A 57,671-nucleotide genomic window follows, 5' to 3' on the forward strand; every position below is an offset into this window, starting at 1 on the left:
ACGCCTGGACGGTGGCCGAGCCGGACGCCTGGACGGTGGCCGAGCCGGACGCCTGGACGGTGGCCGAGCCGGACGCCTGGACGGTGGCCGAGCCGGACGCCTGGACGGTGGCCGAGCCGTACGCCTGGACGGTGGCCGAGCCGTACGCCTGGACGGTGGCCGAGCCGTACGCCTGGACGGTGGCCGAGCCGGACGCCTGGACGGTGGCCGAGCCGGACGCCTGGACGGTGGCCGAGCCGGACGCCTGGACGGTGGCCGAGCCGTACGCCTGGACGGTGGCCGAGCCGGACGCCTCGACGGTGGCCGAGCCGGACGCCTCGACGCGCTTACCGCCGGTGTCGGCCAGCCGCAGCCACACGCCCCGGTCCGACTTGATGTGCACACAGGTGGTGTCGTCGGCCAGGGCGGCGTCCAGCTCGGCCTGGTTAGTCACGTCCTTGCAGATCACAGCGATTCCTTCGCGGCAGTAGGGAGATTGCGGAACTGGTCGATCAGGTGGCGAGCCCGCTCGTCGGCGTGCTGGTGCAGGCCGATCAGCACGGCGCGGGCCAACTGCGGGCCGGTCAGCGACACGGCCAGGTCCGCGTACATCGCCTCGCCGAGGCGATGTAGCACGTCCGGGGCCATGCCGGTCCGCTTGGCGATCAGGTAGGAGGCGTACTGGTCGACGGCCCGGGCGACTGCGTCGGCGATGCGTACGGCGTCGTCGTCGAGCAGCGGGTCGTCGGGGGTGAGGAGCGCGGCCGCGGTGGCGGTGTGCTCGTCGAAGGTGGCGGCCGCCGGCGGGTCAGGCTGAGGTGCGGCCGGCCGGGCGGGCACGGCCCAGTACCAGACGAGGGCGCCGACGCCGCCGGCCACGAGGAAGATGCCGGCGAGGACGATCCAGTCGCGGACGGTCAACGCGGCCAGGACGTCGACGGCCGTCACCGGACACGCTCCCGCCCGGGCGCGGCGGGCACCCCCGCGCCCGCCGCGCCCTGCTCGAACCCCGGCCGGCCGGAACGGGGAGTGCGCTCTCGACGGGTGTCGGAAGCGTGACCGGCCGGGGAGCCCTCGTCGGCGAGCAGCTGCCGCGCCGCCAGCTCGGCCTGCAACACCGCCGCGTGCATCGACGCCTTCGCCGCGTGGAACTGGTACGCCCCGTACAGGTCGTTCAGCGCCAGGTTCGCGCCCTTCACCCGGGCGATCTCCAGATCCGTGCGGCCTTCGGCACGGAACTTGGCCATCAGCTCGGCGTTCAGCTGGTTCCACTCGTTGGACGCGTCGACGGCCTTGGCGGTGTGGCGGTGCATGAGTGCTTTCTGGAGGTCGACCCAGGCGCGGGCGGCGTCGTCGAGAGGCTGCACGGCGATCACTCCCCGGCCTGCGCGTCGGCGGCCGGCTCCGGCCACATCGCCTTCGGCAGCTCGATCAGGTCGAAGTCGTACACGCCGGCGCGCTCCACCGTCGGGTACTGGTCGCACCACCGGTTGCCGAACACCCGCAGCATCTCGGCCCGCGCCGACTCGTACGTGCCGGCGATGACGACGTACCGGCCGTCGTACTTCTGCCCGGAGCCGAACGTGAACCACCAGTCATGGCAGGCCGTGTCGTGGATGACCTCCGGGTCGTCCTTCAGCGGGTCCTGGAAGATGTGGCAGCCGCACTCGGCGGTGCGGCCGGTGTCCTTCGGCTCCAGGGCCTCGGCGGCGGCGATCGCGGCGTCGACCGTCAGCGGTTCGGTGGCGGCGAGCGCCCGCGCGTCGGCCAGCTGGTCGGCCAGGATCGCCTCGGCGTGGGCCTGGTCGACGTCGTGCACCCGCCCGTAGTCCGGGTAGTCCCGCGCGGCCGTCGGCGGCTCCGCCGGCATGCCCCAGAACCGCACCGCCAGGCGCGGCGCCACGTCCTCGTCACCCGGGGCCGTCCACGTCACGACCCGGTTCTCCGTGGTACCGAACTGCGCGGTGACCACACCGAAGTGGTCGGCAAGCCGGTCCACCTCGCCGTCAGCGACCTTGAAGCTGATGTCCCTGCCGTAGACCGACAGCTGCGGCGCGGCCCGGTCGAACAGGTCGATCAGGGCCACCAGGTCCTCGCGGAGCTGCCGGCGCATCTGCACGTCCCGGAACTCCGCGATCTCGCCCTCGTCCGCCAGGCGCAGCTCGTAGCCCTCGACGTGGCGGGCCACCCACGGCTCGCCCGGACCGAGGGGCCCCCGACCGAGGGGCTGGAGGGTAACCGCGACCGAGTCCCGGCCGTCGCCGTTGCGGTAGCCGAACGTGTGCTCGACGCGGTGGATGCCGAGGGCGTCGGAGATGTGGTCGCCGGGCGTCAGCTTCTCGACGGCCCTGCGGTTGGTAGGGTCTGTGGTCATCGACCTGCTCCGTTCTTGAGCGGATGAGTGGGTCGGTACTCGCGCGGGTCGCCCGGTCCGGGGCGGCCCGCGTTCTTGCTGTCCGGGTGACCGGCCGGAGCCCTACGTCGCGGCCGGCCACCCGGCGTTCAGACCGGCCCGCCGGTCGTAGCGATCGCCGGGGCGGGGATCCCGGCAGGCCGGTAGCTCCTGGCCCGGGCCGGCGACGTCGACGCAGCCGACCCGGGCTCCGGCGAATCAGCCGGAGAATCAGCGAGGCGGTCGTGGGCGTCCTGCCACGTCATCGACAGGTCACCGCCCGCCGCCTCGATCAGTGCGGAGAGGTACGCCTGGCGCTTGCGGTCACGGGCGGCGAACCGCTCCGTCAGCTCCGCCATCTCGGCGGCGTACGCGGTCAGCTCCTTGAGCGTGGTGGTGAGCGGCTCGAAGTCCGACAGCGCGAACAGCGCGCCCTGGTCGCCTGCGAGTTCAGCCAACGCCCGGGCGCGGTCCCGCTGCCGTTCCGCGTCATTGCGGTGATCCGCAGGCGGCTCGCCCTCTTCGGCTTCATAGGGCGGGAAGCCGGCGTCAACGAGGTCGTACCAGCCGTCGAAATCCGTCGCCGCGCGACGGATTTGAGACTCGGTCGGGTAGGCGCGGGCACACCGCAGAGCCCGCTGGATCTTCTGCACGCTCAGCCGCGGCCGGCCCTTCGCGTCCTTGCCGGCGGCGGCAATGAGCCGCTCGGCCACGCCGTGCCGAAGCGAGGCGCCGCTCGGGGAGATGCTCTCCGGGTCGCGGAGCAGACGCAGGCCCCACAGCCACCACTCGCGGATGAGGTTGTTGTCCGCGGCCTCGATGGCCTTGAGCTGTCGGACGTACTGCGTCGTCTTCATGCCGTCACCGCCGCGAACGCGAAGCCGATCCCGACGACCAGGCCGACCGCCGCGGTGACCGCCAGGAGGGCGACGACCGCGAGCCGGCCCGGGCCGGACGGCGGCGGGGGAGTGTGCGGGCCGGGGCCGCTCATGCCGCCACCGCCTGGTCCCGCTTGGCCACGTACGCCTCGGCCGCCGACTGGCGGACCCGGATGCGGGCCTTCCGCGCGCCCGGCTTGGCCATGTCAACGAACGGCAGGTCGCCGGCCCAGATCGCCCGGTACACCGTCTGCTTGTCGACGCGCCACAGGTCGGCGACTTCGAGAACCGTCAGCAGGGGTTCCATGATCAGACCGCCGCCTTCGTAACGACGGTGAACAGCTCGTCGAGAGTCGGCGGCTTGAGATCGGCCGCAGCGAGGGCGTCGGCGTTGCGCTGCAACGCGGCGATCGTCTGCGCGATGAAGACCTCGCCGATGATGCCCTGCCGGGCGCGGCGGACGGTCCGTTCGGTCACGCCGGTCTCGGCCGCGATCTTCCCCAGGGAGTCACAGCCGATGGCGGCGAACAGCTCCGTGTGGCGCGCGACGTCCAGACGTATCCCAGCCGTGTCCGGCCTTGCTGTGTCATGGATGTCCGTACTCATGAGGGACAAGCTACTAGGACATGTGAGTCATAGCAAGGTCCGGGATCGGGTTTCTTGCAGGGCATTGCGGGTGGACATCGGTGTCCTTTAATCTGACATGCATGTCCACCGCGAAGGCACGGCGCGACCGGCGACACGCGATAGCCGAGGAAGCGCGCACCCGCAGCACCGCACGTGGGCGGACCCATCCGCCCAGCCCACGCCCCCCGATCTGCCTGCGTCCTCGCCGGGAGCGCCCCCTACGATCGGACTTCAATGTCCGCTACTCTGGCGGCGTGGCAGAGCGAACCGTCGACCGACAGGCGTGGGCCGACTTCATCGCTCAGGCCATCACCGACCACGCCGGCGGCAACACCACCCGGTTCGCCGAGATGGTCGGCGTCAAGTACAAGACCGTCCGCAGATGGCTCACCAAGCAGACAGACGTCTCTGAGGAGAGCATTCGCGCGGTCGGCCGAGCGCTGAACATCAAGCCGAGCGTCCTGCTCGTACGCGTCGGTCTCTACGCCGCGACCGAGGTCGACGCCACACCTGCACCCGACCTGTCTGCCACCGACGACCCCGCCCTCCAGGAGATCCTCAAGGCCAACGTGTCACCGCGCACCAAGCAGCGGATGATCGAGCGCCTTCAGGAGATGCGTCAGCGCGAAGTCGACGAGGTGAAGTGGTGGATCGACCAGGCGCGAGGGGCGTAGCCCGTGGCCTGGATCCGCCAGCTGCCCTCCGGACTGTGGGCGGCCACCGTCAGGCTGCCCAAGGGCCACGACCCTGACCGGGTCACCGAGACCCACCGCCTCAAGGGCGCCATCACCACGTGGGCCGCCGACCTCGAAGCCGACATCCGCAAGGGCGACTGGATCGACCCCCGCGCCGGGAAGAAGACGGTGGGGGAGTGCTGGGAGCAGTGGGGCACGAAGAGCCGCCGCCTGGAGCAGGCCAGCCGCCGGCGCGACGCCTCCCACTGGCGAGTGCACGTCGCGCCCCGTTGGGAGGGCGTGCCCGTCGGGAACATCCTCAAGCCCGACGTCACCGCATGGGTCGTCGAGATGGAGAGCAGCCACACCGCCAGCTGCCGCAAGCGCGACACCTGCCGCGGCTGCAAGCAGCCGGTTGGCGCGGCCACCATCGAGGGCGCCGTCGGAGTGCTCCGCGCCGTCCTGGACCTGGCCGTCGAGGGCAAGCTGATCCGCGACAACCCGGCGCGCGGGGTGAAGAAGCCTAAGCGCAACGCCCACGTCGACCGCATCCTCGATCCGGCTGAGGAGAAGCAGCTCGTCGACGCGCTGAACCGGATGTTCCCCGACCGCGTCGACGCCGGGTTGTTCGTGGAACTGATCGCCGACACCGGCATGCGGTGGGAGGAAGCCGCGGCGATCCCGCCGGAGATGATCGACACCCGCAAGCACCGCATCCACATCGCGTGGGCGATGGAACGCGACGGCACCTGCCGGCCGTACGCGAAGAGCACCGCCGGAAACCGGACCGTGACCTACGGGGAGCACCTGGTGAAGCGGATGGCTGCCGCGAAGCTGGCCGCGAAGGAGGTGACCGGGGTGTTCCCGAAGGGAGGGCCGACGCGGCTGACGTTCACCAGCGAGAAGGGCGACGCGCTGCGCTACTCGAACTGGCACCGGCGGGTGTGGTCGTCGGCGCTGCACGGGCTGCCGGAGCGGCCGATGGTGAAGGGTCACGCCTACCGCGCCGCGGTCGCCGGCGCCGGATTGCCGGATCCTCAGCCGACACCGCACGATCTGCGGCACGGTTTCGGTACGCGGCTGGCCAACGAGGGCGTGCCGGTGCACGAGATCATGGCGCTGATGGGCCACGAGGACCTGCGGTCGGCGCAGAGGTACCTGCACGCGGGGGAGGCCCGGTTCGAGCGGGCGCGGTCGGCGATCAAGCGCGCGCGGACGGCCGGCTCGTGAGTCAGCCATGAGTCACGATCTTGATATGGCATGTTGAAAGCGCCTACAACGGCCTACATCCGTTGAGCCGTCGGAGCAGGTCACAGCACGTCTCGGCAGGTCAACGGCCCGGCCCGGCATTCATTCACACCGAAGAGGTCACTGGTTCGATCCCAGTATCGCCCACCTTGGATGTATGCAGGTCAGAAGCCCGCTACCGGAACTCCCGGTAGCGGGCTTAGCTGCTGTTGCCCCTTAAACTGGGAGCAGATTGGGAGCATGGCGCTCCCGCCCTATGGTTGCCCGGCATCCCCTACGGCCCTCGGCCGGGGTTCGTCGGCGTCCGCTCGCTCGGATCGATCGATCGGTGAACTCAATCCCGACCAACTTGGACACACATCCTGCGATCCGCAGCGACTGCAGTCCCGACAGCTCGCCGGAGTGCCGCCACGTGCGTGAGGAGGACGTGCGGGTTGCCGGTCACAGCAGCTCGAACGGCGGAGCACCCCGCGTGCGTGGGGAGGCGGGAACGCCAAGGGCCGTGCGCGGGATGTGTCGCGCATGAGGGCGTTCGTCGTCAACGCCTCGCCCAACAAGGCAACGCGGCAGCACGTCCCGGCACCCGCCTGAAGAAGCGGCGATGCAGGTGACGAGCTTGCGCTCAAGCTCGTGCATGCCGAGAACCGCCAGCATGGTGCGAGGGCCGGTTCGCCACTGACCAGCGGCTTTATTGGCGGCGGCTTCCGACGCTAGAGCACGCAGATGTGTCTCCCAATGCCCGAGCTGTGTCCGTGCCGCTTTCAATTCGGCGGCTGGCTTGTCCAGCCAGGGCTCGTCAGCGATCACTACACGATGCTCGCAGGCCCCTCCGACAACTCTGCGTCAGATGCCAGGTTCTGCTCTGCCCGTGCCGGGCTCACCAACTACGGATCAGGGGGTTAGGGATTCGAGTCCCTTCGGCCGCAGCGAGGCGGGTGACGCCCACGGGCTTCGCCTTCTTGACGTCTGTCGGGCGGCACCCCTGCGACGTCGCGATGCCTGGCGGGCGGCCGGGGCGACCGAGGGTCCCCGGCTGGGGACGATCAAAAAGGTAACGGGGCAAACGGTTAGTTCTGTCGGCGCCGGATCCACCAGAAGCAGGTACCGGCCAGCGCCCCGGCGAGCACGAGGAAGATCCCGGTTTCCATCCACTGCAGGAGCCAGTAGTGGCTCGCGGGGTGGTAGGTGACTGTCTGGTGGAGGTTGTCCTTGGCGAGGCAGGCACCGATCTGGCTCAGGTCTGGGGCTTCGCCCTGGCTATCTGGGAAGCATTCGGGGTAACTCTCGATGCGGACCACCTGGCCGGCCGAGTTCTTCACGGGCGGCTGGGACGTTAGCCACGCGCCCCGCGGTACTGGCAGGTCGAAGTGGAATTCTGTCTGTGTGCCCCGAAAGTCGTGGAACTGGCTCGTGCTGGCCTGGTTGATCGGGAAGGTGGTCGTGGTCGAGGGCAACAGGTGGGGTCGGATAAGGGCGGGTACGAGAATCTGGATGGCGATGAACACGGCGAGGGTGATAGCCATGGCCGGCAGAGTGCGGCGCACCAGCAGTCCCAGCGTGGTACCCAGGGCGAAGGTGAACGCGGCGTAGCCGAGCGGGACGATGTTGCGTGAGGCGAAGGTCATCGCCGCCCACCGGTCACCGTTGAGGTAGTCCAGCGGCCCGGCCCACCAGGTCAGCAGCCAACTGAGGATCGCGGCGGTGGCGATCGCGGTGACGCCGACGACGGTGAGTTTGACCGCGAGCCACCGGGTGCGCGTCACGGTTTGGTTCCAGGCGATTTGGTGCGTGCCGGTTTCCAGTTCACGGCCGATCAGCGGCGCGCCCCAGAAGATGCCGATCACCGCCGGTACGGCGATCACGAGGAGTTGCAGGAGCATCAACATGGGCTCATAGCTTCGCGGCAACTGGCTGAGCTGGGCACCCAACGCCCGCGCCGCGGGGGTTGCTCCGTCGCAGGCGTGCAGCGGGGCGCACGCGGCCAGGGCCGCAGTGTAACTCTGGTGCATCCGCAACCCGGTGACCAGGAACACGATCGCCGCGGCGGCGAGCAGGGCCAGGCCGGTGAGGGCCTGGGCACGGAACTGCCGCCAGGTCAGCCAGATCATTGCGCTTCTCCCGTCGGTTGCATCGGGGTACCGGCGCTACCGGCGCCGTGGTCGACGGGCCACTCCAGGTAGGTCAGCACGAGGTCCTCCAGTTCGAGGCGTTCGGCGGACCAGTCCCCGGCGGGCAGTTCGCTTTCGCTTCGCACGACGAACGTGGACTGCCGGTCGGTGTGCTCCGCCGAGATGACCTTCAACCCCACGGGAAGGTCGGATTCCTGGCGCCGCGTGCACACGATCCGGTGGTGCTGTGCAAGCAGATCGTCGGTTTCGCCGGCGAGCCGTACATGGGAGGAGACCAGCACGACCAGGTAGTCGCAGACGCGTTCGAGGTCGGAGACCAGGTGGGATGAGAGGATAACGCTGGTGTCGTGCTCGGCGACCGACTCCATCAGGTGCCGCAGGAAGTCGCGGCGGGCCAGCGGGTCGAGGCTGGCGACCGGCTCGTCGAGGATGAGCAGCTCGGGTCGCTTGGCGACCGCGACGGTCAGGGCGAGCTGGGCGCGTTGCCCGCCGGAGAGCTTGCCGGCCTTCTGCTTCGGGTTGAGGCCGAGCTGCTCGATGCGGGCCTGTGCGAGCTTGGCATCCCAGGCCGGGTTCATCTTGGCGCCGAACTTCAGGTGGTCGGCGACGGACAGGCTCGCGTAGGTGGGGGTGCCCTGGGCGACGTACCCGACCCGGGCCAGTTGCACGGCTGCGCCGTTGGGTTGTTCGCCCAGCACCTCGATCCGCCCCGTGGTCGGCGCGAGCATGCCGCAGGCGATTTTCAGCAGGGTGGTCTTGCCCGCGCCGTTGGGCCCGACCAGGCCGACGACGTGCCCCGGCGGGAGCTCAAGGGTGCAGTCGACCAGCGCCTGGCGCTGGCCGTATCTCTTGCTCAGCGCGTGGGCTTGCAGGATCGCGTTCATTTCTCCTCTTCGGCGCTCTCACGCAGGGTGTTCTGGAACATCGCCTCGATCCCCGGCTCGGTCAGGCCCGCAGCGCGGGCCTTGTCCATCCAGGCGCGCAGCTCCTGCTGCAGCGGACCGTGTTCGGTGAGCGACGCGTGGCCGAGCGATTGGGTGATGAAGGTGCCCACGCCCGGCTTTCCCGCGGCCAGGCCGAGGTGTTCGAGTTCGCGGTACGCCTTGCTCACGGTGTTCGGATTGATCGCTACCTTGGCGACCACCTCCTTGACTGTGGGCAGCTTGTCGCCCTCGGTGAGCAGCCCCAGCAGCAGCGCTTGGCGTACCTGCCTGACGATCTGCAGGTACGGCGCCATACCCGAGCGCGCGTCGACGTGGAAGTCGATCACCCATAATTCCGTTTCACTAGTTTGCTAGTGGAATGAGGATGCATGAGTGCCGGGTGCGTGTCAAGCGGTGAACACCTGTAATGAGTGTGGAACGCCGATGCGCAGCAAATGACCGGCGGAGCGGCCGACGACTCGTCCGGCACTTCCGGAAAGGCGACCTCGACGAACAGGCCGCCGCCGGTGCTGGCATAACGCGCCCTCGTCGTGGAATACCGCGGCCGGAACGCACTCGACGGGACCCATCCTGATATGCCGCGATCCGGGCGCTCCGCCCTCGTCGTGGTAACAGGCTGTAGTCAGCTGGTATGCTCGGTCAATCCGACTCTGACGCTGCAGCTGCCCGGCGTCAATGCCGATCAGACGATCGCCTTCACCCACGATGTCTGGTTCGAGACCAGCTGCACCACTGTTGGATTCCTTACTTCGACAGCATCGCCACAGCCGGTAACGATCAAGCGCAATCCGCCGTGGACGCTCGCATGGGTGACGGCAGGCCCGCTCATCCTGCGCCACGGGCAGCCGTCCGTCCTAGAACTCGAAGTCGGCGGACCGTCAACGGGGTCCACGGCCGTCCTTGGGATCGATGCCCCGTGGTATGCCCGTGAGTGGTTCTCGGGGCTCCCCATGCCGGTCAAGCCGGGGACAATCCTGGTCAAAGTTCCCCTTACGCCGCATGACATCGTCTCGGGAACCTTCCAAGGGATCCTGACCGAACCGGGAACTGGGGGAGCGGGATGGGAGCAGACGGGTGCACTGAACGGCGTTGAGCAGTGTTCAACGGCCTTCAACGGCATCCAACTGCACCCACCCCGACCTGCACGTTCTCGTTCCCGCAGGTCAGGCTCCGTGCGGCGTCCCGCTTCACACCGGAGTGCTCCACGGTTTCGCGCACCAGTCGACGACACTCTATGTCCCCTGGTGGGGGAGTATGCGCAGGTCACGGCGGTAAGGAGCCGCAGGATGGCTTGGTTTTGCAAGTGGGAGCAGAACGGGTGCAGGTTGGCGAAGTGGTCACCCCGCCCGAAGTGCTCACCGGCACTGGGCAGAGCCGAGAGCTCTGACCTGCGGTGATATGGGCGAGCGGCCGGCGTGACCTCCCAGAGAACGCCGAAGTGTTCAGCGCTCGCTGCTCTCCGCCTGGTTGGTGGCGGCTGTCGACGGAGGCCTGCCGACGATAATCACGCGGCCAGGCCGCACCGATGTACTGCTCTGGGTGGCGTCGTGGTGGCGTCGATATGGATACCGCTTCCTGAGACCCGAATCCCACCCGCAAGCCGCTCAGCAGGGCTTCCTCGACATGATCACCTCGGCGCGCCCGAAAGCATCAGCACCGGAGACGCCGCTTCGCGGACCGGCGACATCCGCTCATGCCGATGAGCGGAAGACCGTCATGCTCGATGACTAAGCTCGTAGGCGCGGATCACTCGGACCGTGGGATCGGCGCTCTCGGGAGTCCGTAGCCGATCGGTCAGAAGGAAATCGGGCAGGGTGAACCCGGCCGCGTGCTCGTGCTCGGACAGCACGAACGTTCCGCCGCGCCACTCGGGCTGCCATCCGTGCTCCAGTGCGTGGCTGATGACGGTTCGTACGTCGGCCGGCGTCGGATAGGCGCCGTCGGTGGCGCATGCCCCCCATGGCGCTGGCCAGGCGACCGATAGCAGATCCGCCTGGAGTGCCTGGCTCGTCTTCCCAGCGCCCCACACCCGCAGCCGAATGCACCGGTGGCAATCACCGCTGCCCTGCACGTGCCGGATCTCCGCACGCCACACGAAGGTCCGTGCACCGATTCGCATCTGCCGCAGTCGCGTCCGCACGTGGGTCACCTCACGGTCGATCTTCCCCGGTCCGCCGCGACCCGCCAAGGTATTTGCCTGCGATACCTGCCGCCGATCGAGTCGCCTGGCGTGCACGCTCATGCCGCGGATCGGGACGCGGATCGGTCACCTCTGCGTCACGGCTGTCGAGCATCATCGTGATCATGACTGCCTGATCTGAGCTCCCTCGCAAGCGTGACCAGCTGTCGGACCTGATCCGGTGGAAGCCAGCTGGCGACAGCTACCAGGCTGCCGATCTCCTGGGTCGCTTCGGAAGATCCTTCCCTCCGGGGAACATCGTCGACCGGCAGCCCCGCGATCACGAGGAGGTCAGCTACCGGCAGTTGCATCGCAGGCGCGATGTCCTGGAGCACTTCCAGATTCGGCGGGATGGCGCCACTCAGAAGTTGCCGGATCGTCGATTCGGCTCGGCCAGAGGCACGGCTCATCGCTTGTGGAGTGGGACGACGGTTTGCCACGAGACCACGCAGGACCACCGCGAAGTCAAGGCTCATCCGGAACAGGTTACCCGCGTGGACATACTGGTTGATCGACGTGGCGCGTCTCGGCTCACTGTCATGTCGCTGATAAGGCGCGGCATGCCTGAGCTTGTCGGTTTGACGAGCCGGCCGTGGGAGCAGAACGGGAGCAACTGAACCCACCGATCGCCAACCGGGCGGCGGCGTCAGCTAGGACGCTTGGGCAAGCGGCCAAGGTGTCTGACGAACGACGTGCGGGACGGTCCGACGCAGCCTGGAGGCCGCAGCCCGGTCGCGAGCCCCTGATCGGGGGGAGCAGGTTGGGAGCAACATGATGCGTTGAACGGCTCTGAACCGCACCGAACGGCAACTGACCGCATCCAACTACACCCACCCCTGCCTGCGGCTTCGCGTTTTTGCAGGTCAGAGTCGGTGCGGCGTCCTGCTTCACACCGAAGAGGTCACTGGTTCGATCCCAGTATCGCCCACGCAGGTCAAAGGCCACTTCCCGGCTTCGGGAGGTGGCCTTTCTGCTTGGGTACAGCAGCTTTGTACAGCAGTTCTCGTCAGCGGCTCAGGGAGTCGCCGAGGCGCTTGAGCGCTTCTCTCGTCTTTGTCGATGTCACCTGCGCGTAGATCTCCATCGTTACCGCGAAGCGGGCGTGCCTCAGCACCTGCATGGCGACTCTGGGGTGAACGTCGAGGTCGGCCAGGAGCGTGGCGCAGGTCCTTCTTGCGTCGTGCACGGTGATCGGCGTGACGCCTGCCTTCTCGCACCTCGTCTGCCACGACCGTTGAAAGTTGCGCGGCTCGATGGGTGTGCCGTAGCGGGTGGTGAAGACGAGTCCGGTTTCGTGCCATGCCTTGCCGGCGGCTGCTTCTGCCTCGTCGTGCTGTTGCTGTCTGAGCTTGAACGCGGTCAGGCAGATGTCGGGCAGGGGGAGGGTGGCGTCGGATGCCTGGGTCTTGGTGTCGCGGTGCAGGAGCTGCCCGCGCACGCGTTAGAGCTGGCGGCCGATGGTCAGCTCTCCGGCGTCGAGGTCGACGTCCTCCCACGTCAGCCCGAGGGCTTCGCCCTTGCGGAGGCCGGTGACGAGGACCAGGGCGTGGCGGCGTAGAGCGGGTCCTCGTCGGCGCGGGCCGATTCGAGGAACTTGCGCGCCTCGTCGCTGGACCACGACTTGCCCCGCCGCCGGCGGACCGTGGCCATGGTGACCGCGATGGCGGGGTTCTTGGTGATGAGGTCTTCGGCCTGGGCGTGGGTGAGGGCGGCCCGCAGCGCGGCCCGGATGTCGCTGACCGTTCGGGTCGACGGGATCGCTTGGCAGCAGCGGCCGACCGCGCAGCAGCGGCGCTTGTGCTTCGGGCGGGCGGCGTCCTTGCCCTGGGCGCAGCACTGGCAGGTCCGGGCGACCTGGTTGATCCAGGTCTGCACGTCGCGTGACTGGAGCCGGTCGAGCCGCTTCGCGCCGAGGCCGGGGGCGATGTAGCGGCGAACGAACGTCTCGTACGTGGCGTAGGTCAACGGTGCCCGGTTCGGCTGGATGATCTCGGTGAGCCAGTAGGTGAGGAAGCTGCCAACCGTGGGGACGCTGGTCGCCACCGGCCCCTGCTTCGCCTGCTGGTGCAGCCTGATCCACTTGTCGTGGACGGCCTCGCGGGTCTTGCCGTAGACGTACTTGCGGGTGCGCCGGCCGTCGGGCTTGGTGACCCAGACGTACGCGGCGAAGCCGTTGCGGTACGGGAAGATAGACCCTTCGCCGTTGGCACGGGCGCGTCCGGGCATCAGGCGGCCTCCTGCGTTCGACCTGCTCGCGGATGTAGTCGTCGACCCATTCGGGGAGGATGCGGCGGTACTTGCCGTCCTTGACGGAGCGCAGCTCGCCGGTGGCGATCTTCATCTTGACCTTGGAGATGCCGAAGCCGAGCAGGACGGCGACCTCGGCGGGGGAGTACCAGCGCGGGGTGAGATCTCTGGTCATGCGGCGGCTCCGATGAGCCAGGTTTCGTGGGCGAGTTCTTCCCGTCCGATGCGTCTGCTCTCGCGTCGCTGCCGGGCGACGGTGTTGGCGAGCAGGGCGTCGCCTTCGGTGAGCCAGCCGGACCCGATGTAGGTCAGAGTGCCGACGCTGATCGTGTCGGCCGGTTCGTCGTCCTCTTCGCGGCGGTAGGTGGCGCGGGTGGCGCGGAGCTGGCCGAAGGTGACGGAGTAGCGGCGGGCCTTGGTGAGGAAGTGGCCGCCGAATCCGAGCATGTGCGCTCAGCGCCGCAGTCCGGTGTAAGCGTTCGGTTTGGTGTCAAGGCTGGCTTGACAGTGGTCGCCGGTTGCGGCGCCGCCGGTCACATCGGTGTGGGTGGGGCGGCCGAGGTGCCAGCAGGCGTCGATGAGGCGGGCGACGTGGTCGCCTCCGGGGTCGGCGTAGTCGTCGATCGTGGCGGTGGTGAGTCGGGTGGAGGAGTGGCCGGTGGCTTCGGTGGCCTTGGTGGCGTACTTGGCGAGGTAGGCGGCTACCTTGCCGTCAGTCAGCTCGCCGCCAACGGTGTTGATGCGTCGGACGTCGACCTGCTCGCCCCAGGTGACCAGCCAGCCTTGCGGCTGGTCGGGGTGCGGGGGTGTGGTGACGGTGATCTGCCGGGCGGCGGCGTGGACGGCGGCCTTCAGGTCGTCGACGGTGATGCCGGCCGGCGGCGGTACGAGGGCGTCCGGGTCGTCGGGGTCAACGCCGTCCAGGCGCAGCAGGACGTGGAAGTGCACCGCTCCCCGGCGTTGCATTTCGGCGACCTTGCCGTGGGACACCCGCACGGGCGGCACCGAGCGGACCTTGCCGGAGGCGGTGACAATGCCGACCTTCGGGATGCCGCGTCGACGGCACGTTGCGCCGACGTGGCGTTCGGCGGCCTGCTTGGTGCGTCGCCACAGCTCGCCGAAGAAGTGGTTCCAGACGACCTGGTGGGCGTGGTCGTAGCAGTCGAGGCACAACGGCTGCCCGAGCCGCGGATCGTCGGCGGCGTGGCGGGCGAAGCACGCTACGGGCTGCCCGTGCGGGCAGGCTCTGGCGTTGCTGCGGGCGTGGCACGGTGCGGGTCGGCAGTCGCAGCGCTGCCGGGTGCGGCAGGTGTGGCGGGCGACGTGCCGGTGGTGGACCGGGCCGAAGGGCGGGGCGGTGAAGGTGGCGAAGACGACCGGGTGCCGGGCGACCGAGGCGGGGATGCCCTTGCCGCCGGTCAGGCCGCGACAGACGACTTGGTAGGCGTCGCCCTGGTAGACCCAGGCGCAGTCCGGGCACACCGATTCGCGGCGGTTACCGCACGCCTTGTAGAGCGTGCGGTCCGGCAGCTCGTCGGTGTGCAGTTGGCCGGTGATGCGGCCGGTTCCGGTCGACAGCGGCGATGGTGCCGGTGAGGCGGATCGGGCGAGCACAGCCGCCGGCGGGGCGGGTGTGCTCCAGCCAGCCGGAGAACTCCGGCGTAGCGGCGCGGTGCAGGACGTGGGCGTCACGACCGGCGGCGAGGCCGGGGCGGTAGGTGGTGAAGATGGCTGTCTCCTCTTGCGGGGGTGGCAGGGACGGGAGACGAAGCACCCCAGCCGTAGACGCATGTCCGCTGGTGGTGTTCGTCGTGTCTCCTGGCACCGCCGAGAGGGCGGCTGACGCCGGAGGGCGGAAACGTGATCGTGCCACTTCCCGCCGATGGGTCATGTCCTTTCGCGCTCGTGGTTTTGGCATCGAGGCCGGCACGGGCGGGGAGCCTGGGATATCGGCATCCGGCGGGTTACCGCAGGCGGCCCCCACCCGTGGAGATCAGCGAATCCGAGCCATCTTGGACGGCAGCAAAGGCCGTGCTGGGCCGCTCAGCGGATTCGGGGAACCGGCATGGTGGCCGGTGCGATCGAGAGCCGGCGGGGCGTGGCCCGCACCAGCGGCAGGAAGGCCGCTCGGCATCTTCGACGTCGAGTTCAGCGGTCCGGCGGGAAGGCCGCGCTGGCGTGCTCGACAAGGGTCAGAGTAGCACCGGGTGCCGACACGTCAACGCGCCGTGAAACTGCTGTCGAGCCAATCAGGTTCGGCGCTGCCTACAGAGGGATGCGGTTGACAACCGATCGCTGGACCGGACCGGTGTACTCGGTGAGGCTGAAGCGGCGATGCCCATCCGTGGGATGCACGGTGACGGCGACAACGCTCTCGTCCGCGAATCGCAGCGTGAAGACGGGGTCGAGTTCGCACAGGAATGCAAACGCCTCGCGGTCTTCGCCGCTGTCGCTGACCAGGCGACCATTCGCCTCCCAGCCGCCGGTGGTGGCGGCCATCACGATGGCCACCTCGACGCTGTCGAGCAGAGTGGACGAGTTCGCCCACCAGTCCAGCCAGCAGCGGTCCTCGAAGCGGTCCATGCCGTCATCCTTTCAGGGCGAGGCCCGGACGGCTGTCAGCCGAGTGGGAGGACTTTCCTTACATCCATCAAGGCGGCCCTGAACGGGCCGCACGCGCCGCCGCCTGGGCGCGCGTCCGTCGCTCCGCTGGCGCTCCGACTCCGGCCACGCAACACGCCTGGCGGCTGGCGCGGAAGCGGGTAGCCCAAGGGGCCGCCGCATGACGACAGGGGGCGTTTGACCGGGTGGTGGTGGGCCGGCAGCCGGCCGGGCCGCGCGGCCACGAGCCCGCGCGGCGTAGTGCAGCGCACGCCGGCCGCGTCGGCGAGCTGGCGGCCGGTGGCGGATGGCGGTTACTGCGCCTCCGGCAGGGGCGCTCCGGCTCCAGGATGGTCGGGGATCCGTCGGCGGGTCCCAGGTGCGTCGGTGGTTGCGGTAGGCCATCCCGTCTGCCATCGACCCGGGCAAGCCGAGCAGACCACCGCCCGACCCGCCAGCGTCCGCACGGGCGTCAAGGCCGTCTTGATGTGGCGGGCCGGGCGGCGGCCCGCTCCCCAGGAGGGCGGGTCGACGGCAGACGGGATGGCGACGGCGCGCGGTCGGAGGAGCTACTTGAGGTGCTGTGAGTGCGAAAGATCATGTCGCTGGGTCGGAAGATTCGCATGAAGCAGGCCCGCAGTCGTCGCAGTGGAGGGTAAGCGAACCGGATAGTCTTGCCACATATCTGTATAGGGTGACTCGACCTCAAACTTGAATCGCAGGACCTCTGTCGGTTCAGCGAACCGGGCAGACAGCATGACGTGCTGTGAGGAGAAGAGGGACGGCAGGTTATTCCACGCGTACCGCGATGGCCTAAAAAAGACGATTTCCTGGCCGATTGCATCTGCAAGGACATAGGTCGATCTATTTGCCTCGTCCGTCTCGTTGCGAACGCGACGATAAACTTGTCGGCTATATCCACCGTCTTGTATCAGCAACACAGCGTCCCTGACCGCCTCCAAACTCCGACGCAGTCTCTCTATATCTACCGGGCTCCGTCGCGCATGGAACCAATCGTTTCGTGCATCGCTCACCTCCGCGCTGACTAGGATCCTGCTGACGTTCCGCAACTGCCTAACGATTGATTCCCGGCTTTCGGGCAGCAAGTCGAGAAAGGGAATCGTATGAACGAAGACGAATTCCTGAAGATCCTGCTGGCCAAGCCATCTCGGTAAATCTGTCGTCGGCCTAATGTACTGCTCAGCCCTAGCTTCGAAGGATGACAACAAGTCCGCTAGGACTTGGAAGCCACGGGAGGCGGTGTAGAGGGTCAGCTTGCCCTCAAAGGACACCGAGTGTTCGCCTCCATCGCCGCCAGACTCGGCGTCAGCGGACCGGAGCCGGTTAAGCGCCTCGCCCTCGCTAGGTCCCAGCTTTTCCCCGACGCCAGACCGGTAGACGAACGGCCTAGTGCTCGCGAAGTGGTCGTGCGTAAGTGCCCAGGTGGTATATAACAAGGAATCTCTGAGGAGGTCTTCAAGCTTGACAAAGAAGCTCGCTGCATATCGGCGGATGTTTTCCGCGTCGGTAGCGCTTGGATTGATAGGACTCTGTCGGGTGACTTGTCCCATCTTTTCGTGTAAGGACCAGAAATCTCGGTGCGGGTCAAGTAGGTCTTCCACGGGAAAACCGAGCTTCCACAGAACCGCATTCACCCGATCCTCATCGGTAAGCAATACGTCTTCGGCTAGCCCGATCTTTGATGCAGCAACAATGAAATTGCTCTTCCTGGCCAAGAGGAGCGAAGAAACCGCCTCCCGAGGACTGCTCTTCTGCAGATAGCTCTCTATCTTCGCATCCAGAGTAGGAGCGTCTTCACCTCTTAGTTGCCAGTCCAGCTCGTCGCGCTCACTCTCCTTGTGCAGCATGTACATCTGCCCCACGAGGCGGCGCAGCCGCTGTGGCGCGAGAGAGAACTCAGATGACGACTGACGAATGCCAAAGCGGCCGAGTTCAGGGCGCAGTCCATACCAACCGGAACCCTCCCCGCCGTTGATAACCGGCCTCCGTACTTGACCTAGTGGCACAAGAATTGTTCCGTCGGCAACAAGGGAGTCCAAGCCATTCGCGATTGCCTGATCGGAAGCCATCAGCATTAGCTGCAGAAGTTCGGCTGGGCCAAGAGTTGACACCATGGCGGCGGCGGGTCCTGGTCGAATCCCTACCTTCGCGGCTACTTGCCGAAGCTCATTCTTCGTTCTGTCCAAGAGCCAAGCGGCCAGCGCTCTCATTTCCGCTAGGGTCAGCGCGTCCCCAAGGAGATATGCGAGAGAATCACCTTTGAGGTCATTCCAAGGCATTGAGGCGTACATGTTGAAGCGCCGAATGTAGCCGTTCCAGTCGCTTGCTTGCCCTTCTTTCAGAAGGACCTTTTCCGCAATATCGCGCGCTTCGTTAATTGGCGCCGTCTGGTCGGTTACAAAAGTACGTGAATGTACAGTAGTACACTTGATGTCCGAGCAGTGGAAAGGCACTTCGTCGGCGGGGTGAATGGATCGCCGATGCGGTGTCTGAAGCAGTCCATATGGTCCAGTGACCAAACGTCCGACTTGAGAGACGCCCTGCGGTGTGCCCTCCAGTACTTCGAATGTTTCCTTGCTGGACAACACCGTGCGGCTTTCCCCGAAGGGAAAGGTTAGCAGCCTATCGTAGAGAAGTCGGCCATACGTGTAGGGAAACCTAATCGTCGTATCCCGAATTTGCTCACTAATGATTTCTATGAGCCGCTGAGTGTCAGTCTGAATCGGGTCAGCTAACAGCTCGTTGCCTAAAATTCGGAGTAAACACATAAATCGCGCTTCCGGGTACTTGATTCCCTTCCTAAGAAATGCCTGCACCATCCGCTCGCCGGCCTCGGTCAGGTGCACCGTCTCATACATCTCTTTAGAGATTCGGTAGTCTTGGCGAAGCTTGCACTCGATCAGCAGAAGTTGAACATCGAGCAGATCTGCGAGTGAGTCTCTGAAGTCATCGCCCGGATATATTTCGGCGAGTTCGTCTGCAGTCATCGGCTCAGGCATTTACCCATACTAGGCCGAACTTCACGTACCGTGTATAGACGATCGCGTTCGTGGATCGTCCAGATGGCGACGTCACGACGCCAAGAAGGCCGACGCTATGGCAAATCATACGGACTAGGCTGCTCGCCGAGTGCGCGTCTGGCCAGGTGGACAGCCGAAACCTCGACGACGCGATCCGGGCCAGGCACAACCTACGGGCTCTCGCCCTGCTCGGAGCAGCTTCACCGAGGCGATTGATGTTCTCAACAAGCATCACACGCGATCGAGGGCAGAGCAGCCAACCGAGCAGCCAAGCCAACGGTCGTCAACGGACGATGACGGACCGGGACACCAGCGGGCCATGAGTACCAGCCGGTGAACCAGCGCCGGGCAGCCGACTCGTAATTGGGAGGTCGGAACCTACCTCTGCCCCTCGCTCCTGTCGGGGTGGGCACACAGGGGGCACAAGACAATGTCAAACGTCGTCAACCAACCACCAGCAATGGCAACCCGAGACGCCCCGTGGGCAGGTGTCATCAGCCGTCCCCGCTGGTGGCGGGACAGCGGCTCTATGTTCCGCTTCAACGTCCGACACCCGAGCTGGGTGACCGACTGGGTGACCATGGGCACGAGCAACGCCGGACGGGGACACGGGTGAGATCAAGGCACCTTTCAAGCTGACGGTCCGTCGCTAATGGTCGTCCTCGTCGTCCCGCATCAGGCGGTCGAGGTCCTCAGGGCGTAGCCGCTTGATTTGGGTCTCCAGTTTGCGGCTGTACTGGCGATCGTTCGGATCCATCCCATTGCGAGATCGAGAGCTGCGGCCATACTCCTTGAGGAAGTTGCCCAGCTCCCGACGCATGCGTTCCCGCCGGCCCGACATGGATGCCACTCTAGGATCCGAAGGGCGAGTCGCGCCTTCTCATAACTGCTGTCGACAGCAACGGCGACAGCAACGGCCCGAGATGAGGACAGCCGGCAGCGACCGGGCATGGATCGTAGCCCGAGGTCACGGACGCGGACGGACGCTGCCGGACGGAGCGCCCAGAACTTACAAGCGAGGGGTTGGCCCGGACGCCTGGACGACTCGCTAGAGCGACGGTTCATGGAAGTAGACGGTGGCCGACCACCAGTTGCCGTCGGCAGTCACCTCGCTGTGCAGGATGACGTCCTGGACCTCGATGCCGGGCCGTTGTTCGATGCTGTCGGCGATGCGGCGCAGCAGTGCGGGGACGCTGTCTTGGCCGGGACCTACTGGGTTGGCCTGTGAGAAGTGCTCGATGGTCCACGACTCCGGTTCAGACGGCATAGCGGCAGTCTGCCAGGCGTTCGGACGGTGGCCGTTTCCCGGCGGTGTGGGGGCACAGGCGGGGGGCGCAGATGCCGTGTCTGGCATGCGAGATGGGTGACCAACTGGGTGACGATGGGAACGAGCAACGCCGGACGTCCCTAAACTACGGTGGACCGTTCGGGCGGCTCAGCCTTGCTGCGACCGGAGCTCATCAACGACTGGTGGGTCCTTCGGGACGAAGAAGTCGCTGCCGCAGCGGCAGACGTAGCAGCCGTCCCTACAATCTGAGTTCGTGGACTTCGCCGCAGGACCGCCAAGTCGCTGGGTTGTCACGCTCCGGTCTGGGGCGACGGTCGAGCTGGCTGCCGACGGCTTTACCGAGCATGACGGCCATGCCCTCTTCTCCGTCCTTGCCAACGCCACCAGTGAGGAGCAGGAGCAGGTTCAGGTCCTCGGCTGGTCAGTTGCGGCTCCGGCCGTTCTGGTCTTGGTGGCGAAGGTGCCCATGGTCGAAGTGGCGAAGATCGAGGGCGGCGAACCATGGTCGAGCACGCGAGCCGACGCGGAGCCGCAGGGCACATAGGGGGCACAAGACAGCGTGAAACGTCGTCAAAGAGCGTCGAACCATGGCAGACCGAAACGCCGTGCGAGCAGGCATCAGGTGCCGTTGCCGCTGGTAGGTGCGCCGGGGCTCTAAGTTCCGCTTCAACTCACCGACTTCGGGCTGGACGGGCGGTCCGGATCGCGGCCGGGCCGTCAGACAGCCGTAGGGTGCGGGTCATGCCCGAGGAAGAGGAAGTTGTTCTTCGCCTTGACCGGCCGACAGCCACGTCGCTTGCGGACCTGATCTACAACATCGGCGAGCACCAGGCCGCCGGCATGCCTCTCGCTCATTTGTCGAGTGACGACAGCGAAAGGCTTGGGCGGGTGCTCCACGACCTCTGGCGAGCCTTGGGCGTCTCGCTCCCGTACGGCGACGGTCCCGGGAAGGAACCTCGCCGCCGGATCTGATCGTTCTCACGCGGAGGTCGCTGACAGCAGCAGTGACAGCAACGTGCCGAGAGGAGGCCAGCCGCCGGCGGCCGGACGCAATCAGCGTCCGAGGTGGTGAACGCGGGCGGATGCTGCCGGACGGCGCGTCCAGAACTTACAAGCGAGGCATCGGGTGGTCGGCCAGCAGATGCCTGTCGAGAATGGTGAGGAGTCGGTGCGGATACTGGCGGGGTGGTGGAGAAGCAGGCTACGGAGTTGACCCGATGGACCATCCACGGCGAGCGCGTGGTGGACGACACACGCCGGGCACAGCTGAGTATCGCGGAGGTCGAGCTGCCCGACGGGGTTCGGTTCGAGCAGTACGTGATCCGTGCTCCGCGGTCGGCCATGGTGGCGGTGGTCGACGACCAGGAGCACCTGCTCTTGATGCGGCGGCACCGGTTCGTCTTCGACCGTTGGGTATGGGAGCTGCCCGGCGGTTACGTCGATGAGGGTGAGCAGCCGGCGGTCTGTGCGATGCGGGAGGTCGAGGAGGAGACCGGTTGGCGCCCTCGGAGGGTTGAGCCGCTGCTGTCCTTCCAACCGTGGGTTGGCACTGCCGACGCAGAGAATCTGCTCTTCCTCGCCCGGCAGGCCGAGCACATCGGCGAGCCCGTGGACGTGAACGAAGCTGAGCAGATTGCCTGGATTCCGCTCGACGAGGCGTACCAGCTTGTGGCTCGGGGCGAGATTGTCGGTGCCGGCACGGTGATCGCTGTGCTGGAGTTGGTCGCGCGTAAGGCTAAGGGAGAGCTGTGAGGGTCAGCGTCGAGGGCCGAGGGTGGCGTCGACGCGGCTGGTGAAATGCCGGACGGCGGGTAGTCGCCGGTGTGGGGCGAGCTGGCCTTGCAGGTCGCGGAGGTAGCGGACGGCTCTGGCGGAGCGGAGCTGGGTGGTCAGGGTCAAGGCTTCCGCGCCGATGGCGCAGGCTCGGTCGGGTTCGCCCTGTTGGGCGTGGACGCTGGCGAGCAGAGCCAGGTTGAAGGCTCTGCCCCGTACGTATCGGTTGTCCATGCGGAGGGATCGGGCGGCGAAGCGTTCGGCGTGGGTGTTGCGGCCGAGGGCGAGGAAGCAGTGGCCGAACTTGGCCGCCAGGTACGCCTCGTCGAAATAGCTGAGCCATTGGGGGTCGGCGCTGCGGTCGGCCCGGTCGAGGGCTTGTTCTGCCCGGTGCAGGGCGACGGCGCAAGCCCGTTCGTCACGGGCCTGCGCCAGGGCGTGGGCTTCCATGACATGGGCTTCGGCGACCAGGACCGCAATTCCGGCGCGGCGGGCGGTCCGGCCGGCGGCGCGGGCGAGGTCGAGGCCGGTGGTGGTGTGGCCGAGGTAGGTGGCCTGGTGGCTCATCGCCGCGAGGATCTCCGCGCCGAGGCCGTTGTCTCCTGCGGCGTGGGCGAAGTCCAAGGCGAGGGTGAGATAACGCTGGGCGATGCCGTGTTCGGCGGTGTCGTACGCCTGCCAGCCGGCGAGTTGGGCAAGTTCGGCAGCGGCACTGAGCAGCCGCTGACCGATCGGGTGGTCGTACCGGCCGTCGGTGAGGAGCGGAGTCACCTCCTGATGGAGGTAGCGGGCCACAGTGTCGCGGGCGTGCCCGCCGCCGTACTGGTTGTCCAGCCCGCGGTAGGTCGCGGTCATCGCGCGGATGGTGTCAATCTGCGGTTGACCGACGGCATCACGGCCGGGCTGGGTCACCGGGGCCGGATCGGGGGCCGTGAACCAGCGCAACGCCGGAAGGGTGGAGCCGGCGGAGCTGAAGGCCACCTGCCGGAGTACGTCTCGACGGTTCACGTCACCTCGCCAAAGCTCTGCGGCACTGCGCACGTCGTCCTGCCAGGTCCGGCTGGCCGGCGGTTCGCTGGGCCGACCGGGGGTGAGCCGGCCGGGGTCGGCCGGTGGCGCGGCCTGCCGGGGTGCCAGGCCCATCGTGGTCCGCGCCCGGTCAGGCATCCCGCAGCCGTCGGCGATCCGCTCCAGCACGTCGATCGAGGTGACCTTGCGTCCGGCCATGATCCGGCTGACGTAGCCCTGTTCCAGCCCGACGGCGGCCCCGATCCGGCTCTGACTCGCCCCGGTGAGACTGGCGATCCAGCGGAACAGCCTGCCGATGTCGCGGACGGCCAGGGCGGTCAGCACCTCGCCGTGAGACCACGCATCCTCCGGTATTCGCAGCGGATCGAGCAGCACGGCAGCTCCCAGCGTCGCGTTCCGACTACTCAAGGTGTTCAGGCCGACAGCCTAGAGCGGCCATTCGTGCTGGTCGAGCCGTCCCATGTCACCGTGACATGACCGCTGGCCATGGCGCGGCCCGCCGTCGGCCGGGATGGTCGGCGCATGTCCTTCGATGTCGACAACCCGCCCGTGGAACCGCCCGACGAGTGCCAGCACCGCCTGCTGTGGCGGTTGGCCCGCGCTCTCTGGGAGGCCCACCGGCCGGACAGCGCCGGCTTCTGCGTGGTCGCCGGCTGCTGGCATGAGAACCAACGCGACCCCTGCCGGCTGGCCCAGCTCGCGCAGGAGGGGATGCGAACCGCCTGCGGCGAAGCCACCCCCGCCTCGCCACCCTGGATCGCCGTCACCCGCGAGCGCCTGGCAGCCGGGGACATCGACCCCACCGACGCCGTCGCCGAAGTCCTCTGGCATCACCGCCGCGCCCGCAGGACAGGGCGGTGACCGATGGGAGCCATCTACACCTCGACAGCCTTTCGCGAGTACGCCAAGGCGCAGGTGGCACACGCGGACATCCTGCTGATCAAGCACTCGGAGTCGGCCCTGAGCCTGTGCCGGTGCGGCCGACTCCACCCCTGCGACGACCGCCAGCACTGGCTACGCATGCGCGCCCACTTCGGGCGGTTCCTCGTCGATGAGCAGTACAGCAGCGAAGTACAGCAACCCAGCCCACCGAACCCGACCCGAAGCGACCCCAGCAGGCTGGACGACCTCGGATGACACCCGATCGGACCGGCTCGCCGACAGCTCACACCGAAGAGGTCACTGGTTCGATCCCAGTATCGCCCACCATGTATGTCTCCTGGTCAGCAGCCCGTTACCGGATTCGCCGGTAGCGGGCTGCTGCCGTTTTGCCCCATAGCTTGGGAGCGATCTCCGGCGGAGGCGTCGGCTACGTGCTCGACACGACCGGCCGCGGCGGCGAGCGGCGAGGTCATCAAGCCGGTGCTACGCGTGCCGGGCTCCGGAGCGCACTCCCGCGGGTAGCCCTCGGAAGCCGTCGAGGCCGCCTTCGACCTGCACCGCTTCCATCTCACTCGAACGGGGCGAGGCCGTGGTCACGCCGATCCCACCGTGTACGCGTAGGGCACCGCAGCCACCTCCGTGCCGAACCCGGTACGTGCGTCCAGGGTGATCACTGTCAGCGACCCGGAGACGCGTTCTGCCACCGGTTCGTCCGAGCTGAAGACCACTGTGATCCGGCCGCTCTGCCCCGGCGCCAGCGTCAGCGGCGTGTACGGCTCGGTCGACCCCTCGACCACTCGCCGCCAGTAGTTGCCGGTGGACGATGTGATCCGCCGGTCGAAGAGTCGAGTCAGTGCGGTGGCCTCGCAGTCCACTCGGGCCGACGGCTGGGGCGTAGCGCCGAACGGCCCGGCACGGTTGGCGTTGCAGATCCAGGTCGTCGCCGCCACCTCGGCCGACGAGACAACCACCTCCGACCGCCGGCCGGCGGTTCCGGCCAGGTCCGGGTCACCGACGTAGTAGCCGTTCTCGCCGTATGGCTGCGTGTCCAGCACGTGCGGCACCGCCGAATCGGCCGACATCCGCAGCCGTGTGGTGCCGGTCGGTACCGGAAAGCGAGGGTAGACGTCGGCCCCGGATACCGGTGTCCGATACGCGGCGGACGCCACCGGCCGCAGCGGCACCTCGCCGACGGCGTCCAGCCGGGCGTCCACGAAGTACGACGCCGGTGCGGTACCGGTGTTGGTGATCGTGAGGGTGGCCTCAGCCGGACGGCCCGCCGGCAGCACGGCACCCGCCGGCACACCGGTCGCCACGACCGGCAGCGGGGCGAATCCCACCCGACCGTGGAACGGCTGGCGGGTCCGGACAGTGGCGGTCGGCGCCGTGAGCACCAGCACCACGGTCCATCGGCCTGCCTGTGGGGCACGCCGGACCAGGTCCAGCCTGGGCGGCGCCGCCGTTCCCGCCGAGCGGGAGCTGCTGGCCGCGAGTGGCATCCCGGCTGGGTCGACGAGGAAGCCCCAGACCTCCAGCTCCGGGTCGTCGCCCGCCCCCACCGACACGGCCAGCGTCGGCTTCCCGGCTGGTACCTCGAACTGGAAGCTGCGCCGCTGCCCGAGTAGAGCCCACCCGGCGAGGGCGCCGTTGCCGCCGGAGAAGATGCCGCGGAAGCTGCCGCCGGAGGGGCCGGTCGGAACCAGCGCCCGCAGGCCCAACGGAAGCGCCGCGTAACCCGTCGCGCCGGCGGCGACGGTCACGGTGGCCGACGAGTCACCGGCCGTGGTCGGCAGGCGGACCGGCAACCAGGCGGTCCGCGTACCGCCGGGCGGCACGACGACCGAGGGGCCGGTGCGCGGAGTCAGCCGCAGCACGGTGACGTCGTATCGGACCGCACCCACCGGCGGTGACCCGTCGTCGCGGGTCCAGATCGCCACGGTCCAGCGGCCCGGCTGCGGCCGGGCCACCGTCACTCGCCCGTACCCTCCGTTGCCCAGCGGCAGCGAGTAACCGGCGAGCTGGCCGGCGGGATCGAAGACGCTCACCGAGACCGGCGCGGCGTGCGACCGGGGATCCCAGGCCACCGCGGCCTGGAGCTGGTCGGTCCCGCCGGGCACGGTGACCGGCACCAGGCGGGCGTTCGCCGGTACGCCATCGGAGTCGGCGAACGCCCTGCCGGCACCCGCGGCCAGCGTCACCTGACCGGCGGCCAGGCTGCGGGTCGGCGCGGTGGACCGCAGGCCGACGGTGACGCGACGGGTGTGCGCGCCCGGATTGGTGACGTGCACCGCGACCGGCGCGACCCGCCCCGCCCCGCCAGTGACGCTCGCCGTCGAGGTAGCGACAAGCAGCCCCGCCTTGTCCTCCGAGGCCGGCCGACCACCGGCAGGGGCACCGGCGGGGCCGGTTGACCCCGGGTGGCCGGCCAGGGCGGCGGCCAGACGCACCGCGGCGAGGGTATCCACCCGCCCGGCTCCCTGCTGGCTGGCCGGCTGCCGCAGGTCGGTCGCAGAGCTCATCAAAATGCGTTTGACCTGCTCGGGGGTTGGTGTGTCGCCCGTGTGCCGGCGCACCGTCTGGATCACCAACGCCGCCGCGCCGGCCACGAACGGCGCCGCCGCGCTGGTGCCGCCGAACAGGAAGAACGGGCTGGGGGTGCCGCCGTCGAAGAAGGAGACGCAGCTCTGGTAGCGCGCGGTGTCCGTCGAGCAGGCAGCCCACCCGGTGTCGCCGGGCGCCACGAGGTCGACGGTGCGGGGCTCCGCCTGTGCGGTGCCGCCGGAACTCAACGCGGACACCGAGTCGGACCGGTGGCCGCCGCCGCCGAGCGGTGACCCGCCGTACCCGAGTTGGCCGTACGCGCGCAGTTGGGTGCTTGCGCCGACGGCGATGACGTCCGGGTCGCTCGCCGGCGAGCCCAGGGTGTCGTCCGGTCCGGCGTCCCCGGTGGCCACCACCACGGTCACTCCCGCCGCGACGGCCGCGTCATTGGCGAGCCGCAGGGCGTTGGCGGCCGTGTCCGGATAGCCGTAGCCCACCAACGACTCGTTCAGCACGTCGACGCGCTCGTGGAGCACCGCCCACTCGATGCCCTGTAGGACGACTGACGTGGGCGCCGCGACGTTACTGAACACCTTGGCCACGTGCACGGTGGCCGCTGGTGCGACGCCCAGGATCCGCATCGGGCACGGTTTGTCGGGGCGGTGCACCGGATGCCCGTACCGCCCGGCGTCGTAGACGCCGACGCCCTGGGCCGCCACGACACTCGCGTCGCCGAAGGATTCCAGGATGTACGAGGGAGCGTCCAGGCCGTCGCCGGTGAAGTCGGCGTAGCCGGCCACCACCGATCGCCCGTCGCGGACGAACTCGGCCGCCGCCGGGTCGATCGCTCCGCCGAGCACGCCGACCCGCACCCCCGAACCGTCGGCCAGGTCGTGGGCACCGGGTTCCTGGGCTGATCCGACGGTACGCGTCAACGCCAGCCCTTCCGGTTCGGTCAACGGCGGCTCACCCGGCGCGGCGCAGGTCCGCCCACCCATCCCGACCCCGCCGGCCGTTGGAGCGGGCCGGTTCCCGCCGGCCGGGGCGACCGGTTGGCGCAGCCGCAGCGGGGTGTCGGGCAGCACGGCTCGCACCCCGGGTCGGGACGCCAGGTCCGCGAGGGTCCGCTCCGGCAGGGTCGTGGCGATGGCGTTCACCATGCGGAAGGGCTTCACCCGGGTGGCGCCGGCACGGCGCAGGTCAGCGAGCATCGGCTGCTGGTCGGCGGCGATCCGGGCGGCCCTCTCGGTGAGCCGCCGCCCGGCCGGAGCGTCGTGCTGGTCGGCGAGGACGACGATGACGGCCCGGCCCGGCCCGGCGTCGACCGCCGCCGGTGGGGCCACGGCGGCGACCGGGCCGGTGGCCAGGGCCGGCGTCAGTAGGGCGGCCAGCAGTCGATGCGGCGCGGTGAGTAGCACGGTTCGCGTCCTTGCCTTCCTGGTAGCGGTGCGGTGGACGAGCCGATCAGGCAGCGGTACGACGTTCGGTGACGAAGACCCAGCCGAAGGTGGCGAGTTGCAGGGCGACGAGCGCGAGAAAGCCGACGCCGTTCCAGAAGGCGAGCCCGTCGACCGGGGAGTCGAGGCCGTCGATGGCCAGCCCGACCATCGTGACCATGGCGGGCACCGTGAGGGCCAGCAGCGCCGCGGTCACGGCGAGCGAGCCGAGCAGGTAGAACGGCGCGTACCAGCGGATGATCCGCAGTTCCCGGGCCGGCACGCCGCCGAGGTCGTGCCCGGGGCCGCGGCCGACCAGCCGCCGCGTCTGGTTGGCCAGCCAGCGCCGGGTGTCACCCATCAGGTCGCCCAGCCGCAGCCAGTTGCCCAGGACGTAGTAGATGTCGGTCCGCATGAACACCAGGAACTGGTAGACCACCGACAGCGTGAGCGTGTAGACGACGCCGCGCACCAGCTGCTCGTGCAGACCGGCGAGTTGCAGGACCAGACAGGCCGACATGAGCAACAGGTCCCAGGTCAGCCCGGCCAGGTACGGGGCGTAACGGCGGCGCCGGGGCACGGATCGGACGGCCGACATCTCCGTCTGCGCCACCAGGAACCACAGCCTTCGGCTGATGGAGAGCCGTCCCGTGACGCCCAGCGCCCGCACGGTGGCCGCGTGCGCCAGCTCGTGAAGCAGCACCAGCATCCAGGCCACCGCCGCGACGACCAGGGCGTTGGCCAGCACCCCGTCCAGGAGGAACGCGTCGGCCGGGGTGGGCCGCAGCGAGGGAACGAGCACCAGCAGCAACGGTACGGTCAGCCAGCTGCCGACGTAGAGCAGCCGCATCGGCGGCGCGAGCAGCCAGGAGACCCGGTGCGGCGGCAGGTTCGCCAGCACCGCTACCCCCCGGCGGGAGGGGCCGGCGCCGGGGGACAGCGGGGTGCCGGCCCCGGTCGCCGGTCCGCCGGAACCGACCGTGGCTCCTCCGTCGCCGGTCGCGGCGTCCACCCGCAGGAAGCCGCAGGACGCCATGCCGTCGAGGAAGTCGGCGAGGTCCGGCTCGGTGCCGTACCGCTCGGCGAACCGCCGGCGGACCTCGCCGAGCGGCAGCCCCTCGCCAAGCCACCGGACGAGGTCGACCCCCTCGGCCGGCAACTCGATGAAGTCGCCGGTGTCGACCCGGCCGACCTCGCACACACCGTCCTCGCTCTCGCCGATGTGCAGCGGATGCAGCCAAACGACGGTGGTGTCGGTGAGCGCGCTGGTCACGTCACGGACCCGGACGCGACCGCGGCCCGCAGGCCGCCGGGCGCCACGCCAGGGCGGGGGACCCGACCGTCCGGACCGCAGGCGGCGCAGTCGTCGAGCAGCGTGCCCTCGGCGAACTGCGTCTCCATGCGGTGCACGTCGACGACGAGCTTCCGGCCGACGATGACCGGTTCCGCCATGCCGGTGAGGTGCTTGACGGCCTCCAGGGCGGCCAAGTTGCCGATCATCCCGGCCATCGGCGCGTTGCACGGGTTGATGGTCCGGTCGCCGATCACCCCGACCACGTACTCGGCCATCGGCGCGTACTCCGGATGGTTGGCCGCGGCGTCCTGCTCGACGCACTGGAAGCACGCGGTCCGGTAGGGCACGTGCAGGAAGAGGCTGACCGTGAGCCCGTCGTTGGAACCGCGCATCCACGCGGTGCCCTCTCGCAGGGCCGCCTCGTTCAGCCACTGGTAGAGCGTCAGGCGGGGTCGGTCAGCGGCGCAGATCACCAGGTCTCGACCGGCCATGCAGGCGCGGGCGGCCGCCACCCCGTCGACCCGCGCGTTGCGCGCGCTGATCCGGACATGCGGGTTGATCTCGTTCAGCCGGCGGACGGCGGCGGTCACCTTGGGCTGCCCGACGTCGGCGTCGGTGTAGAGCACCTGGCGGTTGAGGTTCATCAGTTCCACGTCGTCGTCGTCGACGAGCAGGATGTCGCCGACCCCGATGGCGGCCAGGCTCATGGCCACGTACGACCCGAGGCCGCCGATCCCGAGTACCGTGACCCGGGCGTCGCGCAGCCGTAGCTGGAAATCGGCCGCGGTCAGCGGTGGCTTGTGGAAGTAGGAGAAGAACTCCAGGTTGCGCCGGTACCGCTCGCGTTCCACCGCCGGCAGCCGGGCCGGTGGGGGTACGGCGGCGTCCTCCACGAAGCCCATGCCGATCAGCGCGTCGATGGACTCGTCCACTTCGACGGCGGTGATGCCCGGATCGTGCTCCGCCATGGCGTCCGCCAGCTCGGGTCGGGTCCGCGTACCGTCCATCAGGCTCAACAGGTGCCAGGTGTTGCCGCGCTCGTCGTCGACCATCTCCGAGGCGATGCCGTAGTCGCCGCCGCCGATGCGGATACGGCCGTCGCCCAGAGGGATGGGTGGAAACACGCTCTTGATACGGGGTCGCCTCATCCGTACTCGCTCCTTCGGGTCCTGGTGGGGTCGACCGTCGCCCCAGGTCGTGATGGCGGTCCTGGTCACCGCCTGGGCAGGCGGTGACCAGGACCGTCGGGTCAGCAGTCCGTGCAGGGGCTGCAAGCGCAGATGACGGTGGTCTCGATCTTCTCGAGACGACGGATCTGGATCTTCATGGCGACACCTCCCTCCGGAGCTGGACGGCTGGCCCGACCGTGACCGGCGAATGCCGCCGGTGCCGGCCTGGCATCTCGCTGAAGTGTGTGGCGAGCCGCCGGACCATGGGGCAATCCCGGACGACTCCGGACGGGCGGGCCTTGCCCAGCACCGGTGCGCTCGGTGTCCGATCAGCAGATCAAGGACAGATCCCGTGACGCTGCCGGAGGGCAGAGGGTCTAGTAAGAAGCACAAGCCCGAGATCAGGACTGCCCGGGAGCTGCCATGACCGAGTCGCTTGCGAGTGGTGGCGGTGTGGCGCCGCCGGATCCGGGGCCGGCCGAGTCCCTGGACGAGGTGGCCCAGAGACTGCGGACGCTGAAGGTATGGGCCGGCGACCCGTCCTACGACGTGATCAAGAACCGGATCAACGCGGCCGGGAAGGCCGCGGGCCGGACCGGCGGCGTGGTTGCCAGGAGGACCACGGTCGCTGACTGTTTCAAGAGCGGTCGAAGGCGGGTCAACACCGATCTGGTGATCGCCGTTGTCGAAGCGCTTCATTCGGACGTGGGGTACGTGGCGCAGTGGCGGCAGGCACTTCGCGTGGTCGGCGGGGAAGCCCGGGCGGCATCACAGGTGCGAGTCCATGGCAACCTGCCGCAGGACCTGGCCGGCTTCGTCGGCCGTACCGCCGCGCTGAACCGGATCCGACGAGAGCTACGCAAGCGCGACCTGGATGGTGGCGCGGCCGTGATGGCGATCCAGGGTATGGCGGGCGTCGGCAAGACCCAACTCGCCATCCACGCCGCGCATGCCCTGCACCGGAAGGAACCGTTCGACCGGATCTTGTTCGTCAACCTTCGCGGATTCCACCCGGACACCACTCAACCGCCGGCCGACCCAGCTTCGGTCCTCGAGGGCTTCCTGCGCCTGCTCGGCGTCGCCGGCCAGCAGATCCCGTACGACCTGCCCGCCCGGGTTGCCGCCTACCGCCGCCTCCTCGTCGGTACCCGTACTCTGGTCGTGCTGGACAACGCCAGCGACGCCGAACAGGCCCGCCCGCTGCTGCCCGACACTCCGGGCTGCCCGGTGCTGATCACCAGCCGACGCGACCTCGGCGAGTTGCCGCACGCCACTCAGCTCACGCTGGACCTGTTCACCCCCGACGAGTCGGCTGCCCTGCTCGCGGTAGGCGTATCGCAGGTCCCCAGCGGCTCCGACCCGAACGCGGTGGTCCGGATCGCTCAGCGTTGCGGCCACCTCCCCCTCGCGCTCGGGCTGGTCAACGCCCACATCAGAAGCAGATCCGGCTGGACGTTGACCGACCAAGCCGACAGGCTCGACGAACGCCATGACCAGCGGCGCCTCGACGTCAGCGTCGAGCTTGCCTTCGATCTCTCCTACCGACATCTGCCCGCCGACCGGCGACGGCTGTTGCGCTTCGTGGCGGCACATCCTGCTGATGATTTCGACGCTCGGGCCGTCGCGGCCCTGACCGGCATCGCCACGTCCGAGGCGAGGGCTCATCTGCACCACCTCCACCGGGACCACCTGCTACAACAGGCCGCCCCTGGCCGGTACGCCCTTCATGACCTGATCCGCGCGTACGCCACCAGCCGTTGCAGCGACGAAGATCCGCCACCCCAACGCCGCGCCGCCCTGACCCGTCTGTTCGACTACTACGTGGAGACCGCCACCGCCGCGATGGACGTCCTGTACCCGGCCGGATCGCACCGCAAGGCGTCATCGGACGCCGTCACCGTCGCGGCTCCGAGCGACGCGGAGACCGCCAGTGGCTGGCTGGACACCGAACGCCCGGCTCTGGTCGCCGTCGCCGCCCACACCGCCGCACACGGCTGGCCCTCCCACACCGCCCGGCTGTCGGCCACCCTGTTCCAGTACCTGCACGGTGGGCATCCCACCGACGCCCTCACCATCCACGAGCACGCCCGTGACGCCGCTCGCCGCGCCGGTGACCCGGCCGGGCAAGCCCACGCCCTGACCAGCCTCGGCGCCACCCACACACAGCTCGGCCGATATGGGCCGGCCATCGAGCACCTCCAGCGGGCCAGGACCCTGTTCCGGCGAACCGGCGACCACATTGGTGAAGCCCGCACACTGATCAACCTTGGTGTCGTCGAGTCACGGCTCGGCCGCAACCGGCCAGCCGCCAACAGCTACGGTCAGGCCCTGGCCCTGTTCCGGCAGGCCGGCCACCAGGCCGGGGAAGCGCACGCGCTGAACAACCTCGGGGAAGTCGAAGCGCAACTGGGTCGGTACGGGCTGGCCGCCGAGCACGTGCGACAGTCTCTGGTCCTGTTCCAGCAACTCGGTGGCCGTACCGGCGAAGCATGGACGCTGAACACTCTCGGCGACATCGAGATACGGCTGGGTCGGCACCGGGCCGCCACGACCCACCTGCAGCAGGCCCTGGCCTTGTACCGTCAACTCGGCAACCACACCGGCGAGGCCTGGACGCTGAACAGCCTCGGTACGCTCCACACCCGCCTCGGCCAAATTACCGACCATCACCAGCAGTCACTCGATATCTTTCGCGAGACCGGCGAACGGTACGGCGAAGCTAACGCGCTCAACGGAATCGCCGAAGCAGCTCGCGTTACGGGCAACGTCGCCGACGCCCTCATCCACCACACCGCAGCACACACGATCGCCGTCGAGATCGGCGCACATCACGAGCACGCCCGCGCCCACACGGGTCTCGGCCACGCCCACCGCGCTCTCGGGGCACCCGCACCCGCCCGCGATCACTTCCAACGGGCGCTGACTCTCTACACCGACCTCGACATGCCCGAAGCCGACCAGATGCGGGCCAACCTCACCGCCCTCGACGACAACGGCGCCGGGCGCGGGAGCATGGACCTGACGGCGCAGCTCATGGTGGGCACACCGAGCTGCAGTTGATCGTCGCTGAACCCATGCCACGGCACACGAATTGTGGCCGACAGCCGCAGATCGACTTCTTGGCAGACGTTGGTTCCGGCGGCGCTTCCACGGCGCCGTGGGGCGAGCCACCGCCGACCGCGGCGGGGGAGCGGAGAAACCCTCCGACCCGGTGACGAGCCGGGGATCGGGGGAGCAGGTTGGGAGCAGCGGGATGCTCTAACGGCCTTGAACTGCGTCCAGCGGCATCGAACGGCGCGCAACTGCACCCATCCCTAGCTGCGGCTCCCCACCAACCAGACGTCCCCGACGATGCGCACCCAGGGGACAGGGTCATGGGGACGGCGCCGAACCGTTGACCCAGCCAATCGACGTAGGCCCCTGCGTTCGCGGTCGGCGGGATGTGCGGTTCTACGGGCGTCTGCTCATCGTCGTTAGAGTGGAACCGGTAACCGTCACTGGACAACTTATTGACGATCGCCTCGATGTTCTGGCGGGCTTGGCGCGCCATCTCATCGCAGACTAGCTGCGCCTCCTGGGCCTGTTCGGGCTCCAGAACCACGCCGCCGAGCTGACGCAACTCCTGCCAGACCAGCTCCCGTTGCCCCCGCTCGTAACGGCTGAGCCAGCGTGGTGGTGATGCCACGCCGCGATTTTGCCAGACACCTTTCGTGCATCGCCGGGCGGCTCACTCAGCAAGCATCAACGTGAGCGCACTAATCAAGACCAATTGCCTGAACGCCGCGACGCCTCGGACGGCACTCTTCTGCCGCTACCAGCGGCTGCCGGCGGACGCCGGCTGCGGCTGAGGGCAGCAGGCGGTCCCGCACTGCATGATTGGTGCGCCGGTGGGCCAAGGCTGTTTCGGCCGTTACGCTGCGCTGGTGGCAGAGTTGCCGGGGACGTGGAGCGTTCCGGTGGTACGGGCGGACTTCACCGATGACGCCGTCTGGAACCAGATCAAAGAGTCGATCGCGGAGCCGACCGAGGAGGGCTTCGGCGCGGACGTGGATTTCGTTGAGGACCGCGCGTTGAACGGCCTGGACGAAGCAACGATCGTAGCCAGCTACCCACCGAGCTACCCGCACGATTACCGGCACCCGGTGCTGTTCGTGATCGACGCCATCGCCGTAACCACGCCAGGCCACCCCGTGCTGGTCATCAACCTCAACGCCGGGGTAGACGCGCGACCGTTCCGGGCGCTGCCAAGGCAGGTGCAGGCGATCCAGAACAACCTGTCGCTCGCGAACATGGACTACATCGAGTTCGCGACTTCTACGGGTGCGGATGGTGTCTTCCGAGGTTTCTGACTCGAGACCAGGAACACTCTCATGCCGCCAACCGAGCGTCAGAGTGCGTGACGAGCGGTCTGTGCAGCGACCAGTCGGCGCTGCCGCGCGCGCCCCTTTCAGGTGCCGAACCCTCCGCACAGGTAGAACAGGCTCGCGGCCAGTCCGAGTGTCCAGCCAGCCACGAGGCCAGACGACGACCCACGGCCGAGCCGTCCGGACAGCGCGAAGCAGCTGACCAGCAACACCAGCTGCGCAACGCCGTATGTGAATACGCCAAAGAAAAGCGCCGCGAACCTCCCACCGGCATCCAAGTCCGCATTCGGGCCGCCACCAGCGGCGATGGCCAGGACAATCGTCAACCCAACAGCAAGGCCGTGCCCAGCGAGGGCAACGACCGCTCCGGCAACCATCGGCCTGGTGATCGTCACCGCCGGAGCGTGACACACGACGGAGGAGCTGGGCTACTACCTCAGCCCGAACGAGCACGAAGACGCCCAGCACAGCTGCGCCAGGCGGAGCCGCACTGATCTGTTCGGCGGTCGGCTTCCATCGTGGCCGACGTCGGGAGCCTGAGGCAGCTACAGCACGGGGCCCGACCCCTCGCGATTGAGAGAGCCGGGGTCCGTAGGGCTACTGGCGTGCCTCGCCTACTTCTGGCACCGCCCGCTGGCCTGCCCCTCGGCAATGACCTTGTCGACGCCCTTGGCGTAGTCCGCCATCGACTCGCCGTCCGGCTGGTACCGCCACTGCCCATCCTCGTACCGGATCTCGGACATCCCGGCGGCGATCGACCGCTTGAAGTTCACGACCGCCTTGTCCTCGCCCTCAAGGCGGGCCCCGGTGATCTCGAAGGTCAGGCCGGTGATGGTCTTGCACTCGGTGTGCAGGCGGGCGTACTCGTCGCGGCTGATCGCCGCCTTGCCCTCCTTGGTCCAGAGGTCCCATGCGCCCTTCCAGTCGCCGGCCGCGTAGGTGTCGTACTCCTTCTGAGCCAGCGCCTTGGCCGCCTCTACCGTCTTCGGTTCCTGCGGCTTGTCGGCCTTGGCCTCGGTGGAGGCGGCACCCGGGGCGGCGAGGGCGGTCGGCTCGGTGGTGTCCTCGTTCCCGCACCCAGCGGTGAGCAGGGCCAGCCCGAGGGCTCCAACGGCGATGATGGTCTTGCGCATTCGTGTGTCTCCTGGTCATGGTGCAGTGCAGGCCAGTCGGCCAGCGTGGCCGCGATCGGTCGTGAACCGTCGCCGCCCTCGGTGGGTCGCGGGTGATCATGGCAGGTCGGTGCGACAGATCAGCGGTGGGGCGTACGGCCGGGCTCGGCGAGGCGGGCCACCATGATTCGTGAATAAGCCGGGACCGACCGTGCTGCTGTAGATATGGCTCGAATCCCACCAGCAACCCGTTGGTCAGGGCTTCGTGCTCGGAAACGCCTTCGGCATATCGGCAGTGTCGATTCATCGCTGACTCGACAGGTCTCGGCGCACTGTCATGTCCGCCGGTCGTGCGCGCGCTGGTGCCGGCACCTTCGGTGCCTTGGGTAGCCGCCGACCGCCGGCGTGGACAGCTGCGAGTGCGCACGGACGTGCCGCCGTCTGAGTGCGACGGCCGCCCGATGGCGCACTTGTTTCGATCAGCTCGCCGCGGGACCGTGGAGATAGCCGACGGCCGTGCAGCCCGACGCGACGCGGACGCGATAGCCCCAGTGCCGTAGGACCTGCGCAATCCTCGCGGCGCCGCCAGGGTTGGCGAGTGAACGTTGATGACGCCGGTGTCGAAGCGCCGTCCTCGAACGCGGCATGTTCCAGGACCTCCACGACCGGTCAGTTCGTGTCGTCCCCTCCCGAGTCGTGGTCCAGCCACAGCTTGTCCAGCCGCCGATCCCGGTATCGGCCGAGAAGCTCGACTCCGGCAGCACTCGTCCGGGCCACCTCGGCGCTGCGGTCGTCCACGAACTGACGGAGATCATCGATCAGAACGACCGATCGACGGGCATCCACGCGATGATCATGCCCCGCACCCTCATGATCCGCCATCCGAACTTGCCGCGAGTCGCGCTCTCTCGTCGACCGGCCGGATCTAGGCGATGTGCGTGCCTCTGCGACTCCGCGACCGGGTCCGACTGATCCGCAACGCCAACTTGTTCGTCGTTCCGGGCTTACTGATGATCGCGGTACTACCCGGCTGGTCCGGCCTGCTCGGAGTCGCCGTCACCGGAGTCGCCCTGTACGTGCCATTCTCCTTGCACCTGACCCTCGGACAGGACTGCATCCCCACCGGGTGGGCACCGCAAGCGGCGTCACCCTCGGACTCGCCGTCGGCGCCGGCGGACTCGCCGCGCCGGCACTGGGCGCTCTCGCCGAGACAACGTCCCTACCGATGGCCATCGCCACGCTGACCCTCAGCCCTTTGGCATCCCTCCTGGTACTGATGACGATGGTTGATCCAAGCCGTCCACGTCAGACCGTCGCGACGAGCGGAACCTGATGTCCGGCCAGCAGCGGCACCATCCACTGATCCGCCACGGACAACAACGGTCGCGCGACAGCGGTACGGACCGGGAGTGTGGGCTTGCAGGGCTGATCCGCTCGACAGCGTCCGGGTCGTCGCTCCGGGCACCTGAGCGACGATGAGGTTCCCGTCGAACCACATTCGCACCAAGGGATCTCAGCTCGTGACCTCTTCGGCGCACCCCACGGCGTCAGCACTGCCGGCTCCGCATCACCGGCTGGCGACGTCCGCACCTGCCGCTGGTTGTGAACCTGCCGGAGGGAGGGCGCTATCCCGACGAGCAGGCGGTCAGAAGCGGTAGAAGGAGTAGCTGTAGGGGCGGCCTCGGTCGTAGATGGCACGCAACCGTGGCTGCCTGATCTCGGGCAGTCGGGCCAGAACGCTGAGGAAGATCTGGCCGTCCGGCTCGAATCGGTGACCCGGGAGCAGTGCCGGCAGGGCTTCCGGCGGGATCGGGACCGACCGCCCAACCGGCTTCGGGGCTCGGTGAATTGCGAGGTGCCGCCAGGCGTCCCAGGCCAGCGGGACGGGCTTCACCGGCGGGGCCACCGGCCAGAGTTCACCGGTCTGCGGATGTTCCGGGATGAGGGCGAAGTGCCCGTCGGCATCCGGAACGCCGGGCCCGGCCAGCACCAGGATGCGCTCCTGCCCCGTGCTGACCGGGCCGACGAGACGCTCGACAGTGGGCCGGAAGACCTCAGCGACCTGATGATCCGGTATCACTGTAGGGCCGCCGCCCGAGGCGGCTAGCAAGTGTGCCAGCGCCGAGGCTGCGGCGGCAGCCCACATCAGGTGCCAGCCGCCGCCCGGTTCAGTCGGTGGGATGCCGGGCCGCTGGTCAATCAAGTCCGCCCAGTCGAGTACCGGGTGCGGGCCGGGGCCGTCCTCGAGGATGTGGGTGGTCAGCGGGTTCAGCCAGGTGGCCTGCCGCAGGCCACAGTCGTCGATCCGGATGGCTACCGGCGTGCCGCAGGTGACGCAGACCATGTTGGGCTCGCCGTCGGCGAGGCCACAGCAGGCGGAGTCTCCGACCAGCCCCGGATCGATGACGACACCTCGGACGTCTCCCGGGGTGATCAACACCCGGCCGACCGGCCCGGCCGAGATGCTGAACCTCGGCGCGTGCCAGCCGAGCGCCTCGGCTTCACCGGCGTCAAGTTCGGCCCACCGGCGCCAGGGTGGACCGGAGGGCAGCGGATTCACCGCGAACGTGCCCGGCTCCAGTGCCGGGACGAGCGATCCTGGCCCGTTGCCGTACTTCTGGTCCGCGTGGACGGGCAGCGCCACTCTCGACACCGGAGCCGTCAGAGCGGTGTCGCAGGCTCGGCAGCCGAAAACCGTCATGTATCCCCCGCGCGCCGACTGAGGTCAATAGTAGTTGATCACTTTGACCGAGCATTCGGACGCGCTCAGATGAGAGTCCATCGTCGCTGAGAGTGCGTTGTCGAGGATCAGGCTCGGGGTGCTGACTCAGCCGCTACACCGGCCGTCGGCGGCCACCGGCCAGGACCCTGACCATGTACGCGTCTCTCGCGAGTCGGACGGGCCCGACGGGACAACCGGATCTGCCGCTGACAAGGCGCGGCGATCGTGCGCGTGCTGCCCGATCGACCGATGCGGCTGCGGGAGCCAGCGCTGGCGCCAGCCAAACACTGGCCGGCAGCTCACGGGCGGTTGGCGGTCGGCGGCCCGGGCGAGTCCCGGTCTAGGGGGAGCAGGTTGGGAGCAACAGGGTGCTCTGAACAGCCTTGAACCGCATCCAACGGCATCGAAAGACGCTCAACTAAACCCACCCCAGCCTGCGGCTCCACATTTACGCAGTTCAGGGGGGGTGCGGCGTCCTGTTTCACCGCGGAGTGCTCCGCGGTTTCGCGCACGAGTCGACAGCACTCGATGTTCTCTGGTGGGAAGTGTGTGCAGGTCACGGCGGTAAGGAGCTACAAGATGGCCTGGACTTGCAGGTGGGAGCGCCTTGGGTGCAGGTTGGCGAAGTGGTCACCGAGCCCGGAAGCGCTCACCGACACTGGGCATAACCGACGGCTTTGACCTGCGGTGATGTGGGCGTGTGGCCCGGCGTGACCTCCCAGAGAACGCCGAAGTGTTCAGCGCTCGCTGCTTCCCGCCTGGTTGGTGGCGGCTGTCGACGGAAGCCTGCCGACGATAATCACGCGGCCAGGCCGCACCGATGTACTGCTCTGGGTGGCGTCGATATGGATACCGCTTCCTGAGACCCGAATCCCACCCCCAACCCGCTCAGCAGTGCTTCCTCGACAGTGATCACCTCGGCGCGCCCGAAAGCATCAGCACCGGAGACGCCGCTTCGCGGACCGGCGACATCCGCCCATGTCGAATTGCGGATGCCCCGGACGCGGGCCTACGGGGCGTGCACGACAGGCTGATCACCTCCCCACATCTCCACCACGGTTCCACCGACTCCCTCTTGGATGAGATTCAAGACGACGGAGACAACCTCGGCCGGAGGAATCAATGGGCGAGATGCCGCACGTTCGTCGGCACTCATGCGCTCCCACTGGGCCTGGGCTCGGCTCAGCCCGATCCAGTCTGGCGCTACGCACATCATCCGGACCCCATGGCTACTTTCCAAGCTGGCCAGACTGGCGGTGAAGCGAATCAGACCAGCCTTGGCGGCCCCGTACTCAGGCGAGCCGTAGGACTCGAAGCCAATGCCACCGCTGGATGCGATGTTGATGATCGCGCCACCACCCTGTTCCCGCATGGGGTCCAGAACGAGCTGACTGAGCAGCATCGGGGTCATGAGGTTCAGGCTGATTGTCGCGGCCCACTCGGCAGGAGTCGCCTGCGGGTACTGCCGCTGCGGGGTCCAGCCGCCGGCATTGTTGACGAGCACGTGAGGACCGCCGAGCTTCTGCGCTGCCGCCACGATGCGATTCATGTCGCCACGCTCTCGTACATCGGCGCCTAACGCTTGTGCCGGCATTCCGCGCGCCTCGATCAGGCGTCCACACGCCCGCGCGGCTCGCTCATCGAGATCGGCTACGACGATGGCATAACCGGCGTGGGCCAGGCCAAGCGCGATTTCGCGTCCCAATCCATTGCCGGCGCCGGTAACGATCGCGGTACGAACCATGATCACGCTCTCCCCAGAAGTCGCCCGTCGTGGTCGGCTCCTCCTACCCGCGGACTTGCCGTCTGAGACGCAAGCGGACACGGCCGATCGCCAGCGCCTCGGCGCAACTGGCTGGTTTGACCAAGCATCCGGATCTGCCGCTGATAAGGCGCGGCATGCCTGAGCTTGTCGGGTTGACGAGCCGGCCGTGGGAGCAGAACGGGAGTAACTGAACCCACCGATCGCCAACCGGGCGGCGGCGTCAGCTAGGACGCTTGGGCAAGCGGCCAAGGTGTCTGACGAACGACGTGCGGGACGGTCCGACGCAGCCTGGAGGCCGCAGCCCGGTCGCGAGCCCCTGATCGGGGGAGCAGGTTGGGAGCAACATGATGCGTTGAACGGCTCTGAACCGCACCGAACGGCAACTGACCGCATCCAACTACACCCACCCCTGCCTGCGGCTTCGCGTTTGTGCAGGTCAGAGTCGGCGCGGCGTCCTGCTTCACACCGAAGAGGTCACTGGTTCGAATTCAGTACCGCCCACCATCGAAATACGCAGAAGAGCCACCCTCGGAAGAGGGTGGCTCTTGCTGATCCATCGTCAGTTGCCGTTGGGCGTCAGCGGATCGTCAGCGAGGGAGGGGAGTGGGATCGTTAGCGAGCCAGCCTGCCCGTCTCGGCTTCGGGGATCCGCACGGCCCTGACCAGCAGCCACGCGATGAACGACAGTTCCGCGACGGCTGCGGGGGTCATGGCGAACGGTGAAATTTCTGCGCCGAGGTCGGGAGCGAGGAAGCGTGCGAACACGTCAACGAGGTGACCGACGCATCCGATCACCAGCAGGACGCCCAACACTCTGGGGAAGGTAGCCCGACCTGACCACCAGGTAGCCCAGCGGCAGGAGCCACAGGCCGAAGTACGTCTGGGCGATGAGGTACCCGTCGTGTTGCATGTCGGCGAACAGCATGGTCAGCTGGTCGGAGCCGGTCGGGCCGAAGGCGGCGCTGTAGTCCTGGCCGGTGGCGACCCTCAGCGCCGCGTTCTGGTTGAGCAGGCTCAGGCTTTGGATCGCGACGCTGACCGCCACGAAGGTGATCATCGCGGCAGCAGCCATCTGGTTGACGTGCCTGAGTAGCAGATACAGGGCCATGCCCGTCAACAGAAAAGCCGTGGCTCCCACCAGTTCACTGACGAAGCCGATGCGAAACAGGGTGGCCGAGGTGGAGATGTTGTCGGCCGTCGCCGCTGGATCCTCCGGCTCGACGATGCGCGTGTTCACCAGCCCGGCGAAGATGGTGAACACGGCGACGGCCAGATACAGGGTCCCCGCAACTCGCGCGAGCGTCTTCGATGTGGTCATGAGTTGGTCCTCCATGCGATTGCAGGGCGGCCAGTCGACATGTCCGTGGCCTACGCCGGCCGGTCGCCGTGCGCGAGGGCCGATGGGGTCAGCCGGCCGACGATGGCCGGGGCCTCTCGGACGAGAGCGTCGTTCTCCACCGCCTCGACCATGAAGCGGGCGTAGTCCACGCGGCGGGTCAGGTTGCTGGCCAGGACTGGGTCACCCACGTGCCGGCTCCACACCGGCAGGCCTTGACTGTCACCCTCCTCCAGGTCGCTGCCCCGTACGACTGTCCAGTCGGTGTCACTGGCGAAGATCCTGCGGCACGCCTCCACCTGGTCATCCACGTCCACGACACGGGCAAGCTTCGCCAGCCGACCGAACACGGCCGCGTAGATCTTGAACTTCCGCGGGTACACGTCTTTTTCGTCGCGGGCGATGTGCCAACCGCAGGAGAACACCAGACGGGCGCCGGGACGCGCGTGGTCGAGCACAGCCTGGGCCGTACCGGAGGCATAGTGGTCCACCCCCCACGGCACCAACACCGTGAGCACCGCATCGCACTCGTCCACCGCCCGTGCGATCACCGCACGATCGTCGGTCGCTCCGGGGAACACCGTGATTCGTCCCGCGAACCCGGCGAGCTTGTGGACGCTCTGCTCTCGGCACACACCCACGACCTCGTAACCCTGGTTCAACGCGTGCTGCACCAGGTAGCGCCCGAGTTTCCCGGACGCGCCGACAATGCACAGCTTCTTTCCCACGCCCGGCTTCCTGGCTCCGTCCACACCGATCGACTCCATGACCCTCTCTCCGCGCGTCGTTCCAGCCTTACGCTGTAAGGTATAGCCTTACGGTGTAAGACTGTCAAGGCGTTCGAACAGCCTGAGCAGGAGGCCCTCGTGACAACCGAACCAGCCGGCACGCCCGCGCCCCGCCGCAACTCGCTCAGCAAGGAGGGGGTGCTTCGCGCCGCGGTCGCATTGGCGGACGAGGCCGGCACCGCTGCGCTGAGCATGCGCAGGCTCGCCGAGCGGCTCGGCGTCGAGGCCATGTCGCTGTACCACCATTTCCGCAAGAAGGACGCGATTCTCGACGGCATGGTCGACCTCGTCTTCGACGAGATCGAGCTCCCGCCCGACGGCGCCGACTGGCGGGCCGCGATGCGACGGCGGGCAGTCTCGATGCGCGGCGCACTGGTTCGCCACCCGTGGGCGATCAGCCTGATGGACTCAAGGAAAAACCCCGGCCGCGCGACGCTGCGTCACCACAACGCGGTGATCGGCTGCCTTCGGTCGGGGGGCTTCTCGATCTCCGGTGCCGCGCACGCGATCTCGGTGCTGGACAGCTACCTCTACGGATTCGCGCTCCAGGAGCTCAGCCTGCCCTTCACGTCACCCGCCGACCTCGAGGACGTGGCAGGCTCGATTCTGCGACAGATGCCCCGCGATGAGTTCCCGCACCTCGCCGAGATGATCGTCGACCGCGCCCTGAAACCTGGTTACGCGTACGCCGAGGAATTCGAGATCGGACTCGACCTGATCCTCGACGGGCTGCAACGACACCGCGAGAGCTGGCGGTGACCCGTGAGAAGGCGAGCACCGCGTCACGAGAACCTGATCTTGGGATTCGGGCGTCTGTATGGGTGTGAGGGTGGATGAAGCGGAGTTGGTGCGGCGTACCGCACGTGGCGATCGGGCGGCCTTCGACGAGCTGTATCGCCGGACGTCTCCGTGGTTGCTGGTCCGGCTGCGTCGCCGCTGCGATGACGACGACCTGGTCGCCGACGTCATGCAGGAGACGTATCTGGCGGTGTGGCGGGCGGCGGATTCGTTCGCGGGCGTGAGCGCCGGCAGCGGACTCGGCTGGCTGTGGTCCATCGCCGCGCGCCGGCTGATCGACGCCTTCCGTCGGCGTGCGAGGGATTCGCAGGCGGTACCGCTACCACTGGCGATGCGGAACCCGCCGGCGGCGGAGGACGTGGCGCTGGACGGCACGGTCGGTGACGACGTCGGGGACGCCCTGCGCAGACTGGCACCGGAACTGCGTCAGGTCCTGCACGCCATGGTGGTGGACGGACTCACGGTCCAGGAGACCGCCGTCCTGCTCGGTCTGCCGGAGGGGACTGTCAAGACTCGCGCCCGCCGTGCGCGACTGGCACTGCGGGAGGCGTTGTCATGACCGCACACATCTCCACCGGCCTGCTGGGCCGGTACGTCACGGGGGACACCGGCATCGCGCCTGACGTGTTGTGGGCGGTGGAGGCACATCTGGAGGAGTGCGCGAGCTGCCGAGACCGCTCGGCCGAGGTGGGCGACGTCGACACGGCGGCGCTGCTGGCCCGGGTCCGGACGGGTCTGGACGCCGCGGTGTCCGCTACCGCACCGGCACCCGGACGGCGCCGGTGGCTGCCTTCGCGGGCCACCCGATGGGTGACGCCGCTGTTCGTTCCCTGGCTCGCGACGACGGTACTCGTGGTCCTGGTCGCGCTCGGCTTCGACCTGGCCGCCGGAGCCAGGAACGGGGCGCTGCCATCGCTGGTCGTCCTCCTCGCTCCGGTGGCGCCGTTTCTCGGAGTCGCCACCGCCTGGACGCGGCGGTTCGATCCGGCCCACGAGATGGTCGCCGCGACAGCGCGGGCGGGCCTCGGGTTGGTGCTGCGGCGAACCTTTGTGGTCCTCGTCGTGGTCATTCCGGTGCTCGCCGCGGCCGGCTCGCTGGTGGGTGCCTCCCCAGCCCGCTGGCTGCTGCCGTGCCTGGCCTTCACGATGTGCGCGCTGGCATTGGGTGACCTGGTCGGCCTGCCCCGGGCCACGGCGGGGCTGGCACTGCTCTGGGTGGCGGTGGTCATCGGGCCGAGCATCGTCACCGCCCGCATGTCGGTGCTGCTGACCGAGACCGCCCTGCCGGGCTGGGCGGCGCTGACAGCTCTCGTGACCCTCGTTCTGATCGCCCGCCGCAACAGTGCCGCCGAGCTTCGATGAAGAGGAAGTACGGAATGAAGAAGGCGATCAGTGCCGCGTCCGTGGCGCCGACGACGTACGCATGGGCGATCCGGGCGCTGGACCTGCGCGTCCGGACCGGTCGGCACCTTGCCGTCAACGGCCTCGACCTGTCGTTGGGCGTCGGCGTGCACGGGCTGCTCGGGCCCAACGGCGCCGGTAAGACGACCCTGATGCGGGTGCTCGCGACCGTGCTGCGCCCGGCCGGCGGTGACCTCGAACTGCTGGGCCACTCCGTACCCGAACGGCTCGATCTACGGACGTTGCGGCGATCGATCGGGTACCTGCCGCAGGAGTTCGGTTTCTACGGCCGATTCACCGTGCGGGAGTTCATCGAATACATGGCCTGGTTGAAGGAAGTCCCCGCGCGCGACGTGCCCGACGCGGTGGAGCGTGCGCTGGAACGGGTGCGACTCACCGATCGCGGCAACTCCCGGATGAAGACGCTCTCCGGAGGCATGCTCCGGCGGGCGGGCGTCGCGCAGGCCGTCGTGAACGATCCCGAGATCCTGCTGTTGGACGAGCCGACGGTGGGTCTCGATCCCGAGCAGCGGGTGGCGTTCAGGTCGCTGCTACGCGAGTTGGGCACACACACCTGCGTGCTGGTCTCGACACACCTGGTGGAGGACGTGGTCGCGGCGTGCACGGACGTGGTGCTGATGGATGCTGGACGGGTCGTGTTCCACGGTGTACCTGCCGACCTGGTAGAGCTGGGTCAGGAGGGGGCGGTGGGCGACAGCTCGGCTGAGCGCGGGTACACCGAACTGCTGCGCCGGCACCGCGCCACCGGGGGCGTGGCATGACCGGCCGGATCCTTCGCGTCGAGCTTCGCCGTTCGGCCGCGCTGCGGGTAGCCGGTGGGACGGCCCTGCTCGGAGCCGCACTGCTGTACGTCGCCGTGGATGGCTGGGGCGGACGCTGGATGCTTCTGGCGCTCTGGCAGCGGGAGTACCTGTTCATCCTCTGGCCCGTGGCTCTCGGCCTGGGAGCCTGGCACGCGGGCCGTGATCGCAGGTGCCGCACCGACGAGCTGATCTCGACGACCGCCCGCCCGCGCTGGCAGCGGGTCCTGCCGGCGGCCGCCGCGATGGCGCTGTCGGCGGCCGCCGGCTACATCCTGATGTACGCCGCCGGCGTGGCCCAGGTCGCGATGCTCACCAGCTATCTCCCCGGCCAGTCCGTGGTGATCGCCGGTGTCGGCGTCCTCTGGATGGTGTCCGGTGCCTGGCTCGGCATGACCGTCGGCGCGCTCGTACCGTCGCGGCTGACACCGGCCGTCACCGCTGTCGCCGGTGCCGCCGTGGCGATCGTCGCCATCACCGATCGCGGATACGCCCACGTGCCCAAGTTCGTGCACCTGCTGACGCCATCGCCGTTCGGGTTCTGGGGCGACTTCGTGACCGTCTCCGGCAGAGTCAGTGTCGCGCACACCGTGTGGCTGGCCGGCTTGGCCGTCACCGGTCTTGCCGGTTTCGTCTGCGCCACCCGGACCGCGCGGCTGGTCGGCCTCGTGCCGGCAGTGGTCGCAGCAGTCGTGGCCCTGGCGCTGCTACCCGCTGACCGGCAGCGGCTGCCCGTGCCTGATCCGGAGGCGGCCGCTCCGGTGTGCAGCTCCGATGCGGGGCCCGAGGTTTGTGTGACCAGGGTGCATGCTACTGCCCTGGCGGATCTGCGGGAACCGGCGCGGCAGGCCCTCGCGACACTGTCGGCGAAGCTTCCGCAGGCGCCCACGTCCGTCCGGGAGACACCCGCATCGTGGTATGACCCGCAGCCCCGCCCACAACCGCGCAACACCCTCCTCGTGGAACTCGAGCTCGACCCCTGGGGAGGTGCGAAGGGCAGTCCGGACGAGCTGCGGTGGCGGCTGCTGGACGGGGCGGGAACGCGGCCGTGTACGTACATCATCGGGAAGCCGGCCGCCGCTCGATCACACCACATCGCACGGCTCGCGGCGGCGGCCTGGCTGGTCGGCGGGCCGCCCCCGTCCGGCGAGCATGGCGACGCCGCGCTCCGGGCGTTTGAGAAGCTACAGTCGCTCCCGGCGACCGAGCAGCGGGCCCGCATCGCCGCGTTGCGGGAGGCGGCACTGGCCTGCGACGAGGTGAACCTGCTCGAAGTCCTCGTCGGGGACAGCCGATGAGATGGTTGACGTTGTACCTGCGATGCCGAGGCATCCCTACCTCAGCAGGGGTGGCGCTGGCCGGGGTGACCGTGCTGTGGTGGCTGGGCCAAGTGAACGATGTGCCACGGCTCAGACTCTCCATCGCGCTGCTGACCGTGCTGGTGGTGACCGTCCCCTTCGGGCCGGGGCTCGCCGGCGCGGACCCCGCGTTGGATCGGACGGCTGCGCTCGCCTGGCTGCCACGGCGGGCCGCGCACATCCTCGCCGTCATGGCGACCGCTGCCGTCGTCACCGCCATGCCGGCGCTGGTAGGCGAACCGGTGGCAGCGGCGGAGTTCCTGGTCAGGGACGCCGCCGGGGTCGGGGGACTGCTCGCGCTCGGCGGAGTTGCCTGGGGGGCTCAGTGGGCCTGGCTGCTGCCCGTCGGATGGACTCTGACGGCGCTTCTCTTCGGGCCGGCGACTTCGCCCGCGTACCGTGAGGTCCTGACCTGGATGATGCAGCCGGCCGGCACCACGTCGGCCACCGCCACCGCCGTAGCCATCGCCCTCGTTGGCGTAGTCTCACATGCGGCCTTCGGTGGTCGCCGGTAGCCCGGTCTTCCGCCGACCGTCGACCATCGCTGTTCATGCACCGGCGGCTCCGCTTCGCAGGCCGGTCAACCGCCCATCGTCGAACAGCAGGTTCCACGGCGTGCAGTCACATGGATGACGTTGCGCGGTGCGTCCAGGTCAGGGTGCTCGGTGAACCTACCGGTCGTGACCCTGTTCGTTGCATCGATACCGCGTCGGGTGCGTGACTGTGGTGAGCGGATGGGCACGTGGATGGGTCCTGTTGGTGGGACTTGTTGGCTGAGTGCTTGATGTTGGGCTGCGGCTGCGGGGCTAGCGTCAGCGGTTCATGGGTGACACGTGGGGGACTGATCTGTGGCTTACCGTTTCAATGCTCCGCCGAATTGGCCGACACCGCCGTTGGGTTGGGTGCCTGGTCCCGGGTGGAAGCCGGATCCGGTATGGGGACCCCCACCGCCGGGATGGCAGCTGTGGATCGCCGAAGCGCCGCCTGCGGTTCCGGCTGCGCAGCAGCCGCCCGCAGCGCCCGCGGTGGCAGTCTCCGTGCCTCCGTCGGTCCCGGCGCCACGTGCCGACGACTCTGGGATTCCGCTGTTCGGGGCGCGCGGCAAAGCGCGGGAGTTGGCCGCGGAGGTGACGCATCTGCGGGCGGAGCTGGAACGGCTCCGTGTGGAGATGAACCGTCTTGGTGTGCTGCCGGTGGCCGAGCTGGAGCAGTATCGAGAGCGGCTGGAACGCGAGATCGCGGAGCAGGCTCGAACGGCTCAGGGGCAGAAGGCGGATCTGGATCGCCGGTTGCGGGAACTTCGTCAGCAGGTCGTGGTGACCGAGGAGAAGGCGCTGCTGCAGGAGGCCGGCGTCTACGAGTATCGGCATCCTCTGTCGGATGCGGTCGCCTACCAGGCCGCTCTGGCTGGGCTGCAGGGCGAGATCAAGAGCATGACCAAGCGGGAAGGCGGAGCGGTCCTGGCCGCCACTGGCTGGACGGTGAACGGTTCCGCAGCCGAGGGGCGAGTGATGGTGCGGGACTTCTCCAAGCTGATGCTGCGGGCCTACAACGCCGAGGCGGACAACCTGGTACGCGGCCTGAGGCCCTACAAGCTCGACTCGGCCGTCGAGCGGCTGGGCAAGGTGGCGGCGACCATCGCCAAGCTGGGCAAGACGATGCAGATCCGCATATCCGAGGACTACCACCGGCTGCGGGTACGCGAATTGGAGCTTACGGCTGACTACCAAGCGAAGGTTGCCGAGGAAAAGGAGCGTGAGCGGGAGGAAAAGGCGCGGCTGCGGGAGGAGCGACGGGTCCAGCAAGAGATCGAACGCGAGCGCGCCCGTCTAGACAAGGAGCGCCAGCACTACGCCAACGCCCTCGTCGCGCTGCAAGCCAAGGGCGACGTCGACGGGGCCGCCCAGATGCAGGAGCGGCTGGCGCAGATTGACACCGCGATCCAGGACGTGGACTACCGGGCCGCCAACGTGCGCGCCGGCTACGTGTACGTCATCTCCAACCTGGGAGCGTTCGGCGAAAAGATGGTGAAGATCGGCATGACCCGACGCCTCGACCCGCTCGACAGAGTGAAGGAACTCAGCGACGCCTCCGTACCATTCAACTTCGACGTGCACGCTCTGTTCTTCTCCGACGATGCCGTCGGCATCGAAGCCAAGATGCATGCCCGCCTGGCGGACCGCCGAGTCAATGTCATCAACCAGCGACGTGAGTTCTTCTACGCCACGCCCCACGAGGCCAAGGAACACCTGCTTGAGCTGACAGGCAACCTGCTGCAGTACGACGAGGTCCCCGAGGCGCTCGAGTACCGGCAGAGTCTGACTCAGGCGAAGGAGAGCGGTTCGGCGTGACCTCCCAGAGAAAGCCGAAGTGGTCAGGCCGGCGGCGCTGTCGGACGGACGACCTCTTGCCGACGACACCCACCGTCCTGTCGGTCACCGCTTGGTGATTAGATCGGCGCTTGTAGCTGCGGTTCACCCTTCGACCCCCGGCGCCTGTCTCATTGCCTGGAACATCGGTCTCACGGGCAACGGCCTGGCCAGGGCTTTCACGTGGGTGGTCTCTTCGGCGATCCCCAAGAGGTCAGGTCGTCATGAGCGCGGCGAGCCGACGGGCGGTCACGGCGAGACGGCTGCGGCCGGGCTTGGCGGCCAGCGCGGTCAGGCCCGGCATCTCCGCGGAGTGGCCGCCGTCAGGAACGGCGCTGGCGGCGAGGTCGACGAGATCGGGCAGACTCCCGCGCGGTCCGGCGGACAGGAGGATCCGCAGCGCCGCCGACGTCACCTGCCAGACCGCATCGCGGGCACCGGCCTTGAGCGCCTCGGCCAGGGGCTGGACGACCCGCTGCAGCACGATCCGGTTCGTGGCGGCGAGGGTGCCGACCTCCGCGCCGACGCCGGTGCTGTCCCAGTCCGGGCGTGCGGCGAGGGTGATGAGCGCGTCGGCGGCCGCCAGCCGCACGGTCTGCCGGTGATTGGCGAGCGCGTACGCCATCGTCAAGGACATTGCCGGACCGGCCGGGCCGTCGGCCGCTGCCAAACCGGTGAGGAAGCCCGTGCCGGCGTTGCCCTGATCCACCCTGGCGGCGACGTGGGGCTGAAGGTGCGCGGCGATCGCCTCACGGTGGGACGGCGCGATCATCGGCCACAGGTCCAGGGTGCCGACCAGCGAGGGGGGCCTGGCCCGTGCGGAGGCGTCGCGCGGAACGGCGAACTCGGCCGGCAGGCCCGCCGGGTCCAGCATGGCGATTCGCCGACCGCCGGTCTCCTCGACCCAGGTCTTCGGATCGTGTCCGGTGGTTAGCCAGTCGGCGAACCGGCGACCCGCCGGCGAGACCAGGCGGGTGGCGGCCGTCTGAACGGCAACGTCCATCTCGCGCGGCAGGCGCAGGATGGCCTGCGTCAGGTCGGCCTCGCCGGGCTGCCAGCCGTCGCGTTCCGCCTCCCGCAGGAGGTGGAGAACCCGGGCCGGGTCGACGTGTCCGGCGACAGTGCCCGGCGTGGCCAGCAGCGCTACCGGCGGGGCACTGCTCAGCAGCGCGGTGAGTTCGGCGACCCGGCGTTCCACGAAGACCGTCATCGGATGCGGTTCCGGGCGGTACGACGTGTGGTACCACCCCGGGTCGGGCGGCGCGTCCCGCTCGATGGCGGCGGCGACCAGGGCCGGCCAGAGCCCGGACCATTGCGGAATAAGCGGCTCCAGCACCCGAGCGGCTTCGGCCCGGTCGCGGCGTACCGCCCGCACCAGCCCGTCGAGCACCAGCTCGTGCCGGATCGGGTCGTCGTCGCCCCGGCGCAGCACGATCGCCAGCTCCCCGGCCAGCGCGCCGAGATCCAGCGGCGGCGGCATCTCGTCCGGTGTCTCCGCGATGAGGGTAGGGGCGGGCGCGGGGGCGGGGGGCGCGGCGCCGAGCAGCGCGGCGAGTCGTTGCGCGACGACACCGTCCAGCGCGGGCACCTCGGCCCGCAACCGCTCACGCGCTGCTTGCGACAGGGTTGACAGCCGTGCCTGGACCAGGTCGACGGTGCGTTCGGCGAGTTCGGGCACCGAATGGTGCAGCCCGACGACCAACCCGTCCAGCAGGTCCTCCAGTGGAAGCCTGCGCAGCCAGGCAAGATGTGCCCGGACCAGCTTCTTCTCCTGGCGGGACAGCATGCTTTGGGTGATCTCCGCCAGCGTGACCTGATCCAGCTCGGACGCCCGATGTAGCGCCTGCAGGGAGTTGTACGCGAAGTCGGCAACCGTCGACATCTCCGCCGTCAGCAGGCCGGTCAGCTCCTGTCGGTGGCTGGCCAGCTCGTCGGTGCCCGGCGACATCTGCTTGAGCATGTCGAGGTACGGCTGCAGCAGTCCTTTACGCCCGCCTGCGCGCAGGCGGCGTAGGCAGCCCCGGATGAGCACCTCGCGGTCGATCCGCCCGCTGGCCGTCAACTCCATCAGCGCCGGCGGCCAGTCACGGCGGGCCACGCCGGTGACGAGTGCGGTGGCGACCCGGTCGTCGTCGACGAGGTACGGCAGTACGTGGTCGAGCCACGGGTCGGCGGCCAGAGAGGAGGTGAGCGAAGGGCGCCACATCTCCACGTACCGCGCGACGGCGCCGGGGGTGTCCGGTGGCTCGGCGCCCACGGCCCGCATGAGCGCCTCGGTGAACGGCCAGGGGGTGGACCGACTGCGGGATCCGGCGCGCCGCGCCATGCCGCGGGCCAGGGCAGCCCCCCAGGTCGCGCCGCGCACGCGCAGCAGACCGGGCACCAGCTCGGGTACCACCCGCAGCGGCGGGCCGACCCGCCACGGACGGTGCAGGCGTCTGACCGCGTCTGTCGCCGTCGGTGTGCACGCCACGACGGCCATCGCCAGAGCCTCGTGGCGGCGCTGGGTCAGCCGGGTGGCCGACTGGGCTGCCTGCCACTCGAGGTGCCGCTTGTTGCTTGTCCACCGGCGCTCGCGCTCGCGCAACCGCTGGCGGGCAACGTACGCCTGGAAGCCCTCGAGGTCTCGGGGCGGCGGGCCGTCGTTTGCGGATACGAGGAACCCGACGACGACGAACGTGCCGGAGGTGGGCAGTTCGGGCTCGGGCTCGGGCTCCGGCTCCGGCGGTGGCGGGACGACCGGCTCCGGCGCGGCGCGGGTCGGGGTGTGCGCCTCCAGCGACGGCAGCAACGCTGCCCGTCCGTCGGCGTCCAGACCGGCAAGCAGGTCGGCGAGCGCGTCGAAGTCCGCGTCGTCGATGCGTGCGCACACGTCGCGCCAGAGGTCACCCACGCTGCTGTCCCGTCTGCCCGAAGATCATCGCCGCCACGACGTGCTTGCACGGTCCCCGCCGGCCCTGGTGCCCGACCCACCAGGCGCAGGTGCAGGCGTACTCCTCACCGCGCCGATGGACGAGATATGTGGACTCGCCGGAGGTCACTTCGATGCCCGCCGCGCTCACCACCAACCCGCCCGTCGCCGTCAGGATCCGGGCTGCGGCAAGCCGAGGGTGCAGCGCGGCAACCAGATCGGCCCGGTACGGCAGCGGGCGGTGGAACGACGCCGCCTCGGCGACGTCGTACCCGACCTGGCCCGCGGTTGCCAGCGCGGCGAGGGCGGACGTGGCCCGTCCGGCGTCCCACCCGGTACGCGCGGCGACCGACGCGCGATCGATGACCGGATCGACGGCCAGCAGGGCATCCAGTGCGTCGGCGTCGGCGACGGCGGACCCGGACCCGAGGTCGGCCAGCAACTGACCGTCGCCGGCGAAGCCATGGCTGACGGCGGTCGACAGCAGCAGCGTGAACCGGGCCGTGCCGAAGTCCAGCACCCAGCCACTCACCTCGGCGGGCGCGCCACTGGCCGGCGGTGCGTAGAGGGTCACCGTCCGCGCCAGGGGAAGGAGCGGCCGCAGCACCGAGAGCCGGAATCCGTCGGCCACGCAGACGGCGCCGGAGACCGGCCGAGTGGTGGACCGCCACCCGGACCCGGCCGGCACCAGCCAGCGCGCCTGCCGGCCGGTGCGTGTCGACATCTCGGCCAGCAGCGCGACCGCACGCCCGGCGCGGATCTCCAGCCGCGGATCCATCGGCAGCGCGTGCGCCGCCGTCTCGGCCAGTCCGCGCAACCAGCGCGCCGGCAGCGGCACCCGCTTCTCGACGACCTTTCCATCGAGCGTCGACACGGCGAGTTCGTCCTCGCCCACCGACAGGCGCAACGGGTCCTCGCCGCCGACCCGGGTCAGCGACTCGTACAGCGTAGGGTTGATGTCCACGTTGGTGGTGCCGCGGCCCACCGTCGCATCGTCGAGCTCGGCGACGGTCAGGTCCAGCCGACCGTACAAACCACCGCACGTCGACAGCGCCTCGAACCGCAGCCGCTCGCCGTCGCCGGTGACCACCGGGTCACGCCCCGCCGTGCCGGTGCGGACCGGCCGGAAGTCCGCGCCCGCGATGTCGGCCAGCGCCAGCAGGCCCCCGGCGACCACCCGCGGCGTACGCACAAAACCGGCGAAGAAGGTCTGTTCGTCGACCCGATCCGGCGCCGACGTGGCGAGGGCCAGGTTGCCATCGGTCAGTCCGGACGGCTGGCGGTAGATCCGGGTGTCCACGGCGGAGGCCGTCGCGCTCAAATCGCTGATCCTTCCGGGGGTACCGCTCGGCGATCCAGCGAATCCTGCCACGCGATGTTCCCACCACGCTGTCCCGCGCGGCCAGCGGGGCGATCGTTGGCGGTCTTTATCTGACCGTTGAGTAGCCGCTGACAAAGCGCGGCGTCGGCGGGCGTTCGTCACCGTCCGTACCCAACGTCGAATCGTTCGCCCGCTCAGGGGGAGCGCCGGCCGGTCAAGCCGGAGGTCGCCGGTTCGAAACCGGTAAGGGGCGCCATGAAGAGGTGGCCGAGATGGCAAGGCAGCGGGTCGCTAGCCCGTAACGGGTCACACCGTCGGGGGTCTGACTCCCTTCCTCTCCACCAGCCTTCTTCCCCGGTCAGCCATGCTGCCGGCGACCCGGGCGAAGCGCGTCGAGGGTCCCGGCGACGCCCTCGGTCCGTTCCGAGTCCGCAGCAGCGGCGTCTGCGGAAGGCACCCTCGATAACGGTAGGCTCCCGCATCGGAGTGCACCGATCTCGACAACGAGGAGTGGCGGTCGGTCATGTCGTCCGTGCGCTGTCGCCGAAGACTCGGTGCCGGGCCTTCACCGCCCCCGCCACCGTGACGGTCGTTCTGGCCGCTGCCCTTGGTCGCCGGGGCGTGCACGCGGCCGGCCACCGCATCAGGACCGAAACCCGCCGGACTCCTCCGGTAGCGCTTTGACAGAGGAGCAGACGATGACCGGGCCCACTCGCGTACGCGTCGACTTCGACGACATCCTTCGTCAGGTCGAGGCCAACGGCCACGACGAGGTGCATGTCGAGTTCGTCGCGGACGCGCCCCACGACGCGGATAAGTTGATGGTTGTCGCGGCGGCGGGCGATGCGGTCGATGTCGCCAACGGTGCGGTGCCCGACATGATCGGCGGCGATCCGATGGTGAGCGTAGCGGGTGTCTCTGTGCTGCTGCGGAGGTTGCTGAGCGAGGAGACCCTGGCGGCCTGGGTGGACGCCTTCGCCGGCACGCTCGCCGTACGCGAGTTGTCCGGGCTGGTGCGCGCGACGCCGCTGGACCGCCGGCCGGACTGGGTGACGGAGTTGGCTTCGCCGCGCATGACGGTGTTCGTTTCGTGCGAGGGCGCATTGGACGCCGGCGATACGGGGTGGTTCGCGGCGGCCGTGCGGTGGGCGGCGTTCGACGGCGCGGCGACGCTGCTGTCCACCGGCGGCGTACACCAGTCGGTGCCGGTCGATGGGCTCGCCGACCGGCTGGCCCGGGCGCTGCGGGTCAACGGTGCGGTCGCGGTGACGTTCGCGGGTCCGCCGGGCGGGCGGGTGAGCCGTGTGCAGCTCAACGCGAATGGTCATGTGATGTTCCAGGAACATGACCCGTTCGGCCGGCCTGCCGAGAAGGCCGCGCGAGCCCGTGACGCGTTGCTGGCGAACTGCTCGGACACGCGGCTCGGATTCGTGGCAATGGTGCCGTTGTGGACTTACGAGTGGGATGCTCGCGCTCGTGCGCTGCCGGCCCTGCCGACAATTCCGACTTCGTCCGTACATGTGCTTCGCGACAACGGTGATGTCTGGCGCCGGTTCGTACCGGACGCGCACGGCATGCAACTTCTCTCGACGGGGCATCAGCGCAGCGGGGTCGACCTGTCGACATGGCAGATCTCCGAGGTCGCTGGCGGTCGGCTGCTGGTCGAGGCGCGTGACCTGGCAGAGTGGCTACGTCCGGGCGGGCCGGGAGGGGCGGTACTCACGGCGGCCCGCACCAGCTTCCGCCCGGCCATCGTCCCCACCAACCCACCCCTTTAGGCGCTGAACATAGGCGAAACCGCACGTCCCGGGGGACGCCGCCCGGCGGGTCACCAACCCGGTGAACGCTCATGGGCGGCCCGGTGCGTGATGGGCATCGGCCCGGTCAACCGCCTCCATGCCAGCTTCACGGCTGCGCGGAGGGCGGTCGCCGACGGTGCTCTCGCCGCTCCTACCGGCACGTGTCCGGCCGACCGGACCGACCCCACCTCGCCGAACCGATCGACTGACATTCCCGGCCGTGGTGCCATGCCGCATCGTCGGGAATCGTCGGTCGACCGGTGCCGGCCTGCGTCAGGCCGGAATGCCGAGCCGGGCCTCCTTGGCCACCTTCGCCATCGTCGCCCGCTGCCGCTGTCGTACGTAGGCGAGCGCCGCCTGCGTCTTCGCCTTCGCCGCGGCCGGGTTTTTGGCTATGGCGAGCACGGCGGGGGCGATGCCGGCGCGGGACCCCTCGTCGTCCATGTCGAAGAGCCAGTCGCCCAGCCCGATGTCGCGCCACATGAAGCCCTTGGTCGTCTGCTGTCTCCAGCGACACACGACCGCCGGGATTTCGCTGCCGACACACATGATCGGTGAGTGCATCTCGTGGCCGAAAAGCCCGGCGGAGCGCAGGTAGGTGCTACGCGCCTCGTCGAGGGACCAGAAGCTGTCCCGCCAGACCACCTGAGGCTTGACGTCCGCCGGGAGTTTGTCCAGCAGGATCTCCTTGCCCAGCCGCACCTGGCTACGATCCTCCGGGCAGATGAGGATCTTCATGTCCGTCTGCCGCACCACGGCGGTGATGGCGGCCCGCAGGGGCGCGTGATCCTGCTCCTTCATCCGCTGGTTGTAGGCGTCGCTCGCCTTCTCGCTCTCCGTCGGCTCCCGGTTGTAGATCTCCCAGTACGGGGTGACCCGGTAGCGCGGGATGCAGCAGAGGAACGTGCCCGTCTCCAAACCGTTGGCCCGCAGGAAGGCGTCGGCTGCGGGAGTGTCGGCGAGATCGGTGGCGAACGCGCCGTCGGGGCCGAATCGTACGGTGGGCACCGGTTGGTTCAGGCCCTTGTCCAGGGCGTTGTTCATCGACACCGTGTCGCGGAAGAAGACGAACTTCGCGTCGTTGAGGATGTCCAGCGTCTTCTGGTCCGGGTCGCCGAGAGTGATCCCGTAGACGCCGTAGGGCTTTCCGGTCTCCGCGCGCCAGCGCGCGACGTCGTCGGCCGCCACCAGGTAGGGCCCGGATCCGTGCAGGAGGAAATCGTTGTACGCGAACGCCGCCCTGATCCCGGCGGCGGTCCGGTCGATCACCGTGAGGTTCGGGAACCGCGCCCGCAGCATCTCCTCCACCCCGTCGGCGATGCTGCTCGGCCACAGCTGCACCTCGGCGTCAGGGATGTGCTCCTCGATCAGGGCCAGGACCCCTGGTGTGTGGGCGACGTCGCCGATGTTGACCGTCTGCCACGAGGACCGCAGCAGGATGCGGGGACCGCGTTTCGCCGCCGCACCCGCCCGGGACGGGGCGATCTCGTCGGTGTCGGCCGAACGCCAGCCCAGCTGGCTCACCAGCCCCGCCGCCACCAGCGCTTCCAGGAAGTTCCTTCTATTCAACATGCGTTTATTAACGGTCGTGTTCGCGGCGGGTGTCAAGAAAGTCGCATCGATTGTCGACACAATTTCCTCCAGCCGGCGAAAGCGGATCGGCGGCACGACGAATAGCGCGCGGAGGGCGCGCGCTATTCGCCTGCCATCGATGCCCTGAACTGCTGCTATATTCTCCCGCACATGAATGGAGGATGGCTTGTCGATCGTTCCCGTCGGTCTTTTTCCGCTGCCTGGGCACCGAGGCGAGCAACCCGGTGCCCACGCGGTCTCAGCAGCAGCGGACGGACGGTGCGTTACGGCGTTCCTCGAACTGCCGGCGGGTGAGCGCCGGACCGGTCGGGTGTGACTGACGGTGGTGTGCCAGATAGGTCGCGTAGGCGTTCTCGCCGGAGATCTCCCTCAGGTACCAGCGCAGCCAGGAGAGGAACCCCACCGGCTACTCCCTCCGGTCGGGGGCCGCGTCGCCGACCGACGCCCCGACGAGTTCACGTCTCTCCTCGGCGGTGGGGAAGAGGCCGGAGGGCGCGACGAGCCGTGACCTCACCGCCGGAACCTCGGTGGTCGGCAACGGCCGGCCGTCGCGGATCGCCCGTACGCACATACGTGCCCCGTCGAGGACCACCACGATGATCAGCACCGCGAAGAAGGCGGCGAGGACGCCGGCCACTGTCGAGTTGGTGACGACGGTCTGCATCTGGTCCAGGGACTTCGCCGGTGCCAGCACCTCGCCGCGTTCCAGCGCACTGTCGTACCGCTCGCGTTGTGCGAAGAAGCCCAGTCGCGGGTCGTCGGAGAAGACCTTCTGCCAGCTCGCCGTCAGGGTCACCGCCACGTCCCAGGCCAGTGGAATCCCGGTCACCCAGGCCCACTTGAGCCGGCCGCTCTTGACCAG

50 protein-coding genes, 2 tRNA genes and 5 pseudogenes (1 of these 57 running past the window's edge) are annotated in these 57,671 nt (G+C 68.7%); 19 read left to right on the forward strand and 38 right to left on the reverse strand.

The features are described from left to right. The 8 genes and pseudogenes from D7223_RS33590 to D7223_RS16445 form a co-directional block, all read right to left on the reverse strand. Positions 1–433, reverse strand: a pseudogene (locus D7223_RS33590) (hypothetical protein); the annotation flags it as partial. A gap of 11 nt (positions 434–444) precedes the next feature. Then, complete coding sequence (locus tag D7223_RS16420) at positions 445–927, reverse strand: hypothetical protein (RefSeq protein ID WP_120729292.1); 483 nt, start codon at positions 925–927, stop codon at positions 445–447. Then, complete coding sequence (locus D7223_RS16425) at positions 924–1,346, reverse strand: hypothetical protein (protein ID WP_147252569.1); 423 nt, start codon at positions 1,344–1,346, stop codon at positions 924–926. The genes D7223_RS16420 and D7223_RS16425 overlap by 4 nt, the downstream gene beginning before the upstream one ends. Positions 1,347–1,351: 5 nt before the next feature. Further along, complete coding sequence (locus D7223_RS16430; protein ID WP_120729294.1) at positions 1,352–2,353, reverse strand: hypothetical protein; 1,002 nt, start codon at positions 2,351–2,353, stop codon at positions 1,352–1,354. A 128-nt stretch (positions 2,354–2,481) separates the two neighbouring features. Continuing rightward, positions 2,482–3,228 (reverse strand): hypothetical protein, encoded by a 747-nt coding sequence (locus D7223_RS16435; RefSeq protein ID WP_120729295.1) that lies wholly within the window; start codon positions 3,226–3,228, stop codon positions 2,482–2,484. Next, a complete protein-coding gene (locus tag D7223_RS32810; RefSeq protein ID WP_158610897.1) occupies positions 3,225–3,362 on the reverse strand; it encodes a hypothetical protein in 138 nt (45 codons plus the stop codon). The genes D7223_RS16435 and D7223_RS32810 overlap by 4 nt, the downstream gene beginning before the upstream one ends. Further along, positions 3,359–3,556, reverse strand: coding sequence for a helix-turn-helix domain-containing protein (locus tag D7223_RS16440; protein ID WP_120729296.1), 198 nt, complete (start codon positions 3,554–3,556; stop codon positions 3,359–3,361). Before D7223_RS16440 ends, D7223_RS32810 begins: the two co-directional genes overlap by 4 nt. Positions 3,557–3,558: 2 nt before the next feature. Next, on the reverse strand, positions 3,559–3,855 hold the full coding sequence (locus D7223_RS16445) for a hypothetical protein (RefSeq protein ID WP_120729297.1): 297 nt from the start codon (positions 3,853–3,855) through the stop codon (positions 3,559–3,561). A 275-nt stretch (positions 3,856–4,130) separates the two neighbouring features. On the opposite strand from D7223_RS16445, the gene D7223_RS16450 reads away from it, so the two are divergent. Together D7223_RS16450 and D7223_RS16455 are read left to right on the forward strand one after the other, a co-directional pair. After that, a complete protein-coding gene (locus tag D7223_RS16450; RefSeq protein ID WP_120729298.1) occupies positions 4,131–4,550 on the forward strand; it encodes a hypothetical protein in 420 nt (139 codons plus the stop codon). Positions 4,551–4,553: 3 nt separating this feature from the next. After that, positions 4,554–5,780 (forward strand): tyrosine-type recombinase/integrase, encoded by a 1,227-nt coding sequence (locus D7223_RS16455; protein WP_120729299.1) that lies wholly within the window; start codon positions 4,554–4,556, stop codon positions 5,778–5,780. Between the two features lie 459 nt (positions 5,781–6,239). On the opposite strand, the gene D7223_RS32515 is transcribed toward D7223_RS16455, so the two are convergent. The 13 genes and pseudogenes from D7223_RS32515 to D7223_RS16500 form a co-directional block, all read right to left on the reverse strand. Next, positions 6,240–6,605, reverse strand: a complete 366-nt coding sequence (locus tag D7223_RS32515) for a hypothetical protein (RefSeq protein WP_147252568.1) — start codon at positions 6,603–6,605, stop codon at positions 6,240–6,242. Positions 6,606–6,865: 260 nt separating this feature from the next. Continuing rightward, positions 6,866–7,906, reverse strand: a complete 1,041-nt coding sequence (locus D7223_RS16460) for an ABC-2 transporter permease (RefSeq protein ID WP_120729300.1) — start codon at positions 7,904–7,906, stop codon at positions 6,866–6,868. Continuing rightward, complete coding sequence (locus D7223_RS16465) at positions 7,903–8,811, reverse strand: ABC transporter ATP-binding protein (RefSeq protein WP_120729301.1); 909 nt, start codon at positions 8,809–8,811, stop codon at positions 7,903–7,905. Before D7223_RS16465 ends, D7223_RS16460 begins: the two co-directional genes overlap by 4 nt. Continuing rightward, positions 8,808–9,197 (reverse strand): GntR family transcriptional regulator, encoded by a 390-nt coding sequence (locus tag D7223_RS16470; RefSeq protein WP_120729302.1) that lies wholly within the window; start codon positions 9,195–9,197, stop codon positions 8,808–8,810. Before D7223_RS16470 ends, D7223_RS16465 begins: the two co-directional genes overlap by 4 nt. A 1,388-nt stretch (positions 9,198–10,585) precedes the next feature. Then, positions 10,586–11,113, reverse strand: coding sequence for an integrase (locus tag D7223_RS16475; protein WP_238162059.1), 528 nt, complete (start codon positions 11,111–11,113; stop codon positions 10,586–10,588). A 35-nt stretch (positions 11,114–11,148) separates the two neighbouring features. Beyond that, a complete protein-coding gene (locus D7223_RS32520; protein WP_147252567.1) occupies positions 11,149–11,526 on the reverse strand; it encodes a helix-turn-helix domain-containing protein in 378 nt (125 codons plus the stop codon). Between the two features lie 530 nt (positions 11,527–12,056). Further along, positions 12,057–13,276: pseudogene (locus D7223_RS34130) on the reverse strand (tyrosine-type recombinase/integrase). A 10-nt stretch (positions 13,277–13,286) separates the two neighbouring features. Then, positions 13,287–13,472: pseudogene (locus tag D7223_RS16485) on the reverse strand (excisionase family DNA-binding protein); the annotation flags it as partial. Further along, positions 13,469–15,026, reverse strand: a pseudogene (locus D7223_RS16490) (replication initiator). The pseudogenes D7223_RS16485 and D7223_RS16490, both read right to left, overlap by 4 nt. 536 nt (positions 15,027–15,562) lie before the next feature. Continuing rightward, positions 15,563–15,880, reverse strand: coding sequence for a hypothetical protein (locus D7223_RS16495; RefSeq protein WP_120729303.1), 318 nt, complete (start codon positions 15,878–15,880; stop codon positions 15,563–15,565). A 587-nt stretch (positions 15,881–16,467) separates the two neighbouring features. Then, positions 16,468–18,918, reverse strand: a complete 2,451-nt coding sequence (locus D7223_RS32525; RefSeq protein WP_147252566.1) for a hypothetical protein — start codon at positions 18,916–18,918, stop codon at positions 16,468–16,470. Positions 18,919–19,588: 670 nt separating this feature from the next. Beyond that, positions 19,589–19,780 carry a hypothetical protein gene (locus tag D7223_RS32530; RefSeq protein WP_147252565.1) on the reverse strand — a complete coding sequence of 64 codons (192 nt, stop codon included), beginning with the start codon at positions 19,778–19,780 and terminating at the stop codon, positions 19,589–19,591. A gap of 207 nt (positions 19,781–19,987) precedes the next feature. Beyond that, positions 19,988–20,206 carry a hypothetical protein gene (locus tag D7223_RS16500; RefSeq protein WP_120729304.1) on the reverse strand — a complete coding sequence of 73 codons (219 nt, stop codon included), beginning with the start codon at positions 20,204–20,206 and terminating at the stop codon, positions 19,988–19,990. Between the two features lie 274 nt (positions 20,207–20,480). On the opposite strand from D7223_RS16500, the gene D7223_RS16505 reads away from it, so the two are divergent. The 3 genes from D7223_RS16505 to D7223_RS16515 all read left to right on the forward strand — a co-directional run bounded on the left by D7223_RS16505 (position 20,481) and on the right by D7223_RS16515 (position 21,979). Beyond that, positions 20,481–20,771: a hypothetical protein gene (locus D7223_RS16505; protein ID WP_120729305.1), complete on the forward strand. Its 291-nt coding sequence runs from the start codon at positions 20,481–20,483 to the stop codon at positions 20,769–20,771. 197 nt (positions 20,772–20,968) lie between these two features. Continuing rightward, positions 20,969–21,199 (forward strand): hypothetical protein, encoded by a 231-nt coding sequence (locus D7223_RS16510; RefSeq protein ID WP_238162060.1) that lies wholly within the window; start codon positions 20,969–20,971, stop codon positions 21,197–21,199. Between the two features lie 213 nt (positions 21,200–21,412). Further along, positions 21,413–21,979 (forward strand): NUDIX hydrolase, encoded by a 567-nt coding sequence (locus D7223_RS16515; RefSeq protein ID WP_120729307.1) that lies wholly within the window; start codon positions 21,413–21,415, stop codon positions 21,977–21,979. Between the two features lie 3 nt (positions 21,980–21,982). Here D7223_RS16515 and D7223_RS16520 read toward each other — a convergent pair whose 3' ends face one another. Continuing rightward, a complete protein-coding gene (locus D7223_RS16520; protein ID WP_120729308.1) occupies positions 21,983–23,404 on the reverse strand; it encodes a helix-turn-helix domain-containing protein in 1,422 nt (473 codons plus the stop codon). A gap of 147 nt (positions 23,405–23,551) precedes the next feature. Here D7223_RS16520 and D7223_RS16525 point away from each other — a divergent pair, with 147 nt between their 5' ends. Then, complete coding sequence (locus D7223_RS16525) at positions 23,552–23,890, forward strand: hypothetical protein (RefSeq protein WP_120729569.1); 339 nt, start codon at positions 23,552–23,554, stop codon at positions 23,888–23,890. A gap of 3 nt (positions 23,891–23,893) precedes the next feature. Continuing rightward, entirely contained in the window at positions 23,894–24,166 is a 273-nt protein-coding gene (locus D7223_RS16530) for a hypothetical protein (protein ID WP_120729309.1), read from the forward strand. Between the two features lie 338 nt (positions 24,167–24,504). Here D7223_RS16530 and D7223_RS16535 read toward each other — a convergent pair whose 3' ends face one another. The 3 genes from D7223_RS16535 to D7223_RS16550 are packed head-to-tail and all read right to left on the reverse strand — an operon-like array spanning position 24,505 to position 30,330. Further along, complete coding sequence (locus D7223_RS16535; protein ID WP_147252564.1) at positions 24,505–27,870, reverse strand: S8 family serine peptidase; 3,366 nt, start codon at positions 27,868–27,870, stop codon at positions 24,505–24,507. A gap of 46 nt (positions 27,871–27,916) precedes the next feature. Then, a complete protein-coding gene (locus tag D7223_RS16545; RefSeq protein WP_120729312.1) occupies positions 27,917–29,161 on the reverse strand; it encodes a hypothetical protein in 1,245 nt (414 codons plus the stop codon). Then, positions 29,158–30,330: a HesA/MoeB/ThiF family protein gene (locus tag D7223_RS16550; protein WP_120729313.1), complete on the reverse strand. Its 1,173-nt coding sequence runs from the start codon at positions 30,328–30,330 to the stop codon at positions 29,158–29,160. The genes D7223_RS16545 and D7223_RS16550 overlap by 4 nt, the downstream gene beginning before the upstream one ends. A 570-nt stretch (positions 30,331–30,900) precedes the next feature. On the opposite strand from D7223_RS16550, the gene D7223_RS16555 reads away from it, so the two are divergent. Beyond that, positions 30,901–33,411, forward strand: a complete 2,511-nt coding sequence (locus D7223_RS16555) for a tetratricopeptide repeat protein (protein ID WP_238162061.1) — start codon at positions 30,901–30,903, stop codon at positions 33,409–33,411. A gap of 863 nt (positions 33,412–34,274) precedes the next feature. Further along, complete coding sequence (locus D7223_RS16560) at positions 34,275–34,700, forward strand: DUF6924 domain-containing protein (RefSeq protein WP_147252563.1); 426 nt, start codon at positions 34,275–34,277, stop codon at positions 34,698–34,700. Positions 34,701–34,798: 98 nt separating this feature from the next. Here D7223_RS16560 and D7223_RS16565 read toward each other — a convergent pair whose 3' ends face one another. The 8 genes and pseudogenes from D7223_RS16565 to D7223_RS16600 all read right to left on the reverse strand — a co-directional run bounded on the left by D7223_RS16565 (position 34,799) and on the right by D7223_RS16600 (position 42,417). Continuing rightward, the gene (locus D7223_RS16565; protein WP_147252562.1) at positions 34,799–35,110 is read right to left on the reverse strand and encodes a hypothetical protein; all 312 of its coding nucleotides are present in this window, start codon (positions 35,108–35,110) and stop codon (positions 34,799–34,801) included. A gap of 219 nt (positions 35,111–35,329) precedes the next feature. After that, positions 35,330–35,848, reverse strand: a complete 519-nt coding sequence (locus D7223_RS16570; RefSeq protein ID WP_120729317.1) for a hypothetical protein — start codon at positions 35,846–35,848, stop codon at positions 35,330–35,332. 458 nt (positions 35,849–36,306) lie between these two features. Beyond that, positions 36,307–36,673 (reverse strand): annotated as a pseudogene (locus tag D7223_RS16575) (cyclic-phosphate processing receiver domain-containing protein). Positions 36,674–37,472: 799 nt separating this feature from the next. Then, positions 37,473–38,528: a hypothetical protein gene (locus D7223_RS16585; protein ID WP_120729318.1), complete on the reverse strand. Its 1,056-nt coding sequence runs from the start codon at positions 38,526–38,528 to the stop codon at positions 37,473–37,475. A gap of 1,030 nt (positions 38,529–39,558) precedes the next feature. After that, positions 39,559–40,293, reverse strand: a complete 735-nt coding sequence (locus tag D7223_RS32815) for an SDR family NAD(P)-dependent oxidoreductase (protein WP_158610898.1) — start codon at positions 40,291–40,293, stop codon at positions 39,559–39,561. Positions 40,294–40,926: 633 nt separating this feature from the next. Then, entirely contained in the window at positions 40,927–41,079 is a 153-nt protein-coding gene (locus tag D7223_RS33595; protein ID WP_238162063.1) for a hypothetical protein, read from the reverse strand. A 1-nt stretch (position 41,080) separates the two neighbouring features. Next, positions 41,081–41,632 (reverse strand): DUF4386 domain-containing protein, encoded by a 552-nt coding sequence (locus tag D7223_RS16595; protein ID WP_238162064.1) that lies wholly within the window; start codon positions 41,630–41,632, stop codon positions 41,081–41,083. A 50-nt stretch (positions 41,633–41,682) separates the two neighbouring features. Then, positions 41,683–42,417, reverse strand: coding sequence for an NAD(P)-dependent oxidoreductase (locus D7223_RS16600; RefSeq protein ID WP_120729320.1), 735 nt, complete (start codon positions 42,415–42,417; stop codon positions 41,683–41,685). 99 nt (positions 42,418–42,516) lie between these two features. Here D7223_RS16600 and D7223_RS16605 point away from each other — a divergent pair, with 99 nt between their 5' ends. From D7223_RS16605 to D7223_RS16635, 7 genes are all read left to right on the forward strand, one after another. Continuing rightward, entirely contained in the window at positions 42,517–43,197 is a 681-nt protein-coding gene (locus tag D7223_RS16605) for a TetR/AcrR family transcriptional regulator (protein ID WP_120729321.1), read from the forward strand. Positions 43,198–43,255: 58 nt separating this feature from the next. Further along, the gene (locus D7223_RS16610; protein WP_120729322.1) at positions 43,256–43,795 is read left to right on the forward strand and encodes an RNA polymerase sigma factor; all 540 of its coding nucleotides are present in this window, start codon (positions 43,256–43,258) and stop codon (positions 43,793–43,795) included. Then, complete coding sequence (locus tag D7223_RS16615; protein ID WP_120729323.1) at positions 43,792–44,598, forward strand: zf-HC2 domain-containing protein; 807 nt, start codon at positions 43,792–43,794, stop codon at positions 44,596–44,598. The genes D7223_RS16610 and D7223_RS16615 overlap by 4 nt, the downstream gene beginning before the upstream one ends. A 14-nt stretch (positions 44,599–44,612) precedes the next feature. Next, positions 44,613–45,419, forward strand: a complete 807-nt coding sequence (locus D7223_RS16620) for an ABC transporter ATP-binding protein (RefSeq protein WP_120729324.1) — start codon at positions 44,613–44,615, stop codon at positions 45,417–45,419. Beyond that, a complete protein-coding gene (locus D7223_RS16625; RefSeq protein WP_120729325.1) occupies positions 45,416–46,756 on the forward strand; it encodes a hypothetical protein in 1,341 nt (446 codons plus the stop codon). Before D7223_RS16620 ends, D7223_RS16625 begins: the two co-directional genes overlap by 4 nt. Before the next feature lie 65 nt (positions 46,757–46,821). Further along, positions 46,822–47,331: a hypothetical protein gene (locus D7223_RS16630; protein WP_158610899.1), complete on the forward strand. Its 510-nt coding sequence runs from the start codon at positions 46,822–46,824 to the stop codon at positions 47,329–47,331. 510 nt (positions 47,332–47,841) lie between these two features. After that, complete coding sequence (locus D7223_RS16635; RefSeq protein ID WP_238162065.1) at positions 47,842–49,167, forward strand: SNIPE associated domain-containing protein; 1,326 nt, start codon at positions 47,842–47,844, stop codon at positions 49,165–49,167. A gap of 232 nt (positions 49,168–49,399) precedes the next feature. Here D7223_RS16635 and D7223_RS16640 read toward each other — a convergent pair whose 3' ends face one another. Both D7223_RS16640 and D7223_RS16645 read right to left on the reverse strand, forming a co-directional pair. Continuing rightward, positions 49,400–52,078: a DUF6493 family protein gene (locus D7223_RS16640; RefSeq protein ID WP_120729327.1), complete on the reverse strand. Its 2,679-nt coding sequence runs from the start codon at positions 52,076–52,078 to the stop codon at positions 49,400–49,402. Continuing rightward, positions 52,071–53,417: an SWIM zinc finger family protein gene (locus D7223_RS16645; RefSeq protein WP_120729328.1), complete on the reverse strand. Its 1,347-nt coding sequence runs from the start codon at positions 53,415–53,417 to the stop codon at positions 52,071–52,073. Before D7223_RS16645 ends, D7223_RS16640 begins: the two co-directional genes overlap by 8 nt. A gap of 188 nt (positions 53,418–53,605) precedes the next feature. Between D7223_RS16645 and D7223_RS16650 the strand changes: the two genes are divergently transcribed. The 3 genes from D7223_RS16650 to D7223_RS16660 all read left to right on the forward strand — a co-directional run bounded on the left by D7223_RS16650 (position 53,606) and on the right by D7223_RS16660 (position 55,195). Then, positions 53,606–53,673: transfer RNA gene (locus D7223_RS16650), tRNA-Asp, on the forward strand. Between the two features lies 1 nt (position 53,674). Next, positions 53,675–53,761, forward strand: a tRNA-Ser gene (locus tag D7223_RS16655). Positions 53,762–54,115: 354 nt separating this feature from the next. Beyond that, positions 54,116–55,195: a hypothetical protein gene (locus D7223_RS16660; protein ID WP_238162066.1), complete on the forward strand. Its 1,080-nt coding sequence runs from the start codon at positions 54,116–54,118 to the stop codon at positions 55,193–55,195. Positions 55,196–55,489: 294 nt separating this feature from the next. Here D7223_RS16660 and D7223_RS16665 read toward each other — a convergent pair whose 3' ends face one another. The 3 genes from D7223_RS16665 to D7223_RS16675 form a co-directional block, all read right to left on the reverse strand. Beyond that, the gene (locus D7223_RS16665) at positions 55,490–56,824 is read right to left on the reverse strand and encodes a polysaccharide pyruvyl transferase family protein (RefSeq protein WP_202864659.1); all 1,335 of its coding nucleotides are present in this window, start codon (positions 56,822–56,824) and stop codon (positions 55,490–55,492) included. Positions 56,825–57,047: 223 nt separating this feature from the next. Then, positions 57,048–57,212, reverse strand: coding sequence for a CstA-like transporter-associated (seleno)protein (locus tag D7223_RS16670; RefSeq protein WP_202864660.1), 165 nt, complete (start codon positions 57,210–57,212; stop codon positions 57,048–57,050). A gap of 3 nt (positions 57,213–57,215) precedes the next feature. Continuing rightward, positions 57,216–57,671, reverse strand: partial view of a carbon starvation CstA family protein gene (locus D7223_RS16675; RefSeq protein ID WP_272948707.1) — the end only. Its footprint extends 1,674 nt past the window's final position; 456 of the gene's 2,130 nt are visible here — the last part of the coding sequence; its start codon lies off the right edge, out of view; it ends in the stop codon at positions 57,216–57,218.

It is taken from the genome of Micromonospora endolithica (assembly GCF_003626595.1).
Classification (GTDB): Bacteria; Actinomycetota; Actinomycetes; order Mycobacteriales; family Micromonosporaceae; genus Micromonospora; species Micromonospora endolithica.

Coding starts and splice junctions, on each gene's coding strand:
- D7223_RS16430 (WP_120729294.1), bottom strand. CDS start 2,353: ATGACCACAGACCCTACCAACCGCAGGGCCGTCGAGAAGCTGACGCCC.
- D7223_RS16435 (WP_120729295.1), bottom strand. CDS start 3,228: ATGAAGACGACGCAGTACGTCCGACAGCTCAAGGCCATCGAGGCCGCG.
- D7223_RS32810 (WP_158610897.1), bottom strand. CDS start 3,362: ATGAGCGGCCCCGGCCCGCACACTCCCCCGCCGCCGTCCGGCCCGGGC.
- D7223_RS16440 (WP_120729296.1), bottom strand. CDS start 3,556: ATGGAACCCCTGCTGACGGTTCTCGAAGTCGCCGACCTGTGGCGCGTC.
- D7223_RS16445 (WP_120729297.1), bottom strand. CDS start 3,855: ATGAGTACGGACATCCATGACACAGCAAGGCCGGACACGGCTGGGATA.
- D7223_RS16460 (WP_120729300.1), bottom strand. CDS start 7,906: ATGATCTGGCTGACCTGGCGGCAGTTCCGTGCCCAGGCCCTCACCGGC.
- D7223_RS16465 (WP_120729301.1), bottom strand. CDS start 8,811: ATGAACGCGATCCTGCAAGCCCACGCGCTGAGCAAGAGATACGGCCAG.
- D7223_RS16475 (WP_238162059.1), bottom strand. CDS start 11,113: ATGAGCGTGCACGCCAGGCGACTCGATCGGCGGCAGGTATCGCAGGCA.
- D7223_RS32520 (WP_147252567.1), bottom strand. CDS start 11,526: ATGAGCCTTGACTTCGCGGTGGTCCTGCGTGGTCTCGTGGCAAACCGT.
- D7223_RS16495 (WP_120729303.1), bottom strand. CDS start 15,880: ATGGACCGCTTCGAGGACCGCTGCTGGCTGGACTGGTGGGCGAACTCG.
- D7223_RS32525 (WP_147252566.1), bottom strand. CDS start 18,918: ATGCCTGAGCCGATGACTGCAGACGAACTCGCCGAAATATATCCGGGC.
- D7223_RS32530 (WP_147252565.1), bottom strand. CDS start 19,780: ATGTCGGGCCGGCGGGAACGCATGCGTCGGGAGCTGGGCAACTTCCTC.
- D7223_RS16500 (WP_120729304.1), bottom strand. CDS start 20,206: ATGCCGTCTGAACCGGAGTCGTGGACCATCGAGCACTTCTCACAGGCC.
- D7223_RS16510 (WP_238162060.1), top strand. CDS start 20,969: ATGCCCGAGGAAGAGGAAGTTGTTCTTCGCCTTGACCGGCCGACAGCC.
- D7223_RS16525 (WP_120729569.1), top strand. CDS start 23,552: ATGTCCTTCGATGTCGACAACCCGCCCGTGGAACCGCCCGACGAGTGC.
- D7223_RS16530 (WP_120729309.1), top strand. CDS start 23,894: ATGGGAGCCATCTACACCTCGACAGCCTTTCGCGAGTACGCCAAGGCG.
- D7223_RS16550 (WP_120729313.1), bottom strand. CDS start 30,330: ATGAGGCGACCCCGTATCAAGAGCGTGTTTCCACCCATCCCTCTGGGC.
- D7223_RS16570 (WP_120729317.1), bottom strand. CDS start 35,848: ATGCGCAAGACCATCATCGCCGTTGGAGCCCTCGGGCTGGCCCTGCTC.
- D7223_RS16585 (WP_120729318.1), bottom strand. CDS start 38,528: ATGACGGTTTTCGGCTGCCGAGCCTGCGACACCGCTCTGACGGCTCCG.
- D7223_RS32815 (WP_158610898.1), bottom strand. CDS start 40,293: ATGGTTCGTACCGCGATCGTTACCGGCGCCGGCAATGGATTGGGACGC.
- D7223_RS16595 (WP_238162064.1), bottom strand. CDS start 41,632: ATGACCACATCGAAGACGCTCGCGCGAGTTGCGGGGACCCTGTATCTG.
- D7223_RS16600 (WP_120729320.1), bottom strand. CDS start 42,417: ATGGAGTCGATCGGTGTGGACGGAGCCAGGAAGCCGGGCGTGGGAAAG.
- D7223_RS16610 (WP_120729322.1), top strand. CDS start 43,256: ATGGGTGTGAGGGTGGATGAAGCGGAGTTGGTGCGGCGTACCGCACGT.
- D7223_RS16615 (WP_120729323.1), top strand. CDS start 43,792: ATGACCGCACACATCTCCACCGGCCTGCTGGGCCGGTACGTCACGGGG.
- D7223_RS16620 (WP_120729324.1), top strand. CDS start 44,613: ATGAAGAAGGCGATCAGTGCCGCGTCCGTGGCGCCGACGACGTACGCA.
- D7223_RS16625 (WP_120729325.1), top strand. CDS start 45,416: ATGACCGGCCGGATCCTTCGCGTCGAGCTTCGCCGTTCGGCCGCGCTG.
- D7223_RS16660 (WP_238162066.1), top strand. CDS start 54,116: ATGACCGGGCCCACTCGCGTACGCGTCGACTTCGACGACATCCTTCGT.